The following is a 56816-nucleotide window of genomic DNA, read 5'->3' as shown; positions in this document are numbered from 1 at the left end:
TACGCGGCAAGGTGCCATAAACCCGGCCGCCGTCCCCAAGGCGACTGGCAAGGAAAGCATCGGATACCGTGCTATTACCCGCCTCAAGCAACAACTTGGCTTGCAGCGCAATGGCCACATCCTCGGTCAACTGGCGTGCTCGGAACTGGATATCATCGGTATCGCGAAATGCCGCCTGAACCTTGCCGATATGCGCTGTCAGGCGCACGTCGCCATGGCCGTCACCCAACTCGGTAAACAGGGCTTCGAGTACGCCCGGCTCCTTGGACAGTGCGCGCAATACATCAAGGCACTGTACATTGCCCGACCCTTCCCAGATGGAGTTGACCGGGGCTTCGCGGTACAGGCGCGGCAAGATGTTTTCCTCCACATAACCTGCGCCACCGAGACACTCCTGAGCTTCGTTGATCATTGCCGGAGCGCGCTTGCAGATCCAGTATTTGCCAATGGCCGTGACCAGGCGGGCAAATTTCTCCTCCTGCTCATCATGGGCGTTATCCAGCGCCTTGCCCATACGCAAGGTCAACGCCAGCGCAGCTTCGCTTTCAAGGGCCAAGTCCGCCAGGACGTTTTGCATCAACGGCTGTTCGGCCAACACACGCCCGCCGACCTTACGGTATGCGCAATGATGCGTGGCCTGGGTCAATGCCTGGCGCATCAGGGCGCTGGAGCCAATCATGCAATCAAAACGAGTCAGAGAGACCATTTCGATAATAGTCGGTACGCCGCGGCCCTCTTCACCAATCATCCACGCCAAGGCACCACGATATTCCACCTCGCTGGAGGCATTTGACCAGTTACCCAGCTTGTTCTTCAGGCGCTGGATATAAAACTCGTTGCGCGAGCCATCCGGGCGATGACGTGGCAACAGGAAGCAACTCAAGCCCTTGTCCGTGTAGGCCAGGGTCAGAAACGCATCGCACATGGGGGCCGAACAAAACCATTTATGGCCCACCAGCTCATATGCCTGACCCGGCCCCGGAATTCCCACGGGATGGGCGCGCGTGGTGTTGGCGCGGACGTCGGTACCGCCCTGTTTCTCGGTCATGGCCATGCCGATGGTCGCCCCGGTCTTCTGCTCGATCGGCAGGTTGCGCGGGTCATACTCGGTCGAAAGAATCTTTGGCAGCCAGATTTCCGCGATATCCGGCTGCAACTTGATCGCCGGGACGCTGGCATAGGTCATGGTCAACGGGCAGCCCGACCCTGCCTCGGCCTGGCTGTGCAAATAGCTCAGCGAGGCCCGCGCCACATGGGCTCCGCTGCGCGGGTCGGTCCAGGGCGACGATGGCAAGCCATGCTTGATAGCGGCGCCCATCAACTCATGATAGGCCGGGTGAAACTCAACCAGGTCGATACGATGACCGTAACGATCGTGGCTTTTGAACACAGGCTTTTGCTCGTTGGCCAAAAAGCCGGCTGCCATTAACGGGCCGCCAGTAAGCGCGCCATAGCTGTGCAGGCGATCTTCAGCCCAGGCACCACCAAACCGGCGATTCCACTCCTGCAGCGGTAGGTCGACACGGTACAAATTGGCGCCATCGAGCGGCGGTACCTGATTGAATACCTCATGGGTTTCTGCGTTAAGGCTCGGGTTCATGCGGATAACTCCTTGGCGCCAACGGCGCTTAAACAGAATGCAATCAAATCCTCGGTTATGCTGCCCAACGCCAAGGCGGGCTGACCGGTTTCGCGGGCGGCGCACGCACTCGGGGACAAAGGCCCGACCAGTGACTCGGCGATCGCGCCAACCAGGCACGCAGCACTTAGTTGAGTATGCTGGGGGCGAAAATCGCCCTGGCTGACGCCCTCGTCCAGCACCTCGACCAGAAGCTCTGCATAGGCTTGGCGAAAGATCAGGCGCTGCTTATCAACCTCGGGGTCGACTGGTTCAGCAATTAATGCGTATGCCAGGCGGCGGCTGTGCCAAGCCCGAGCAGCAAACTGGGCCAGGCCCGCAGCCAGTCGCCTCGGCGCCGGAGCCTGGGTTTTCAATGCCAGCGCCATGGCATCCACCTCTCGCTGACTGGCGCGGGCAAAGACTTCGGCGGCCAACTCACCTTTGTTTTAAAAATGAGGGTAGAGACTGCCTGTCGCAATACCGACATCTTCAGCCAATGCCTGCATGGTCAGTGCGCCAAACCCTGCCTCAGTGACTCGCGCCTGGGCACAGCGCAGGATTCGCAAGCGCAAGGCATTGTCACGGTCAATTCGTAGGGCGCTGGTGCGATAAGCCATAGTCTGAATCCTGATTCATCATTTGCTCAGTGAATCAGAATTCAGTTTTTCAATACAGGGGGATTTAAGGCAGATTCGAGGTCGTTTCAGCCAGCGATCCCGCCCTGAAAGACGGGCAATTGATCAGCTTTATGAAGGTTGGCGTTGCGAATGGGGTGCAGCGGCGAGTGTGCCGGCAAGCGCCAGGCGCACGTTCAGTCTGAAATGGCTGCCCCTGCCCGGCTGCGACTCGTGGCTCAGGTCACCGTCAAGCAGGGCGACCATCTGCCGGCAAATAGCCAAGCCAATGCCCAAGCCACCAAAGCGCCGGGTCATCGAGCCGTCCAATTGCTGGAAGCATTGGTACAAGGAGTGGTTATGGGCCTGGTTGAAGCCCGCACCGGTATCAATCACATCAATGCACAACGGCACATCAGCCCGGGCGCCAGGTTGCGAACTGATGCGCAAGGTCACGCTGCCTTTATCAGTGAACTTAATCGCATTATCCAGGAGAATGCCGATACTCATGCGAAGCTTGGCCAAGTCACCTTCCAACTCATCGGCCAGCGCCTCATCGTACTCAACCACGAACTCCAGGCCCTTGCCCTGCGCAAGCGGCATGTACTGGTCGCTCAGCGAATCAATCAATACCCGCAAGCTGAATGGCTCGCACAAAGGATACAAGCGGCCAGCCTGCAACTCCGTCAGGACCAGGATGTTATTGATCATGCGCATCATTTCTTGCGCGGACCCCTGGGCCATGGCGCGATACTGCTCCATTTCATTGTCCAGGCGAACGGTTTGTAACAAGTCCAAAGAGCCAATCACTCCATTCATGGGCGTGCGCAATTCGTGGCTGATGGTCGCCAGGAACTCGTCCTTGAGCCGATTATTGTTGGCCAGCGCCTGGTTGAGCGACTCCAGCTCACGCCGGGCCGACTGCAAAATAGCGGTGCGCTCCTCCTTGAGAACGTTGATCCTGTCCGCCAGGGCCAGGGACAGCAGTGCCACCTCAAGCGCCGAGCCAATCTGGCTGGCGTACATGGTGATAAACACATTTGGCAAAAAGCCGAGGACCATAAGCGTATTGACGATGCCACCGAGCAAAAACGCCGACCAGGCAAAGATGAAGTAACGCGCCACGCGCATGCCGCTCAACCAGGCATTCAGGCCCGCCCAGAAAACCACCAGGGTGAAGACCAACGCCAGGTATGTGGCAAGGCGTAGTGACAAGGCATAGCTGGCGGTCAAGGCCAAGACCATCACCAGCACCGCCACCAGCATCACAACAAGCAGAGTGCGATCTAGCCACTTGCCATGATGGGAGGTTTGCAAAAAACTACGCGCGAACTGGGTGCCGAAAAATGTCGCGGAGCCGATCAAGAAGGGCGTGGCGGCATTCGCCCACCATGGGCTCTCCGGCCAGAAATACGCGATACCCGCGCCGTTCACCGACACCTGGTAAAGACCAAAGGAGGCAATATACAGAATGTAGTAAAGGTAGCTGGTGTCGCGCACGCTGAGATAGATGAACAGGTTGTAGACCATCATCCCCAACAGCACGCCGTAGATGATACCCAGCACATATATGCGCGTCGGCTGGCTTTCTATATAGGCATTCGGCGCCCAAAGCTTCAACGGTGCCTGGATGGACCCCTGGCTTTGCAAGCGCAAATAGACCCGCCGGGGCTGGTTGGGTTGCAAGCCCAACTCGAACAGGAAGTTATTGTTTTTGATTTCCCGCGAAGCATAAGGCAGGGCGTCACCCGTCCTGCGCTGCAGGTCGAAACCACCTCGGCCGTTGTCGATATAGAGCATCAGGTGATCGAGTGGTGGATAGGCCAACTCCAGTAGAGCATCAGGTGATCGAGTGGTGGATAGGCAAACTCCACCAGCCAGGATTTCTCGCCAGTCGCCTGCAAGGGTTGGTAATCCAGATCAACACGCAGCCAAAATACCGACCGCGAGTAACCGGCATTCAGTACCTGTTCAGATTGGCGCTTGAAACGCGGCGCAAAGTCAGCCGACGAGACTTGATCAATAGTGGCGGCACCACTGGCGTCTTCAAGTACATAGCTCTCGCGACCCAAATCTACTGATCGCGTATGTTCATCAAATGTCACGGCCCCGGCCAACACCGGCCAGACAGCAAGCAACAGGATCAAAATGGTGCGCATTCAGCCCCGCGGTAACGTGATGACCGACAACTTCGGACTGCGCCGTGAGCCCCAACTCACTTATTTGACGCCGTCTGGCATGCCTGTTTCTTCGAATTATCGACACGATATCACAGGCTAAAACCTGCAATAAGCAACCTTCTCACATATTATGCAGTAACTTGACCAGCTCACATTTAGCCAAAGGTTTTAACCCAAGCTGAAATCCTGATACATGGGTCAGGCAAGCGTTCTAGCCACCCGCTTTAAAATCGCCAATCGCTATAGCGCCAGACATTCATGTCGCAGGCCAATATCCGCGATTTAATGATAAGCTCGCGCACCATGAAAATGCCTACTTCCCGCCCAGTAGTACTTTGCCTGTCTGGACACGACCCAAGTGGTGGTGCCGGTTTGCAGGCCGATATCGAAGCGCTGCTCGCCCAGGGCTGTCACGCTGCACCTACGGTGACTGCCTTGACCGTTCAGGACACTGTCAACGTGAGTGACTTCCGCGTGCTGGATCGCGAATGGGTGCTGGCGCAAGCCAATGCCGTCATCGCCGACCTGCATGTCGAGGCGATCAAGCTGGGCATGCTCGGCTCGGTCGAAATGGTCGAGACGGTGCTGGAGATCCGCGCCAAGCTGCCCGGTATTCCCCTGGTCTGCGACCCCGTTCTGCGCGCAGGAGGTGGTGGCGCGCTGGGTAAGGATGAAGTCGGGTACGCCATGCGCGAACGACTCTTCCCGGCCTCAACAATTGCCACGCCCAACCTGCCCGAAGCCCGGATCCTGGCCGAATTGCCTGATGGCAGCGCCGATGAGTGCGCCGCCAAACTGCTGCCCTTCATCGAACACCTGCTGATTACCGGCGGCCATGGTGACGAGCACGAAGTACACAATCGCCTTTACTCGCGCGGCGGCGACCAACACACCTTCACCTGCCAGCGCCTGCCTGGGAGCTATCACGGCTCGGGTTGCACCCTGGCGAGTACCTTGGCAGGACGCCTGGCGATTGGCGAAGAGTTGATCAGCGCAGTGCGCACAGCTCTCGACTACACCTGGCGCACCCTGCGCGACGCAGAACGGCCCGGCCAGGGCCAATTTATTCCACGGCGCCTGCCGTTGGATGGGGTCTGATGGAGAACATCCGATGAAATTGCGCGGGCTCTACGCAATTACCGACAGCCAGCTTCTGGCAGGTGACAAGTTGCTGCCCTATACCGAGGCGGCGCTTGAAGGTGGCGCCAGGCTACTGCAGTACCGTGACAAATCGACCGATGAAGCACGACGCCTGCGCGAGGCTGAAGCATTGCGCGAGCTGTGTGATCGCTACGGCGCAGCCTTGATCATCAACGATGACGCAGAACTGGCAGCACGTCTTGGCGTCGGCTTTCACCTGGGCCAGAGTGACGGCTCGCTGGCAGCCGCGCGAGCCCTGCTGGGCCGCAATGCCATTATAGGCGGCACCTGCCACGCCGAGCTTGAGCTGGCGCAGAACGCAGTCAGCGAAGGTGCCAGCTACGTCGCCTTTGGCCGCTTTTTCAACTCAAACACCAAGCCGGGTGCGCCGAGTGCGACTGTCGAACTGCTTAACCAGGCCGCGACTCGCTTCCACCTGCCAATCGTGGCGATTGGCGGCATCACCCTTGAGAACGCCCCGCAGTTGATCAGCGCAGGCGCCAGCATGATTGCAGTTATTCACGGGCTGTTTGCCGCCGACTCGACCGCTGAAGTCGAACGCCGCGCCCGTGCGCTCAGCGCGCTATTTAACTAGGCCGCAGGCCAACCACAGATTAAATTTTGCAGGGCTCGATTGCCCTGCGCAGACTTTAAGAGGCTCCCATGTCACGCTCAGAAACCCTGTTTGCCAATGCCCAGCAACACATCCCAGGCGGCGTAAATTCCCCGGTTCGCGCCTTCAAGAGTGTGGGCGGTACTCCCCTGTTCTTCAAACACGCCGCAGGTGCCTATGTCACTGACGAAGACGACAAGCGCTATGTCGACTACGTGGGCTCCTGGGGCCCGATGATCCTTGGCCACAGCCACCCGGAAGTGCTTGACGCGGTACGCAAACAGCTGGAGCACGGCCTGTCTTACGGCGCGCCAACAGCCATGGAAACCGAAATGGCCGACCTGGTGTGCAGCATAGTGCCGTCCATGGAAATGGTGCGCATGGTCAGCTCCGGCACCGAATCGACCATGAGCGCAATCCGCCTGGCCCGTGGCTTTACTGGCCGTGACTCGATCATCAAATTCGAAGGCTGCTACCACGGCCATTCCGACAGCCTGCTGGTCAAGGCCGGCTCCGGCGCATTGACCCTTGGCGTGCCAAGCTCACCGGGCGTACCCGAAGCCTTCGCCAAGCACACCCTGACCTTGCCCTTCAACGACATCGACGCCGTGGCCAAGTGCCTGGAAGAAGTCGGCAAGGACGTGGCCTGCATCATCGTCGAGCCTGTGGCAGGCAACATGAACTGTGTACCGCCAGCGCCCGGCTTCCTTGAAGGCCTGCGCGAGCAGTGCGACAAACATGGCGTGGTGTTGATCTTCGACGAAGTCATGACCGGTTTCCGCGTTGCCCTGGGCGGTGCTCAGGCGCATTACGGCGTGACGCCAGATCTGTCGACCTTCGGCAAGATCATCGGTGGCGGCATGCCCGTTGGCTGCTTCGGCGGCAAACGCGAGATCATGAGCCACATCGCCCCGCTGGGCCCGGTTTACCAGGCTGGCACCTTATCCGGCAACCCGCTGGCCATGGCCGCCGGGCTGACCACGCTGCGCTTGATCAGCCGCCCGGGCTTCCACGCCGAGCTGAGCGACTACACCGCTCGCTTGCTGCAAGGCCTGCAAGAGCGCGCCGATGCTGCAGGGATCGCCTTCACCACCACCCAAGCCGGCGGCATGTTTGGCCTGTACTTCACCGAACGCAAGAGCATCAGCAGCTTTGAAGACGTGATGAGCAGCGACACCGAACGCTTCAAGCAGTTCTTCCACCTGATGCTCAAGGGTGGCGTGTACCTGGCGCCTAGCGCATTCGAAGCCGGCTTCACTTCGATCGCACTTGGCGACGCAGAGCTCAAGCTGACCCTCGATGCAGCCGAGAATGCGTTCGCCGAGATGTCCAAAGCCTGATGCAGTACAGCACTGCCGCCAGCGACGCATTGCTGGCGCTGGCTTGCATCGCCAGCGCCCTCATCGTTGGCAAGGCCCGGGCGCGTTACCACGAAGCCGATCAACCGGCCTTGTTCTGCGCCCTGCTTGGGTTCGCCCTGACAGCTGGCGCTGCTATTTGCGGCAGCGTGCGCTATGGCCTTGACCCTGACTGGCAAGGCACCCATCTCGGGCTGAGCCAGGCCAGCCCCTTCCTCGGCCTGCCCCTGATCGGCTGGGCAGCCCTGGCGTTAAGCCGCCGCTGGGCCTGGAGTCGAAGCAACTGGGGACGGATACTGCTCGGCCTGTGCGCCTTCTTCGAACTGGCACGGCAACTTAATCAACTGGCTGAGTACCGCTTGCTGCTGAACCTCAGCACCCTCGCGCTGGTGCTCTACGCCGGAATCATCCAGCGCCACAACAAGGCCTTGATCTGCGCGGCAGCCGCTGCGGTTGGACTCTTTGCAGTCGCAGGCCTGGCTGTTGGCACCAATGGCTACTTGGGTGGCATACGCCGGGTAGACCTGTTTCACCTGCTGCTGACACCCGCCTATCCGCTACTTGCCTGGCTATTATTGAAACTGCCAGGGCATAGCGCGGTCTCAACTCAAACCGGTGAGCCAACAAGGCAATAGCTCGCCGGCGAGCCATTTAACCGCTCAAGCTGCGGATTTAAATGAAATAAATACGGTTTTCCTGTGAATCCACACGGGACGCAAAGCCGCCGTATTACAGCTATTTACGATAAACACCCTAAACACTTTGTAAGAACACCGCTGCTTATTTCATAATGTGACACCCGCCACGTTTTACGGGCCACTCATTAGTCGTATTGCACTGCGAGGAACACGGACTTTCATGAACCGCACCGGCCGCGCCCTTTCTCTGGGCTGCCTGCTGCTTCTGCCCTTACTCGCTTTTGCGGGCGGTAATTCGCTGCTTATTCCGGCGACAGGGAGCTGCTCACTAAACACCGCTCCCGAAGAACTGCCTGACGCACTTGAAGCGTGTCTGGCATCCGCCAATGCAGGCGATCCCCAGGCAGCCTTTGAGCTGGGTGAGTTCTATTACGATGGTGAACGCGCGCCCCGCGACCTGCAACAGTCGCTCAACTGGTTCGAGCAGGCCTCACTCAAGGGCCACGCGCAAGCGCAGTATCACCTCGGCATGATGTTCTTTCGCGGCGAAGGCGTGCAGGCCAACAATATTCAGGCCTACATTGTGCTGAAGATGGCGGCAGTCAACGGCTCGGACCAGGCCATGGACAGCGCAGACCTGATTGCCGCGCAAATGCAGCGCAGTGAGCTGGAAATTTCCAACCAGGTGCTGGGGCAGATATTCCGCAACTACCTGCAGGAACTGCAGACAGCCGAACATATAACGCCTTTCAACCCGCTACCCTAGCGGACAGGCGCACCAATGCTGCTGAACAGTGTTGATGCGCCAACAACAGGTCCGGCCTACTTGTCAGGCATCGGCATGGGGAACGGCATGATATTGCCGCCACCCTTGGCCTCGCTGATCTTCGGTGTGCCCAGGCGCTCGACCTCATCAATTCGAATAATTGAATGCATCGGCACAAAGCTGCGCACGACGCCATCAAACTGTGCCTTGAGTTTCTCTTCACTCGGGTCGACTACGACCTGGGTGCGCTCGCCAAAGACAAACTCCTCCACCTCCAAAAAGCCCCACAGATCACTTTGAAAGATCTGCTTGGCGTACATTTCGTACACCTGACCCTGGTTAAGAAAAATCACTTTATAGATAGGTTCGCGCTTGCTCATATAGGCAGTTTAGTCGGGCCAGAAAAATAACGGGCGCGAATCATAGCATGCAGCCAGCCAGGTATAGGCTCTATTTCTTCTTGCGACCAACCATCAACAACCCCTAGGAACACAAGCGCTTGGGGCTTATAATGCGCGGTTCTTCGAATCACCCTTTGAGCCCGCATGACCAAGAAGCTTTACATCGAAACCCACGGCTGCCAGATGAACGAGTACGACAGCTCGCGCATGGTCGATCTTTTGGGCGAACATCAAGCACTGGAAGTTACTGAACGCGCCGAAGATGCAGATCTGATTCTGCTCAACACCTGCTCCATCCGTGAGCGCGCGCAAGACAAGGTATATTCCCAGCTGGGCCGCTGGCGTGAACTGAAACTGGGCAACCCGGACCTGGTCATCGGGGTCGGAGGCTGCGTTGCCAGCCAGGAAGGCGCGGCAATTCGCGACCGCGCGCCCTATGTCGACGTGGTATTTGGCCCGCAAACCCTGCACCGATTGCCGGAAATGATCAACGCCGCACGCACCACCAAGCTGCCGCAAGTTGATGTCTCCTTCCCGGAAATCGAAAAATTCGACCGCCTGCCAGAACCACGCATTGACGGGCCGACCGCCTACGTTTCGGTGATGGAAGGCTGCAGCAAGTACTGCACCTTTTGCGTAGTGCCCTACACCCGCGGCGAAGAAGTCAGCCGCCCCATGGCCGACGTGCTTTCAGAGATCATCCACCTGGCCGAGAACGGTGTGCGCGAGGTGACTCTGCTCGGGCAAAACGTCAACGGTTACCGGGGCGACACCGGCGACGGCCAGACCGCCGACTTCGCCGAGCTGCTCTATGCGGTCGCAGCGATCGACGGCATTGACCGTATTCGCTACATGACCTCGCACCCGCTGGAGTTTTCCGACGCACTGATCCAGGCCCACGCGGACATCCCGGAACTGGTCAAATACCTGCATTTGCCTGTGCAATCCGGTTCCGACCGGATTCTCGCGGCCATGAAGCGCAACCATACGGCGCTTGAGTTCAAGTCACGGATTCGCAAGCTCAAGGCCGTGGTTCCGGAGATCCTGATCAGCTCCGACTTCATTATCGGTTTCCCGGGCGAAACCGAGAAAGACTTCGAGCAGACCATGAAACTGGTCGAGGATGTCGGCTTCGACTTTTCCTTCTCGTTCGTCTACAGCGCGCGCCCTGGAACGCCAGCCGCCGACCTGCCCGACGACACCCCCGAAGAGCTGAAAAAACAGCGACTGAAGATCCTGCAGGATCGCATCAACCAGATCGGCTCGGCCAACACACGACGCATGGTCGGTAGCGTCCAGCGCATTCTGGTCAGCGATTATTCAAGGAAAGACCCTGGCATGCTGCAAGGCCGCACCGAGAACAACCGCGTGGTCAACTTCCGCTGCGACAACCCGAGCCTGATTGGCCAATTTGTCGACGTAATGATCGACAGCGCCCATTCTTACTCGCTGCGTGGCAGCCTGATTACCGACCCGGGCGCAGAATAAACCTGTGCAGCCCAATAAATCAGGGCCTTTCATACAGACTGGACTAAAGCCTATGCTGTTCATGCTTTCATGCGTGAACAGCTAAGGCTATTCTTGCTCAACGACCCCTGCCGACTGGCGGCCAACTTATTATTTTGAACATACAGACAGAACCACATCATTTTATCCTCGAGCCGTTCGAAGCCAACCGCTTTGCCAATCTTTGCGGCCAATTTGATGAGAACCTGCGCCTGATTGAGCAGCGTCTCGAAATCGAAATCCGTAATCGCGGCAATCAGTTCGAACTGCTTGGCGATGGCGAGCAAACCCGCGCAGCAGAGCGACTACTGCGCCGCCTCTACCGTGAAGCCAAAAACACGGAACTGTCGCCCGACATGGTGCACCTGTTCCTGCAGGAGTCCGGTATCGAGGAGCTGAAAAACTCAACGGTCGAATCCAACGTAGCCCTGCGCACGCGCAAAGGCATGATCAGGCCGCGCGGCACCAATCAGCAGGCGTACGTCAAATCCATACTTGAGCACGACATCAATTTCGGCATTGGCCCGGCAGGCACCGGCAAGACGTACCTGGCTGTCGCCTGCGCGGTTGACGCCCTGGAGCGCGAGCAAATTCGCCGCATCCTGCTGGTACGCCCCGCAGTTGAAGCCGGTGAAAAACTCGGCTTCCTGCCTGGCGACCTGTCGCAAAAGATCGACCCCTATCTGCGCCCGCTGTATGACGCACTGTACGAGATGCTCGGTTTTGAACAGGTAGCCCGCCTGATCGAGAAACAGGTGATTGAGGTTGCCCCGCTCGCCTATATGCGCGGCCGAACCCTCAACAACAGCTTTATCATTCTCGACGAAAGCCAGAACACCACGCTTGAGCAGATGAAGATGTTCCTGACCCGGATCGGCTTCGGCTCCACCGCAGTGATCACCGGCGATATCACCCAGGTCGACCTGCCACGCGGCACCAAATCCGGCCTGACCCATGTGATAGAGGTTTTGCGCGACGTTCCCGGCATCAGTTTTACTCACTTCAAGCCCAAGGACGTGGTCCGCCACCCATTGGTACAGCGTATTGTCGAAGCCTACGAGCGCTTCGACGAGCGCACACAGGGCAAGCCCGCCAATGAACGAGGCAGCAACGATGCTTGAGCTGGACCTTCAAATCGCCAGCGATGCCGGCGATTTACCCAGCGAAGCGCAGTTTTTCAACTGGTGCGAGGTTGCCCTGCGCCAGCGTAGCGCTGACTCGGAGTTGACCATACGCCTTGTCGACGAAGCCGAGGGGCTGGAGCTCAACCACACTTATCGCCAACGCGAGTACGCCACCAACGTGCTCTCGTTCCCGGCGGACGTACCGGATGAAATGCTCGATATCCCGCTGCTGGGCGACTTGGTAATTTGTGCACCCGTGGTTACCCGCGAGGCAATGGAACAGGGCAAAGACCTGACCGCCCACTGGGCACACCTGGTGATTCACGGCTGCTTGCATCTGCTTGGTTACGACCATATTGAAGATGCGCAAGCCGAGGAAATGGAAACATTGGAACGTAAACTGCTCGCCGAGCTGGGTCATCCCGACCCCTATGCCGACGACGAATGATTGATCACAAGCAAGGATCCTGAGTAAAACCCCATGAGCGAAGACCGATCGAGCAACGAGCAAAAGTCATGGCTGAACAAGCTGACACAGGCTTTTGCTCACGAGCCGAGAAACCGTCAAGAACTGCTGGAAGTCTTGCGCGAAGCGCACCAGAACAAGCTCCTGGACAGCGAGGCCCTGGCCATCGTTGAAGGCGCAATCCAGGTCGCCGACCTGCAAGTTCGCGACATTATGGTTCCACGTTCACAGATGATCAGCATCAAAGCCACCCAAACTCCAAAAGAGTTCCTGCCATCGATTATCGAGGCCGCGCACTCGCGCTATCCGGTAGTGGGTGAAAGCCTTGATGATGTGATCGGCATTCTGCTTGCAAAGGATCTGCTGCCGCTGATCCTGCAGGAGGAGCAGCAAAGCTTCAACATCAAGGACCTGCTGCGCCCGGCGACCTTTGTTCCCGAGTCCAAGCGCCTCAACGTACTGCTGCGCGAATTCCGCGCCAATCACAACCACATGGCGGTGGTGATTGACGAGTACGGCGGTGTCGCGGGCCTGGTGACCATTGAAGACGTGCTTGAGCAGATCGTCGGCGACATTGAAGACGAACACGACGTCGAGGAAGACAGCTACGTCAAGCCGCTGCCAAGCGGGGATTTCCTGGTCAAGGCGCTGACCCCGATCGACAACTTCAATGAAGCCTTCGGCACCGACTTCTCCGACGACGAGTTCGATACTGTTGGTGGCCTGGTCATGAGCGCCTTTGGCCACCTGCCAAAACGCAATGAAGTGACCGAGATCGGCGGTTTCCGCTTCCGCATCCTCAATGCCGACAGCCGACGCGTACATTTGCTGCGCCTCACGCCTCTGGCAGGCTGATACAGGTCCCGGCCGAGCTGATTTGGCTCAGCCGGGACAACAAGATCAACTCTAAACTTGCCGAACATGGGCGCTTACCTATAGCCTCCAGCGGTCTTTTATCGTCTAGGATTCAACATGCGCTGGATCACCCGCCCGGGTTGGCTAGGTAACCTGATCAGCATGGCTGCAGGTGCCATCACTACACTGGCCCTTGCACCCTTTGATATCTGGCCACTGGCGCTGCTTTCAATCGCCCTGTTTTACCTTGGCCTGCGCGACCTGGCACCGGGCAAAGCGGCTAGCCGTGGCTGGTGCTATGGGTTCGGCCTGTTTGCCGCAGGCACCAGCTGGGTCTACGTCAGCATTCACACCTTTGGCGATGCCTCTCCCCTGCTGGCGGGCCTGCTGACGCTTGGTTTCGTCATGGGCCTTGTGCTGTTTTCCGCCTTGCCCGCCGCCATTTGGGCGCGCTGGATTCGCCGCCCCGAGGCACCACTGGCTGACGCCCTGGCATTCGCCGCACTCTGGGTGGCCCAGGAAGCCTTTCGCGGCTGGTTCCTGACGGGTTTCCCCTGGCTTTACGCCGGTTACAGTCAGCTCGACGGACCACTGGCCGGGCTTGCGCCAGTCGGTGGCGTATGGCTGATCTCATTTACCCTGGCTCTCAGCGCAGCGCTGTTGATCAATCTCTACTCGCTACGCAAACGCCCTGCGTTTCTAAGTGCCGGCGTAGTGCTATTGGCCGCGCCCTGGCTAGCTGGCTTGCTGCTCAACGGTCATGCCTGGACCCAACCCGCCGGACAGCCGCTGAGCCTGTTATCAATCCAGGGCAATATTGAACAGAGCATGAAATGGGACCCCGCCAAGCTTGAAGCCCAGCTTGAGCTGTATCGCGACCTGACACTCAATGCCAAGCCAACCGACCTGGTCATCTGGCCAGAAACAGCGGTGCCGGTGCTCAAGGACCAGGCCCTCGGCTACCTGGGCAGCATGGATAACTTTGCCAGTGAGCGAAAGTCAGCACTGATCACCGGCGTACCGATTCGCCAGCCCAATAAGGCCGGCGAGTTGCGCTATTACAACGGTGTGACCGTGCTTGGCCAGGGCAGCGGAGATTACCTGAAGCAAAAGCTAGTGCCATTTGGCGAATATGTACCATTGCAAGAAGTGCTGCGCGGCTTGATCGCCTTCTTCAACCTGCCCATGTCGGACTTTGCTCGCGGCGATTCCGATCAGCCCCTGCTTGAAGCCAAGGGCTACAGAATTGCCACACTGATCTGTTATGAAGTGGTTTATCCAGAGTTTGCCGCAGGCCTTGCCGCCAAAAGCGATCTACTGCTCACCGTGAGCAACGACGCCTGGTTTGGTCGCTCGATCGGTCCGCTGCAACATTTGCAGATGGCACAAATGCGCGCCCTGGAGGCGGGTCGCTGGATGATTCGCACCACCAACAACGGCATGACCGTGCTGATCGACCCAATGGGGGATATCACGGCAAAGCTGCCGCAGTTCAAGCGCGGCATGCTGTACGGCAGCGTCCATCCAATGCAGGGCCTGACGCCTTACCTGCAGTTTCGCTCCTGGCCGCTGATTATTCTCTGCGGCCTGTTGTTCGGCTGGGCTTTACTGGCCAGCCGCATGGCCAAGACAGTCTAAGCAGCCTCGACAGGAAACTTAGTAGAAGAGGCGATAGGCCATATGACCTATCGCCTCATTAATCAGCCAGGTGCTTTGCATAAAGGCCTTGCCGTCAGGCAACCAGCCTGCATCCGGACGAGCGTCCAGCTTGGCCAGCGACCCAACCGGAGCAGGCACCACAGCAAAACCCTGCTGTTGGAAACTCCAGCGCGCACGAGCCATATGAAAGGCCTGGGTAACCACGACCACGCGATTGATCTTCTCTGCTGCGAGGATTTCACGACTAAATTGTGCGTTTTCCCAAGTGGTCCGGCTCTGCGACTCTTGCCAACGCGTGGCCACGGAAAAATCCTCGTCCAGCACGTCGGCCATAATCGCCGCCTCGCTTGGCGGCTTGCCGAAATGCAATCCGCCGGATATCAATACTGGCAAGCCTGAAGCCCTGGCCAACCTTGCCGCATAGCGCAGGCGCTCGATGGCCAACGCACTGGGCTGATCCTCCGTCCAGGCCGCATCGCCCTGGTCTCGCCCGGCCCCAAGCACGACTATCGCATCGGCCAATTGCGCCAACTGAGCGACCTGCTCCGTACTCAGCGCCGGTTCCGTTTCGATCTGCCGCGCCGCCCATTCAACCGTCACCGGCAAGCTCATGACCCAAAGCCCTCCGGCACCACAGAAAAAACAGCACGCAGCAATACGCGGCGCCCGCTTGCGCAGCCACCATGAAAGAATCAGCAAGATAAACAACACGCCTGGCGGCATGCACAGTTGCTTGATCAGGAAAAGAAGCGGCATTGAGTCAATCCATCGACAGTCGCGAACGGCATTGTCACGAACAGGGCGCGCTGAAATATATCAGAACGCGGCCTCGATTCAGCAGCACAGGTCAAAGTCCCCGGCATTAAAGCTGGCCGGACAACTGTAACGAAACTCAATGCACTCCAGCGCGCACCAGCCGAAACAGGGTTGAACCACACGCCTGGCAACTAGATGCCCGCGAAAGCGACGGCATTGCCAAGGCGCTGCCGCACAGGGCGCAACTGAATTGCCCACGCCTGGCGCTCAATAACCTTGATCGTGACGCGGCCCTGCGTTGCATGCTCCAACTGGGACGACGCTCAAGGCTGGAAAACTCCCTGGCGGCGGCATGCCAGCCCTGCAGCCAGCTCAGGTCACGTTCCAGATAGGCATTGATCAACCCCAGCTCGGCAGGCGTCAAGCCACGTAACTCCAACTCTTGTGGTTCACTTGTAACAAGACCCTGCACGCTTTGTGCGTCATCCAGCGCGGTGGCCAGCCGTTGCAGTAAACGGCCATATAACCCGGCACTGGCTTTTACCCTTTTAAATTCGCCCATCAAGCACCTCATCCGGGTATACATGCTCTATTACTGAAAGCTTAGCGACCTGGCCTTATGCAGTGGGCCGCTGCGACAAACGGTGAGCAACTGCCTGATGGATGGCCAGATAATGAAATCAGGGTTTCCCACTGCTGCCGGGGGTCATGTATGCTACGGCGTTTCCCGAAAGCCTCTATTCCTAGCGCAAGTAGCCATGCACGAACAGTATCAGCCACGCGAAATCGAAGCCGCCGCGCAATCCCAGTGGGATGCGCAAAAATCCTTTGTAGTGAGTGAACAACCAGGCAAGGAAACATTCTATTGCCTGTCGATGTTCCCCTACCCGAGCGGCAAGCTGCACATGGGTCACGTGCGCAACTACACCATCGGTGATGTGATTGCCCGCTATCAACGCATGCAGGGCAAGAACGTATTGCAGCCGATGGGCTGGGATGCCTTTGGCATGCCGGCGGAAAACGCCGCCATGAAGAACAAGGTTGCGCCCGCCAAGTGGACCTACGAAAACATCGATTACATGAAGACCCAACTGAAAAGCCTGGGCCTGGCAATCGACTGGACACGCGAAGTCACTACCTGCAAGCCTGACTATTACCGTTGGGAGCAGTGGCTGTTCACCCGCCTGTTTGAAAAAGGCGTGATCTACCGTAAAAACGGCAGTGTTAACTGGGACCCGGTCGACCAGACCGTTCTGGCTAACGAGCAGGTTATCGACGGCCGCGGCTGGCGCAGTGGCGCGCTGATCGAAAAGCGCGAAATCCCGATGTACTACTTCAAGATCACCGCATATGCGGAAGAGCTCTTGAGCAGCCTGGATGAACTCGATGGCTGGCCTGAACAGGTCAAGACCATGCAGCGCAACTGGATCGGCAAGTCGCGCGGCATGGAAGTCTGCTTCCCTTATGACGTTGCCAGCATTGGTAGCAGCGGCGAACTGAAAGTATTCACTACCCGTCCGGATACCCTGATGGGCGCCACTTACGTCGCGGTGGCGGCCGAGCACCCGCTGGCCACGCAAGCAGCGCAAGGTAACACTGAGCTGCAGGCATTTATCGACGAATGCAAGCGTGGCGGCGTCGCTGAAGCGGACATCGCCACTCAGGAAAAGAAAGGCCTGCCAACGAACTTGTTCGTTGAACACCCGCTAACGGGCGAGAAACTCCCGGTCTGGGTCGCCAACTACGTGCTGATGCATTACGGCGACGGCGCAGTCATGGCCGTGCCGGCACACGATGAGCGCGACTTCGAGTTCGCCAGAAAGTACGACCTGCCAATCAAGGCCGTAGTGCGTACCAGCGCAGGCGATGCAACGCCTGCGCCCTGGCAGGAAGCCTATGGCGAGCACGGCGAGCTGATCAACTCCGGCGAGTTTGACGGCCTCGACTTCCCTGGCGCCTTCGACGCGATCGAAGTCGCCCTGCAGAATAAAAACCTGGGTAAATCTCGCACGCAGTTCCGTCTGCGCGACTGGGGCATCAGCCGCCAGCGTTATTGGGGCTGCCCGATTCCTATCGTGCATTGCGACAGCTGTGGCGATGTACCTGTTCCGGAAGACCAGCTGCCGGTCGTATTGCCGGAAGACGTAGTCCCGGATGGCGCAGGCTCACCGCTGGCGCGCATGCCTGAATTCTACGAATGCAGCTGCCCGAAATGCGGCGCACCGGCCAAGCGCGAAACAGACACCATGGACACCTTTGTCGAATCGTCCTGGTACTTCGCCCGCTACGCCTCGCCCAACTACACCGGCGGCATGGTTGATCCAGCCGCTGCCGATCACTGGCTGCCGGTTGATCAATACATTGGCGGCATCGAACACGCGATCCTGCACTTGCTGTATGCACGCTTCTTCCACAAGTTGATGCGTGACGAAGGCCTGCTGAACTCAAACGAGCCGTTCAAGAAACTGCTGACCCAAGCCTTGGTGGTGGCTGATACCTACTACCGCATTGCTGAAAACGGCGCCAAGGACTGGTTCAACCCGGCCGACGTCGAAATCGAGCACGACAGCAAGGGCAAGGTGATCGCGGCAAAACTCAAGGCTGATGGCCTGCCAGTGGAGATTGGCGGCACCGAGAAGATGTCGAAGTCAAAAAACAACGGCGTCGACCCGCAAGCCATGATCGACCAGTACGGCGCCGATACCTGCCGCTTGTTCATGATGTTTGCCTCGCCGCCCGACATGAGCCTTGAGTGGTCCGACTCTGGCGTTGAAGGCGCCAGCCGCTTTATGCGCCGAGTCTGGCGCCTGGCCCAGGCCCACGTCAGCGCCGGCTTGCCGGATGCCAAGCAACCGGCTGAACTGAACGACGCCCAGAAAGAAGTACGCCGCGCCATTCACCTGGCAATCAAGCAAGCCAGCCAGGATATTGGCCAGCATCACAAGTTCAACACCGCAATCGCCGCCGTGATGACCTTGATGAACGTACTTGAAAAAGCCGCACAGACCACAGACCAGGACCGTGCCCTGATGCAGGAAGGCCTGGAAACCGTGGTGCTGCTGCTGGCGCCCATCACGCCGCACATCAGTCACGAAATCTGGCAGCAACTGGGCCATGAGACCGCGGCCATTGATGCCAGCTGGCCGCAGTTGGACGAGTCGGCACTGGTACAAGACAACCTGACGCTGGTGATTCAAGTCAACGGCAAGCTGCGCGGACAAGTTGAAATGCCTGCCAGCGCCAGCCGCGAAGAGGTGGAAGCCGCTGCCCGGGTTAACGAAAACGTGCTGCGCTTCACCGAAGGCATGACCATCCGCAAAGTGATCGTAGTGCCGGGTAAACTGGTCAACATAGTCGCTAATTGATTAGAGCCCGGCGCCGGGCAATGCACCGCGCCGGGACGCTCGCCAAGGGGATACAAGATGATCAAACGGAATCTGCTACTAATCGGCCTGACCGCCCTACTCAGTGCTTGCGGCTTTCAGCTGCGCGGCACCGGCGATGTGCAATTCACCCTGACTGAACTCAACGTGACCGCACGTAACGCCTACGGTGAAACAGTCAAGCAAGTCACCGAAACCCTTGAGAACAACAAGGTCAAGGTCAATGCGGGCGCGCCTTACACATTGGCACTGGTCAATGAGCAGGAAACCCAACGTAGCGCTAGCTACACCAGTTCAGCACAAACTGCAGAAAACGAGCTGACTACCCGTCTCGACTACGAAATCCGGGGCGGCAGCAAGAATCTGCTGTTGCTGAACAATCAGCTTGAAGTACGCAGCATCCAAACCCGCGACGGCAACAACATCGTGGGCTCCGACGAAGAGATGGCCCAGTTGCGCCAGGAAATGCGCCGCGACCTGATCAATCAGCTCATGTTGCGCCTGCAACTGATCACTCCGGCACAGCTTGATGCATTGCTGCAAACCGCAGAAGCCAAGGCCCAGGCCGAAGCAGATGCAGAAGAAGCCGCGCGCCAGCGCCAAGCCGCTGAACCGCAGCAGTCGCCAATGGAAATACCCGCACAGTAAAGCCTTGGGTGGACGTCGTTTATTCGTCCACCCTTTTAGTTAGGCTGCCAAAGGTGCGACCTGAACATTTGCCGTCCAGCCCTTGCGCCACTGGCATTCAATATATGGCTGCACTGTGGTGGACAGGCCTTGCCCACCACGCCCGGCGGATCTGGCTAAACCCGCCACTTTCTAGAGGCCACGGCGCAGATGAAACTGAACCCCGCACAACTTGGCAAACACCTACAGGGGGCACTCGCAGCCGTTTACGTCGTCAGCGGCGACGAGCCGCTGCTCTGCCAGGAAGCGTGCGACGCGATACGCGCAGCCTGCCGCGCCCAGGGTTTCAGCGAACGCCAGGTGTTCAACGCCGAAGCCAACTTCGATTGGGGCAATTTACTCCAGGCCAGCGCCAGCCTCTCGCTATTTGCCGACAAGCGCCTGCTTGAGTTGCGCATTCCCGGTGGCAAGCCAAGCGACAAGGGCGTAGCCCTGCTTGAATACCTTGCACGCCCCGCGGAAGACACAGTCCTGCTGGTAAGCCTGCCCAAACTCGACGGCAGTACGCAAAAGAGCAAATGGGCCAAGGCCCTGATCGAAGGTCCAAACACCCAGTTCTTGCAGATCTGGCCGGTGGATGCCAACCAGCTCGGCCAATGGATTCGCCAGCGCATGGCCCAGTCTGGCCTGAGCGCAACCCAGGAGGCAGTCGAGATGATTGCGGTGCGGGTCGAAGGCAACTTGCTTGCCGCGGCGCAAGAGATCGAAAAGCTCAAGTTACTCGCCGAGGGTAATCAGGTTGATGTCGACACCGTTCAGACTGCCGTGGCCGACAGCGCCCGCTTTGGTGTCTTTGGCCTGATCGACGCTGCACTCAATGGCGAGGCCGAGCACGCCCTGCGCATGCTTGAAGGCCTGCGCGGCGAAGGAGTGGAACCGCCGGTGATCCTCTGGGCATTGGCCCGCGAGATACGTTTGCTGGCGACCATTGCCCAGCAATACGGCCAAGGCATGCCACTCGACAAAGCCTTCAGCTCTGCTCGCCCACCGGTCTGGGATAAACGCAGGCCCCTGGTCAGCAAGGCCCTGCAACGCCACTCAGCCCTGCGCTGGGCCAAACTGCTGGAGGACGCGCAGGCCATTGATGCACAGATCAAGGGCCAGGCCCCTGGTGATGCCTGGAGCACGCTGAACATGCTGACCCTGAGCATATGCGGAAAACGCCTGAGCATCAGCAACGCCCTATAACCCAGGCACCAACAAACGCCGTTTGGCACTTACCTGCCCGACCACGCCAATCTGGACTTTATTCCACAGCCGGCCCATCATTTGCGCCGCAGCACTGCTGTAAACACGCAATGTGGAGAAAGCCATGAGCAAATCAGGTCAAAAACGACCGAATAAAGCCAAGTCAATCGTTGCCCAGCCGCTATTTCGCAGCCAGCAACAAAAGCCACAGAAAGGTAAAGGTAGTTACCGTCGCCAAGCCTCCCAGCAAAACTGGGAGGCTTGTTCGTTCATGGCTGCCTGAAACCACCGTTTCAGTCTGCATACAGCCTCATCCATGTTATGGTAGGTCACTGGGAAACGTGCTGAGACCACCATGCCAAACCTGCTTTTCCGTGGCCTGAGCCACACCTCTATTACCCTCTCCTTTGTACTTCTGAGTGCCTGCTCTGAAGCACCTGCTCAATCAATGAGCGGGACACCAACAGCCGCGCCAATAACCCAACCCGCGCCCACGCCTGAAGTGGCGCAAACAGCCCAGCCGGCACTAAGTTTCGCCGAATGGCGCATGCTGCTGCGTAGCGATGCAATCGCCGCAGGGATAAGCGAAACACTGTTTGACCGAGCGTTTGCAGGCGTGACTCCAAACCCCGATGTTCTACGCCTGGACAACAGCCAACCCGAGTTCACTCGCCCGGTCTGGGAATACCTGGACGGCGCGGTGTCGCCAGCCCGCGTCAAACAGGGCAAGACCCTGATGCTGCAAGAACGCCAGGCCCTGGACCGTATCGAGCAGCGCTATGGGGTCAATCGCGAAACCCTGGTCGCCATCTGGGGCATGGAGAGCAACTTTGGCGGCAACATTGGCAGCTACAATGTCGTGCGCTCACTGGCAACGCTCGCTTACGAGGGACGGCGCCAGGCCTTTTGGCGCAGTCAACTGTTGGCCGTGCTGCAAATTCTCCAGCATGGTGATACCGACCCCGAACATCTGGTCGGCTCCTGGGCTGGTGCGATGGGACAAACCCAGTTCATGCCAACCACCTACAACGAGCACGCCGTGGACTTTGACGGTGACGGCAAGCGTGACGTCTGGCGCTCATCAACCGACGCCCTGGCCTCTGCGGCCCAATACCTGAACGTATCCGGCTGGCAAATGAACCAACCCTGGGGGTTTGAAGTACGCCTGCCAGCAGGCTTCGACTATGCCCTGGCCGACCCGGAAGTGCGCCGCACCCTGAGCCAATGGCAAGCGCTAGGCGTCAAGCCGGTCAACAGCAGCGCCGCGTCAGTGCCATCCGAGTCGATGGCTACCCTATTGCTGCCAGCAGGTCACAAGGGCCCGGCCTTCTTGCTGATGAACAATTTCCGCAGCATTCTGCGCTACAACAACTCCACCTCTTATGCACTGGCCATAGGCTTGCTCAGCGACAGCCTGCGTGGCGCCGCAGGCGTTCAGGCCAGATGGCCGGTTGGCGAGCGCCAGCTTGGCCGCCAGGAGCGTATTGAGCTACAGCAGCTGCTGGCACAGAAAGGCTTCGAGCCAGGCAAGGCCGATGGCATCATTGGCGCCAATACTCGCAAGGCCGTGCGCGCGTTCCAGCAACAGCAGCAACAGCCCGCCGATGGCTATCCAAGCATCGAGTTGCTGCAGCAATTGCGCGACCACTGATCCCGACAAACAAATCCAAGCAACCAAAAAGGCGACCCCAGGGTCGCCTTTTCAATGTGCGTATGGCTTAGAGCGGCTCAAAGCCGCCCTGAGGCCTCAAACCCGCTTAAGCCTTGGCGCCATGAGCCTGCTGGTCCGCGTGGTAGGAGGAACGTACCAACGGGCCGGATGCCACGTTCTTGAAGCCCATCTTCAGGCCTTCTTCGGCAAACCAGGCAAAGACGTCCGGGTGCACAAAGCGCTGCACTGGCAAGTGGTTGCGCGAGGGCTGCAGGTATTGACCCAGGGTCAGCATATCCACGTCATGCTCGCGCATGCGCTTCATCACCTCGATGACTTCTTCATCGGTTTCACCCAAGCCCAGCATCAAGCCTGACTTGGTAGGAACCCCCGGCACCAGCTGCTTGAACTTTTGCAGCAGGTCCAAAGACCACTCGAAGTCGGAACCAGGACGCGCAGCCTTGTACAGGCGCGGTACAGTCTCGAGGTTGTGGTTGAACACATCAGGCGGCTCGTTGGCCGTAATCGCCAGGGCAACATCCATGCGACCACGGTAGTCAGGTACCAGGGTTTCCAATTGCACATTCGGTGACAACTTGCGGATTTCACGCAGGCAATCAACGAAGTGCTGGGCGCCGCCGTCACGCAGGTCATCACGGTCAACCGAAGTGATCACCACGTACTTCAGCTTCAAGTCGGCAATAGCCACGGCGAGGTTGGTTGGCTCGTCGGTATCCAGTGGCTTTGGACGCCCGTGGCCAACGTCGCAGAACGGGCAGCGACGGGTACAGATATCCCCCATGATCATGAAGGTTGCAGTACCGCCAGAGAAGCACTCGCCCAGGTTCGGGCAGGACGCTTCTTCGCACACGCTATGCAGCTTGTGCTTGCGCAGCAGTTGCTTGATACGATCGACCTCTGGCGAAACCGGAATTCGGACACGAATCCAGTCAGGCTTTTTAGGCAACTCGTCAGTCGGGATAATTTTTACCGGGATGCGCGCCATCTTCTCTGCGCCACGCAGCTTGACGCCTACTTCAACCTTGGCCGGTTTGCCGGCTGTTTCCACAGTGCTCATCAGTCAATTCCGCCCGCAAGGGTCTTCTGTTCAGCGTAGTCGAGGTGTTTGACGAGCTGGTCACGCAGCCGGGCACGAACCTCGGAAAATTCTATTGGTGTCTCAACCAGGTCAGCCAGTTGAGTCATTGCCATTCCCGCATAGCCACAGGGGTTGATACGCTGGAACGGCGACAGGTCCATGTCGGTATTAAGGGCCAGTCCATGGAATGAGCGGCCATTGCGAATACGCAGGCCGAGCGAAGCAATTTTTGCGTCTCCCACATAGACACCCGGGGCATCGCTCTTGGTGTATGCAGTGACGCCGTAGCTGGCCAGCAGGTCCAGCAAGCTCTGCTCCATGCGGGTCACCAAATCACGAACACCGAGCTTGGAGCGACGAACATCGAGCATCAGGTAGGCAATCAATTGGCCCGGGCCGTGATAGGTCACCTGACCGCCACGATCCACCTGCACCACCGGAATATCGCCCGGCAGCAGTACATGCTCGGCTTTACCGGCTTGTCCCTGGGTAAATACAGGGGGGTGCTCAAGCAGCCAGATTTCGTCAGTGGTTTCAGGGCCACGGCTGTCAGTAAACCGCTGCATGGCATGCCAGGTCGGCTCATAGGCCACCTGCCCCAACTCACGAAAGCCGATCAGGCTCATCACAACACCATGTGGACGCGGCCAGTTGCTCGCAAATCAACATGAATGGCTTGCAGTTGCTCGACACCCGTCGCAGTGATCAGCACTTGTACAGACAGGTAGCGCCCATTACTGCTGTCCCGCGTGACCAATGTTCCAGGGTCCAGCTCGGGAGCATGGCGCTGAATCACATCAATCACCAGATCAGCGAAGCCTTCGCCCGCATCGCCAATCACTTTGATTGGGTAGCGCTCGCAAGGAAACTCGATTTTTGGTGCTTTTACATCGTCAGTATCAGTCATGGCATCAGCGGGCTTTTGGCCCGTCCATATGTGTTACGCCCCGGATAGGGGCGCATTAGACGCCTCCGAACACCTGAACCGCAAACAGGGCAAGGGTATTTAGAGGCGCTAAGCAAGTTATCAGCTGAACAAGCCGTAGAAGAATAAGCGAATGCTATCCCACACGCGGCGGAAGAAGCCACCCTCTTCGACAGGCTCAAGTGCAATCAGGTCGGTGCTTTGCACCACTTTATCACCCAGTTTGACTTCAACTTTACCGACAACGTCACCTTGCTTGATCGGTGCAATCAGTTGCGGCGTCATGGTCATGCTGGCTTGCAACTTGTCCACCTGGCCTCTTGGCAAGGTCAAGGTCAAGTCTTCTGCCAGGCCGGCCTTGACCTGGTGATCAGCGCCTTTCCACACTGCAGTTTGCGCAAGCTCCGCACCTTTCTTGTAGAAAGTACGGGTTTCGAAGAAGCGGAAACCATAGGTCAGCAGCTTCTGCGTTTCAGCGGCACGCGCCTGTTCGCTATTGGTGCCGAATACCACGGCGATCAGGCGCATGCCATCACGCACTGCAGATGCCACCAGGCAATACCCGGCTTCATCGGTGTGGCCGGTTTTCAGGCCGTCAACAGTCTTGTCGCGCCACAGCAGCAGATTGCGGTTTGGCTGCTTGATGTTATTCCAGAGAAATTCTTTCTGCGAATAAATTGCGTAGTGGGACGGGTCGATATAAATGATGTCACGGGCCAGCTTGGCCATGTCGTGCGCCGAGGAGTAATGGTCTGGATGCGGCAAGCCAGTTGCATTCATGAAGTGGCTGTTGGTCAGCCCCAGCTCTTTGGCGGTGTTATTCATCATGTCGGCAAATGCATCTTCACTGCCGGCAATGTGCTCGGCAACGGCAACACTGGCATCATTGCCCGACTGGATGATGATGCCGTGCAGCAGGTCGCTCAGCGACACCTGGGTATTAACCTTGACGAACATACGCGAGCCGCCTGTGCGCCAGGCGTGCTCGCTGATGGTGACCATATCGCTTTCGCTGATCTGCCCCTTCTTGATCTCCAGGGTTGCGATATAGGCGGTCATCAGCTTGGTCAGGCTCGCAGGCGGCAGACGCTGGTCACCTTCATTCTCAACCAGTACCTGACCTGTTGCTGCATCCATCAGCACATAGGATTTAGCCGCCAGCTGGGGTGGCGCAGGTGTATCCATTTGCTGGGCAAATGCGACTGGCGCAGCAATTAGCAAAAGTGACAATGAAACGCGTTGCGCAAAGCTGGTGATATTCATCCGTCTCTCGAAGTAGCTGATGGTGGAACAAGCCCGAATGGGCAAATTATGAATGACCGTCGCAACACTTGGGTGCCGCGACAGCTTGCTGCCTGCTTACTGGCTGACTGGAGCCGCCAATTCAGTTGGCCTTGACCACAGTGGGTTTACCCAGGTTGGCCAGACGCACACTTTCCTGCAATTGCTCAGCCTCGCCCTGATTGCTGATCGGACCGACGCGAACGCGATGCAGGGTCCGCTGGTTCTGCACCACTGAGCTGATGAACACCGGGGCAGTGACTGTCCCGCTCAGCTTGTCCTTGAGAAGCTCCGCAGCGTCCGGATTGGCGAAGGCTCCCACTTGGAGATACAGGCCAGAGGCTGCGAGTGAATCGTTTTTTTTTGAGTCGACCTGAACTGGCAATACGGGCGCAGCATGCTGGCTTACGGGCGGTACATACTGCTCGATCGGCTCGGCCATGGCCTGCATTTGCGTTTTTGCTGGCGCAACTGACTTGGGTTCGGCCAAGACCATTGGCGCAGTCTTGCCCTGTTTTGCCCACCATTGTTTAGGATCGATGCCTTCCACCTTGACGCGGGCCGTGCCTTTCTCGGCATATCCCAGCTTTTTCGCAGCGGCAAAGGACAGGTCGATAATCCGGTCGGAGTAGAACGGGCCCCGGTCATTGACCCGCAGAATGGCGGTCTTGCCATTTTCCAGGTTAGTCACCTTGACATAGCTTGGCAGCGGCAAGGTCTTGTGCGCGGCCGTCATGCCATAGAGATCGTAGGTCTCGCCGTTGGCAGTGGCCTGCCCATGGAATTTTGTGCCATACCAGGTTGCCAGGCCCGTGGCACGGTAAGAACTGCCGTCCTGGATGGGGAAATACTTGGTGCCCAATACGGTATAAGGGCTGGCCTTGTAAGGCCCCGTGTGCGGTGTCGGCACTGCGTCGCGAATCAGCGATACATCGACATCCCACCAAGGCGCGCCGTCCCGATGCGGGCGCGCAAAATTACCAGGGCCACTAATGCCTGTGGGCTGCGTGGCGACTGGCTTGACCACGGGCTGTTTAGACGAGCAACTTGCCAGCGCCAAGGTGATAGCGCCAAGCGTAATGAGTCTGAGTGGCAGGCTCGACATCAATGGGTTCCCCGTGCTTCGACTATCAATTGGGCCAGTTGAGTGACCGCCATCGCGTACATGCTGCTGCGGTTGTAGCGCGTGATCACGTAAAAGTTGGGTAAGCCTAACCAATACTCGTCGCCATCGACACCCTCAAGACGAAAAGCCGTTACAGGCATCTCGCCATCAAGCTTATCGGTGGTAGTCCAGCCAAGCTCTTTTAGCTGATTGATATTTTTCACCGGATCAAGGCCTTCGGTCAAACCTTGATCAACCTTATCCCCGGAAACACTGGCGCGACTGACCGTCGGCTCGCCCGGCAACCAGCCATGACGCTTGAAATAGCTGGCAACGCTGCCGATCGCATCATCCGGGTCGCTCCAGATATTGATATGACCATCACCATCAAAGTCCACGGCATAGGCGCGGAAGCTGCTCGGCATAAATTGTGGCAGCCCCATCGCGCCTGCATACGAGCCTTTAAGGGTAATTGGATCGACCTGCTCCTCGCGCGACAACATCAGGAACTCACGCAATTCCTTGCGGAAAAATGGCGCACGCGGCGGGTAGTCGAACGCCAGCGTCGACAATGCATCCAGAACCCGGTAACTGCCCGTATTGCCGCCGTAGAAGGTTTCCACGCCGATGATTGCAACTATGTACTGGGCCGGAACGCCGTATTCTTTCTCGGCACGCGCCAAGGCGGCCTCATGCTGACGCCAAAAATCGACGCCGCGGGCAATACGCGAATCGGTGATGAAGATCGGGCGATAGTCCTTCCATGGCTTGACGCGCTCAGCAGGCCGCGAAATAGCGTTGATAATCGACTGCTTGCGCTCAACTTCACCGAACAAGCTGACTAGCTGCTCCTCGGCAAAACCGTAGTCACGGGTCATTTCGGTGATAAATGAAGCGACTTCAGGTGATTGCGAATAATCACCTGCGCCCGCTTGCTGAACCCAGCCGAGCGCAGTGGCAAGTCCTAACCAGTGTGCTTGTCGTACGGCCCAGCCACGCAGTATTTGCATTGAATTCCTAACCCCAATTAAACCTGAGCGATCCACTTACGGTGTGTGTGAATCGACATCAAAACCCCAAACCCTGACAACAACGTGATCAGCGAAGTTCCGCCATAGCTAATGAATGGCAGGGGAACCCCAACGACAGGCAGAAAACCACTGACCATGCCGATATTGACGAACACGTAGACGAAAAACGTCATCGTGAGCGACCCGGCCATGAGCTTACCGAACAGCGTCTGTGCTTGCACGGTTATCACCAGCCCACGACTGATCAACAACAGATACACGAACAGCAATATACATACGCCAACCAGACCAAACTCTTCAGCCAGGACCGCAATGATAAAGTCCGTGTGGCTTTCCGGTAGAAAGTCCAGGTGCGACTGGGTGCCCAACAACCAACCCTTGCCCAACACGCCCCCGGAACCAATTGCAGCCTTGGACTGGATAATATTCCAGCCACTGCCCAGCGGATCGGTCTCGGGGCTGAGAAAGGTCAACACCCGTTGCTTCTGGTACTGGTGCAGGACAAAAAACCACATGCCCACCGCAACAGGAACCAGGGCCGCTGCCGCGCCGATGATCCAGCGCCACTGCAAACCCGCCATGAACAAGACAAAGGCACCGGAAGTGATCACCAACAGCGCCGTACCCAGATCTGGCTGCACAAGGATAAGGCTCACGGGCACGCCAATCAGCGCCAGACTCACGACAATATGTTTCAAGCGCGGCGGCAGGGTCCGTTTCGAGAGGTACCAGGCAATGGTGGCCGGCATGATGATCTTCATGAACTCCGACGGCTGGAAGCGAATCACCCCCGGAATATTGATCCAGCGCGTCGCCCCCATTGCGTTGTGCCCCATGACATCGACGGCCACCAGCAGCGCAACACCGCCGACGTAAGCCAGCGGCACCCAGCGCGCCATGAATCGCGGCTCAAACTGGGCAATGATGATCATGCCAACCAGGCCAATGCCGAAGGAGCTGGCCTGTTTCATCAGCAGGTCGACATCTTTGCCACTTGCCGAATACAAGACAAACAGGCTACCTGCGGCCAAGGTCAGCAGCAGTAGCAATAAGATACCGTCGATATGCAAACGCTGGAGCAGGCTTGCCCTGCGACGCATCACATCTTCGTTGGACAGGGTACGGTCAAAGCTATTGCTCATTGTTCCTGCGCCTGTTCATTAGCAGGTGGAGCATACTCGGGCTTGAGCACGCCGTTTTCATCCAGCAACCAGGCATCCATGACCGCCTTAAGCACTGGCGCTGCAACGCCCGATCCCGACTCTCCATTCTCAACCAGCACCGAGACGGCAATCTCAGGGTTTTCAGCCGGCGCAAAGCCAACGAACAAGGCATGGTCGCGGTGGCGTTCACGAACCTTGCTGCGGTCATAACGCTCGCCTTGCTTGATCGCTACAACCTGGGCAGTACCACTTTTACCGGCAATTCGATAAGCCGCCGAGTTGCCCACCTTGCGCGCAGTACCACGGGCGCCATGCATCACCATTTCCATGCCGTTTCGTGCGTAATCCCAGTATTTTGGATCTTTCAACACGATGTCCGGTACAGGATTCTCGTCCACCGGCTTTACCCCGCCGATGGTCTTGGCCAGGTGCGGACGAATCCATTTGCCGTGGTTAGCCACCAAGGTCGTGGCCTGCGCCAGCTGCAGCGGAGTGGTCTGCATGTAGCCCTGACCAATACCGAGAATCAAGGTTTCCCCCGGATACCAGGCCTGGCGGTAACGCCCACGTTTCCACTCGCGCGATGGCATCAGCCCCGCAGTTTCCTCGAACATATCCAGGGAAACACGTTGGCCAAGACCAAACTTGGTCATGTAGTCATGCATGCGATCAATGCCCAACTTATGCGCCAAATCATAGAAATAGGTGTCATTGGAACGCATCAACGCAGTCTCGAGGTTGACCGATCCATCCCCATAGCGGTTCCAGTTGCGATATTTATGCGTGTTGTTAGGCAACTGGTAAAACCCCGGGTCAAACACTCTGGAGCTCGGCGTGATAACCCCGGCATCAAGACCGGCAATCGCCATCATGGGCTTGACCGTGGAACCTGGCGGATACAGGCCGCGCAAGACCCGGTTGAACAGGGGCTGGTCAATAGAGTCGCGCAATTCGGCGTAGGCCTTGAAGCTGATGCCGGTGACAAAGGGATTCGGGTCGAAACTCGGCTGGCTGACCATGGCCAACACTTCCCCAGTCTTGACCTGAATCGCAACAATCGCCCCGCGACGGCCACCTAGCGCCTTTTCGGCAGCCTCCTGAAGCTTGGTATCTATGGTCAGGACCAGGTCCTTACCCGGTTGCGGATCGGTACGATTAAACACTCGCAAGACACGACCACGAGCGTTGGTCTCGACCTCTTCGTAACCCACCTTGCCATGCAGCTGCGATTCATAAAAGCGCTCCACACCGGTTTTACCTATGTGGTGAGAACCGCTGTACTCAACAGGGTCGAGTTTTTTCAGTTCCGCTTCGTTGATACGCCCGACATAGCCCACCGAGTGAGCAAAGTGCTCGCCAAGCGGGTAATGCCGGACCAACTGCGCGGTCACTTCAACGCCTGGCAGGCGGAACTGATTGATCGCGACCTTGGCGATTTGCTCTTCGCTCAGTTCAAACAACACCGGCACCGGCTCAAAGGGTCTACGCCCCTGGCGCACGCGTTTCTCGAACAACTGGCGATCTTCTTCGGGCAGCCCCAGCACTTCGACGATAACATCCAGCACCTTCTCCCAGTCGCCGGCCCGCTCACGGGTCAGCGTTAAACTGAAACTTGGCCTGTTATCAGCGACGATCACTCCATTTCGATCATAGATAAGCCCACGATTCGGCGGAATAGGCTGAACATGAACGCGATTGTTCTCAGACAGTGTCGAGTGGTACTCGTATTGCACCACCTGCAGATAATAAAGGCGGCTGACCAACACCCCAATCAATAGGAAAACCACAATGGCGCCGACAATCGCGCGCCCACGAATCAGTCGTGCGTCTTTTTCGTGGTCTTTTAGGCGAATCGGCTGCGGCATCGGGACTGTGGCTACTTATGGTAGGGATGGCCGGACAACACTGTCCAGGCGCGATAAACCTGCTCGCCGATGAGGATGCGAACCAGCGGATGCGGCAAGGTCAGTGGCGACAACGACCAGCGTTGCTCGCTACGCGCCTGAACTTCAGGCGCAAGCCCTTCGGGGCCACCGACCATCAGATTGACTGTTCGCGAATCAAGCCGCCATTTATCCAGCTCGACGGCCAACTGCTCGGTGCTCCATGGCCGTCCTTCGACCTCCAGGGTCACAATCCGTTCACCGGGCTGAACCTTGGCCAGCATGGCTTCGCCTTCCTGGCGAATCATACGGGCAACATCGGCATTTTTGCTTCGCGTTGTCAGCGGGATCTCAATGAGCTCCAGCGCCAGCTCAGAAGGCATGCGCTTGGCATACTCCTGCCAGCCATCCTCGACCCAGCGCGGCATTTTTGATCCGACGGCAATCAATTTGATACGCACAGCCAGGCGTCCTTACTCTGCTTCAGAACCTTGCTCTGGCGCGTGCTGTGCACGGCTCTGCTCGGCGCCCTGCCACAGGCGCTCGAGGTCATAGAACTGGCGCGTGGTCGGCAGCATGACATGGACCACGATATCGCCAAGGTCAAGCAGCGCCCACTCGCCGGTATCCAGGCCTTCGCTGCCGATTGGACGAACACCCTGCTCCTTTACTTTCTCCAGAACATTGTCGACCAGTGACTTGACGTGACGGCTGGAGGTACCGCTGGCGATCACCATGAAGTCGGTGATGCTGGTCTTTTCGCGCACATCAATGGTGGTGATGTCCTGGGCCTTGATGTCTTCCAGAGCCGCGATGGCCAGTTTGACCAGGTCTTCGCTCGGCATGATTTGATTCTTCATAGGTAACTCGTTGCCTCATATGTCAGAACTTGCAGACGCGTATTGCTAAACTCACTATCGATCGACGCCCCGCATCATCAGTCGATGATTGCCTGGCTGTTTCAATCTCGCATAGCCTTTGTCTGCAGGCTCTCAGTTCGCTGCACGGTACAGCCCGTGCGCTTGGATGTAAGTCAGTACCTTATCTGGCACCAAGTAACGTACCGATTTTCCGTCGAGCAACAGCCCGCGAATTTGCGTGGCAGACACCGCCATCGGCGTTTGCCACACAAAGGAAATCTGCCCACATGCACCGGTCATCGCATGTGGATCGCTGACACTGCGCGCCGCTAACAAATCGCGCAGTGCCTCTGGGGCTTCGCTGTCAGCATCGGGACGCTGCAATACCAGGATATGGCAATGCAGCAATAATTCATCCCAACGGTGCCAGCTTGGCAACCCGCAAAAGGCATCCCAGCCCAGTAACAAATACAGCTGATCATCCGCTGCCAACTCAGCCCGCAGCGATTCCAGGGTATCGATGCTATAGGACGGCTTATCGCGCTTGAGTTCGCGATCATCAACCACCAGCGGTGCAACACCAGCCACCGCACACTCGACCATTGCCAGACGGTCATGGGCCGAAACCAGCGGCGTATCCCTGTGCGGCGGCCGCGCGCTGGGTATCAGGCGCAGCTGATCAAGGGCCATAAACTCGGCGACTTCTACCGCGCCGCGCAAATGCCCAATGTGCACCGGGTCAAAGGTGCCGCCAAATAGGCCAATGCGTTTAGGCATTCTGCCCGCGCAACTGGCCGTCACCGACCACCACGTACTTCTCGCACGTCAGGCCTTCAAGCCCCACCGGGCCGCGAGCATGCAGCTTATCGGTCGAGATGCCAATCTCCGCGCCAAGGCCATACTCAAAGCCATCGGCGAAACAGGTTGGTGTATTGAGCATCACTGAACTGGAGTCGACCTCAGCCATGAAGCGCCGGGCATGGCCCTGATGTTCAGTCACGATCGAGTCGGTGTGGTGCGAGCCCTAGTGGTTGATATGCTCGATAGCCTGCTCAAGATCATCAACGATACGAATCGACAAAAGCGCCGCCAGATACTCGGTAGCCCAATCCTCCTCAGTCGCAGGATTGGCCGCAATCAGGTTGCGCGTGCGCTCGCAGCCACGTAACTCGACACCTTTCTCGGCGAACTGTGCCGCCATCGCCGGCAGGAAATCGGCCGCGACCGACTGATGGACCAGCAGGGTTTCCATTGCACCGCAAATCCCATAACGATAGGTTTTGGCATTGAAGGCAATCTTCTGCGCTTTTGCCAATTCAGCCAGTGCATCTACGTAGACGTGACAAATGCCGTCAAGGTGCTTGATCACCGGTACGCGCGCATCGCGGCTTACCCGCTCGATCAGCCCCTTGCCGCCACGCGGCACGATCACATCAACAAACTCGGGCATGGTAATCAACGCGCCGACCGCTGCGCGGTCAGTGGTTTCAACCACTTGCACCACGGCAGCAGGCAGATCGGCTGCGGCCAAGCCACGCTGGATGCATGCTGCAACCGCCCGATTGGAGTGAATGGCCTCAGAGCCGCCACGCAAGATAGTCGCGTTGCCGGATTTCAGGCACAGGCTCGCGGCATCAATGGTCACATTTTGCCGCGACTCGTAAATGATGCCCACCACGCCAAGCGGCACGCGCATCTTGCCAACCTGAATACCCGACGGACGGTAGCTTAAATCCCGAATGGCACCGATCGGATCGGGCAATGTCGCCACTTGGCGCAGGCCTTCGATCATTGCATCGATACGCGCAGGCGTCAGCGCCAGGCGATCGAGCATCGCCGGTTCCAGGCCATTTTCACGACCTGCGGCGAGGTCTTTGGCGTTGGCTTCGGTCAATTCGGCGCGCGCACAATCCAGCGCCGACGCGGCGGCCAGCAAGGCGCGGTTCTTCTGGGCGGTGCTGGCACGCGCAATCACGCGCGAAGCCTCACGGGCAGCACGGCCCAAGCGGGTCATATAGTCGAGCACGGACTCAGTCATGGTCTCGGTAGCCAGGCAACAAGGAAAGCGGCTGATTATAGCGAGCGCAAGCCCTCACGCACAGCGGTGCCTGGCAGATGGCGAACAGCTTGTTACGGTTTTTCCACAGTAACAACTGCAGCAGCCGTTATTTCGCCAATAAAAGCGCCCTGCTGGACAGACAGGTCTAAGGATAGGTAACCAAAAGAAATGCACCTGTCTATTTTCAAAACTACCTACACAGAAAAACACTTACCCCGTGCCATCACCCAGCTGTATCCGCCTGGCAACCCATTAGCGACCACGCCAAGGCGCTAAATACCGAGAATAAAGACAGGCGGACCACCGTCGGAGCAATTGAGCCATGCGCTATAGAACCGACTACAACCCGACGCAATTGAATAACAGCCCCCAGACGCTGATGATCGGTCCCTGGCGCCTGCAGTACCTCGCATACGCCACCAATAGCCATGATTCGCGCCAGCCCGTGCTGTTCATAGGCGGCGCTTTCCAGAGCTTTCGCTCTTTCAGTCACGAAGTCGGCGAATTGCTGGCCGACCATCCCGTGATCCTGCTCGACCTGCCCGGCCAGGGCGGCAACCTGCAGCCCGCCGGCGAGTTGAGCCTGGAAGATCTGGCTGACCTGATTGCAGGCTTTATCAGCGAATTGAATCTACCCGCCGTCATGCCAATAGGGCTTTCGTATGGTTCTGCACTCGCAGCATTGTTTGCCTGTCGCCACCCAGGTAGATGTTACCGCTTGCTGCTTTCTGGCGTTGCCGCATTCGGTAGGCCTGGCGCACGACTATTACTGGAGGAAAGCCTCCACATACTTGAGCAAGGCGATATCAAGCTCTTTGCACAAGGCGTCGTCAGCGGCCTGATCAACCCCTTGCGCATTGAAGAAACAGGAATATCCCCGACCTTTCAAAAAGCCTTGCTGCGTCAGTTGCAACGCTTGTCCGGCTCGGAAATCCAGCGCTACCAACAAAACAGCCGGCGCCTGCTCGACTTCCAAGGGTTTGACGCACACCCCAAGTGCCCAACGCTCATAATCGCTGGCGAATATGACCACTTCACCCAGCCCTGGGAGCATGCGCATTTTGCCGCGGCCTGTGCGGATGCAGAATTTGCAATCATCAACAACGCCGATCACCTTGCACAACTGGAACGTCGCCCAAGCTGCAGCCAGCTTTACCTGCCATTCCTGCAAGGCAGAACGCTGCCCATGCAGTGTGCGGGCGTCCGGCGCATCAAGAGTCATTCACTATTGCAACTCGAACGTCGCCAGGAAGCACGTACCCCACCGCCACAAGCTCAAGCTCGCCTGCGCAGTATCGATGGTCGCGAATGGCATGCGGAAATTGTTGAGCTGGGCTTCTTCGGCGGACTGCTGCGCACTGAATACACCCAGCAATTGCCTGTTCGTGGCTGGCAGCTGTTACTCCAGGAACTTGAGCCACAAGGTATTCTGCTGGTTCACCAGTCTACGCAGGGGGCAGCGTTTATCTTCACCCACGCCGACGCGCGAGCCAGCCAGGCACTGGCCCACTACATCCGGCGCGCCTACGCCTATCAGGGGCTTACATATGGGCGTGAACGACTCTCACCAAGCCAGGCCCTTTCGCGATTGGCAGGCCCAAATCTGTAGCGCGCAGGCTGGGATCAATAACCTCGACAGCAGCAAAGCCACAGGCCTTGAAACCTGAACTAATTGCCTCGGCATCGGCGTAGTGCAGGTAATACTCGCCGCGGGTCAGTTTCCCCACCAAATCAACACCCCAACGAATTTGTTGGTAACGCGGATGCGCCTGCAACTCCGGATACAAGTCGGTGATATAGCTTGCCGCACTGAAAGCGCTTAGCTCACCAGCTAGGCGCGTCCAAAACAACTCGATCTGTTTTCGCGGGAAATAGTTGACCAACCCTTCGGTAATCACCAAGACAGGCTCATCGCGATCTAGCTGGGCAAAAGCACTGGCGAGGCTATTGACGCCATGCTGGGCAAACACATCGACAGCGGTAACCTGATGCCTGTCGCCAAGCCAGCCGTTCCTGGCCAGCAACTGGCGCTTGCGCTCAGCCATATCCGGCAAATCGGCTTCCATGTAGCGAAGTTGCGGATAACGCTGAGTGAAACGCCGCCCCCGAGGCGAAAGCCCGCAGGCGATTTCAACCACCTGGCGAACCCCATGATTTTCAATAGCGCAGTGCAGGCATGCATCAATTTGCAGATGACGCAGCAGCAACATGTTTTCAAGATCCAGGTCAAAAAAACGCCTGCTCGCCCACATCACCGGCCTTAGAACAGAGTGGGAGAAACGGCCAAAGGTGCTGATAAATGCAGCATCAGACAAGCCGCGCCGGTACCATACGTACGCAGTGAAATGCGCACTCGGGCTTATGTGGCTGTGAAGAACGCGTTCAGACATGCTTAAGGCTCGTCTTGTTATTATCCAAGCAGCCTATGCCCTACGACCAAGCAGCGACAGCCCATGCCTGACAAACCCGCCTTAAGTACAGCAAGCCAGCCATTGAACGATGTTTTTTTCAATCGCGACGCATGTGTACTGGCCCGCGATCTTCTCGGCAAAGTCATTCGCCACCGCCAGGGAGCCCTTTGGCTTTCGGCACGAATTATCGAGACAGAAGCTTATTACTGTGCTGAAAAAGGCAGCCACGCATCGCTTGGCTATACAGAAAAACGTCGCGCCCTGTTTCTCGATGGTGGGCATATCTACATGTATTACGCGCGCGGTGGAGACTCCCTTAATTTCAGCGCACAGGGCCCGGGCAATGCGGTTTTGATCAAGTCCGGCTTCGCCTGGCTCGACGAATGCTCTGGCGCTCCAAGCCTTGAACGCATGCAAAGGAACAACCCGGACAGCCAGGGCCAACCGCGCGCGCGGGAAAAGCTCTGTTCAGGACAAACCCTGCTATGTAAATCGCTCGGTTTGAAAGTGCCCGAGTGGGATGCACAGCGTTTCGACCCGGAGCGGCTCTTTTTCGAGGACATTGGCGAGTCCCCCCAACAGATTATTCAAACCACCCGCCTTGGCATTCCACATGGTCGCGATGAACAACTGCCCTATCGGTTTGTTGATGCAGACTATGCACAATACTGCACGCGCAACCCTTTGCGGCGCGGGCAGCTTGAAGGCCATGATTTTTATAGACTCGATCGCCAGGACGCACACAGATGAACCAATGGATTGATCCCTTGACTGGCTGGTTGTCCAGCAACCCGCAGTGGCTGGCCGCTGCAGTATTCCTGATCGCGCTGACCGAGTGCCTGGCAATCGTGGGCTTGATAGTGCCCGGCACATTTTTACTCTTTGCCGTGGCGGCCATGGCAGGCAGCGGCGTCCTGAGTCTCGGTGAAACCTTGTTATTGGCCTATGCCGGCGGACTGCTGGGCGATGCGCTGTCCTACGCACTGGGGCATTTTTTCCACAAAGACATCCGCCGCCTGCCTGGCTTGCGGCAGCGTGAACACTGGCTCGAATACGCTGAAAACTACTTCCAGCGCTACGGTATTGCCAGCCTGCTAGTGGGGCGTTTTATCGGCCCCCTGCGACCGATGCTGCCGATGGTCGCAGGAATGCTGAACATGCCGCTGCCACGATTTATCCTGGTCAGTCTGCTCGCCGCAGCCGGCTGGTCAGTCGCCTATTTGCTACCCGGCTGGGCGACCGGCGCGGCACTGCGCTTGCCTTTGCCTCCAGGTTTCTGGACTGAAGCCGCCATAGTCGCCGCGGGTGTTGGGCTTTTTGTGCTGATCGCCGCGCAAAGCAACCTGCGCGACCAGCGCCACGCCGGACTCATAACCGCCTGCTCAGGACTGATAGCACTCATTGCCATGATGATTGGCTGGCCCCATCTGGACGAGCTGGACAACGGCTTGATGACCCTGATCCAGGAACAACGCGGTAGCCATGCCGACATGCTGGCGCAAAGCATCACCCACCTGGGCGACTTCACCACACAGTTCGCGGCCGCAGCGTTGCTATGCCTGTTGTTAGTCGCGGCCAAGCAGTGGCGCTCGGCATTATTTAGCGCCATGACCCTGCTGGGCACAGCCCTTAGCAATACCGTGCTGAAGCTGACCTTTGCTCGCCAGCGGCCTGAGGTACTGGCCGAGCCACTGAGCAGCTTCAGCTTCCCCAGCGGGCACAGTTCGGCGGCCTTTGCTTTTTTCCTGGTGCTTGGCGTTCTCGCCGGACGTGGGCAGCCAGCACGATTGCGCCTGACCTGGTCGATCGTCAGTTGCCTGCCAGCACTGATGATCGCCTGCTCACGGGTGTACCTCGGCGCACACTGGCCGACCGACATCATTGGAGGCGCGCTGTTGGCGAGCACATTGTGTGCAGCCAGCCTGGCAATCAGTCAAATCAAACACCCACTCACCCCGCTATCGATGAAAGCCTGGTGGCTGATCGTGCCAGCTTGCACAGCGTTGTTGGCTGGCATCTCGATTTGGCAGCTATCAATCAATACCCTGCAATATCGCTATTAAGCAGACATGGACAATGCAGGTCAGGCGTTAAGCTCGGCCTGCAATTGATCAAGTACTTCTTGCAGCAACGCCAGGCGCTCCAAGGGCTGGTCAATGCCCAGCAATTGAATTTTCTGCTCGGGCTCAAGCGGTAACAGGTAAGCCAACTGATTGGCCAGATCCGCTTGGCCATTCGCCTGGCCTTCCATGCCCAACGCCTCGACCATGGGATGCACCGCCAACGCATGGAGCAAGGCATTGAGGTCGGCATGCTCTTCCAGCAATGGCTGTTCAGGCGCCTCATCCAGCCAGGTGATGTCGGCCATGGTCAGTTGATCGGCCAAAAGCTGCGCCCGCTCAACACGAAAGCGGCGTGCGCCCTGTACGCGAATACCTAGCAAGCCATTGGGCTGCTGCTGGAAGTCACGAACCAGGGCTTCACAACCTACTGCCGAGAACTCTGCTGCCGCGGCACCGACTTCATTGCCTTCAAGAATGCACACCACGCCAAAGCCTTGGCCTTGCTTCATGCAGCGGCTGACCATGTCGAGGTAGCGCGCTTCGAAAATTTGCAGATCCAGCAAACAGCCAGGAAACAACACCGTATTCAACGGAAACAATGGCAGGGGCACAACAAACTCCTCACCTCAGTAAAACAAAAGCCAACGGCAGCAGCACAGCCGTCAGCATACCCATCAAACTCATGGCCAGTGCGGCAAACGCTCCACACTCCTCGCTTTCCTGCATCGCTCGTGACGTACCGACAGCATGCGCGCTGATGCCTAGCGCCAACCCGACCGCAGCATGATGATGCACACCAAAGATGCGCAGCAATGAAGGCCCGAGAATGGCGCCAACAACACCGGTCAGCATCACAAACACCGCAGCCAGTGCCGCAATGCCTCCAATTTGATCGGCCACCAACATGGCAATCGGCGAGGTAACCGACTTGGGCGCGATACTCATCAGCATCAAGGGTTCAGCCCCGAATAACCATGCAATGCCAATGCCTAGGCAGGTGGCAACAAGGCCACCAACCAATAAGGTTGTCACTGTTGGCCAGAACAGTTGGCGGATTCTGCGCAAGTTAAGGTACAGGGGCACGGCCAGGGCAACAGTGGTCGGGCCAAGGAACAGGGTCATGGATTCAACGCTGAGCTTGTACTCGGCGTAGCTCAGACCACAGATCAGCAGCACGGCGATAACGATGACCATCGACACCAATACCGGCTGCAAAAAGACCCAGCGCGTCTTCTCATAACCCACCATTGCCAGTTGATAGGCGCCCAGGGTGATTCCCACGCCAAACAGCGGATGGTGAGTAACTGCTTGCCACGCCGCCAGCCAGTCCAGGGTCATAGGCCACCCTGCTTACGTACCTGGCGCTCGATCAGCTTTTGCATCAGCCAACCGGCGAAGACCAGTGAAAGAACCAATGAAAGCACCAGCGCACCGACCACCGCCCAGAAGTCGGCGGCAATGTCGGTGGCAAAGGGCATCACCCCCACAGCGGGCGGCACAAGGATCAGCGGGAGGTATTTGAGCAGGCTGCTCGCGGCTTCGCGCAACGGCGCATCGACCTCGCCACGAACAAGTAGAAACACAAACAACAGCATCATGCCGATAATCGGCCCCGGCAAAATCGGGAAAAATAAAACATTCAGCGCCGTGCCCAATAATTGACACAGCACCAGCCAGGAAAGGCCGCGCAACAGCATTGTGAATCTCCGCAGGATAATGGCGTGGCTGCATATCATCGCGCACGCATCAGGTGATCGAGGCGCGCATTGCGCCCAGCAAACCTAACCATTATAGGCTGCCTATGGGCTCGCCTATAACCCAGTATTCAAAAAGCAACATGGTGCTTGACCCTGAAACCGGGCCATGGTGATCTAAGTTCTTGAGGCAATACACCTAAAAGAACAAAACGTCTCCCCAAGGAGGGAATATGCCGCAGGTGAAAATTGAAGAGTTGAAAAGCTCCATCGGTAAAGAACTGGGTCGCTCCGAGTGGTTAACTATTGATCAACAACGCATCAATCAGTTCGCCGACTGCACCGGCGACCATCAATTCATTCACGTCGACCCAGAGAAAGCCAGGCAGACCCCATTTGGCTCAACCATTGCGCACGGCTTCTTGTCCCTGTCGCTGATCCCGATGCTCATGGACGGCATCATGCTGGTACCTGAAGGCCTGAAAATGGCCATCAACTACGGCTTTGATTCTGTACGCTTTATCCAGCCGGTCAAGGTCGATTCCAAGGTGCGCCTGGTCGCCACCCTGCTTGATGTCCACGAAAAAAACCCAGGGCAATGGCTGCTCAAGGTCCGCGCGGTTCTTGAAATCGAAGGATCTGAAAAGCCAGCCTACATATCTGAAATACTCACGCTCTGCTTCGTTTAGCCTGAACCATGATGGCGGCGGTGACCTGCCGCCATCACTACAACCTTTGCCCAGAGTAAAGGCCCTGATCAAATTCCATCCCGGGTCACCCCCGTCTAGTTCTTCAACCGTTGCTTTGCTGCATACTTCAACTCTGTATTTCCAGGGATGTTCAATATGCGCCGTTTCACCAAAGTGGCTGCCGTAACGCTCACACTGCTTCTGGTGGCCTGTGGCGAGGGCGAGCCACTGCTACCGGCCAACGCCACGCTCCCCGACGGTTCGAGCTATCGCGGCCAGGTAGTCGATGGTTTGCTGCAAGGTCCGGGACGCCTGGATTTTGCTGATGGTGGCTGGTACCAAGGTGAGTTCAAGGATGGTCGAATGAGCGGTGCCGGCGAACTGCGCAAAGGCAACGGTGAGCACTACATCGGCCAGTTCAAGCAAGGCCTTTATGAGGGCCAGGGTGAGCTCACCCTGGCAGACGGCAGTCATTACAAAGGCGGTTTCAGCCAGGGTCTGTACGCCGGCGAAGGCACCTTGAAGCACAATTCAACCCTCTATACCGGCCAGTTCCAACAAGGCCAATTCAGCGGCTTGGGCTCGCTCGATTCCCCCGACAAGAGCAACCACAGTGGCCAGTTCAGTGCAGGCAAAGCCAATGGCCATGGCGTGCGCCGCGATGAATACGGCAACCAATTCAGTGGGGTATTCAACAACGGCTTACTCAATGGCCCTGGAAGCTTTAAAAGCAGCGATGGCGACCTCTATACCGGCAACTTTGTCGATGACCAGTTTGTTGGCAGCGGTCGCTATCAAACCGCTGACGGCGATGTCTGGAGCGGTGAATTCAGTAACGGCGCACTGAATGGCCACGGTGAGTTCAAAGGTGCCGACGGCAGCCACTATCTGGGACAGTTCGATGATTGGTCATACAACGGCCGAGGTCACCTGACCCTGGCTGATGGCAGCCAGTACGACGGACACTTCATCTACGGCGAGTACACGGGGCCAGGCATCTTAACGCTGGCCGATGGCAGCATAAAATCCGGGACCTGGCTAAATGGCCAATTGATCCGCGATGTGCAGGGTAACCCCCTTGTCGATCCACTTGAGGTTGGCTTACTCGAACAAGGCAAGCTGCTGGAAAACACAATCAAGCAGTTGCCACAATCGACGGCTGAACAAGAAATCTATGCCCTTACGGTCGCCGGAGACGGTAAGCAAAGCGTCTTCATGCGCGAAGCGAACTACGTCGATGACCTGCTGCAAAAGCGGTTTTCCGCACGGGGCACAATCGCCTTGATCAATCACCGGGATCACATAAATGATCGGCCACTGGCCACCCGCGAAAGCATTCGCCGCACGGTCGAAGCAATAGCGCAACGCACCGGGCCAGAAGACCTGGTGTTTATCTATTTGACCAGCCACGGCTCACGCAATCATGAATTAAGCCTGGATATACCACGCATCCAGCTCTCCGACTTACCCGCCAGTGAACTTGGTGCCTTGCTCAAGCCCTTGGCCGACCGCGACAAAGTCGTCGTGATCTCTGCTTGTTACTCCGGTGGTTTTATCCCCGCGCTAAAAGACCAGCGCACCTTGGTAATCACGGCCTCGCGCACTGATCGCGTATCGTTCGGCTGCTCCGACGACAACGACTTCACCTATTTTGGCCGGGCACTGTTTGCCAACGCACTGAACCAGACGGATGACCTTGAACGTGCATTTGAATTGGCCAAGGCGGAGGTCAGCAAGCGCGAAAAGGAACAGGACTTCGCCCCATCAGAGCCACAGATCTGGGCCGCGCAACAGGTGATCAAACACTGGCAGGCACTGCGTGCCGATCAAGCAAAACGCGCGCTGATGATCAAATCCACTGACTCAACCACAGTTGAAACACTGAAAAAATGATAACCAGACGCAGATTTTTTGCCTATCGCGCAATAGTTCGCCACGGCCTGATAAGCTGATATGTATCAGCGGAGAAACAACAACTATGTATTTGACCCCTCAACACATCTTGCTTGCAGGCGCGACCGGTCTTACTGGCGAGCATTTGCTCGACAGGCTGCTCAATGAACCTACGGTTGCAAGGGTTCTGGCGCCTACCCGTCGTGCGCTGGCCGAACACCCTCACCTGGAAAACCCCGTGGGTGAGCTACTGGATGTATTGCCGCAACTGAGCGGCCAGGTCGATACCGCCTTTTGCTGCCTGGGCACAACAATCAAGCAAGCGGGTTCAAAAGAAGCGTTCCGCGCGGTGGATCATGACCTGGTCCTGGCATTCGCCCAGCGCGCCCGTGACCTGGGCGCCCGCCACTTGCTGGTGGTCAGCGCGCTTGGCGCAGACGCCAACTCTTCGGTGTTCTACAACCAGGTCAAAGGCCAGACCGAACAAGCCCTGAAACAACAGGGTTGGCCGCAACTGACCATAGCGCGCCCTTCTCTGTTGATAGGTCCTCGCGCGGAGTTTCGCCTGGGCGAACGTGTGCTGATGCCATTATCACGCTTGGTGCCCGGCAAATATCACGGCATTGAGACCACCGTATTGGCCCGTGCCTTATGGCGCCTGGCGCTTGAGGAGGATGATGGCACACGCATCATCGAGTCCGATCAACTGCGCCGGTTAGGCCGCTAACACTGGGAAACGCTGAATATGAGCACTACTCACAACAGCCTGATTGAAGCCCTGGTCGATGCCGACATGCTGGAAATCGACGGCCTGTACGCCTGGCAATTCAGCCTCGACAAAGAACTGCTCGCACAGGTCAGCGCCGGCTCAGCCAGCACCGACAGCCAAGCCAAGCCGCTGCTGAGCATGGAGTGCATAGACGGCCGCGATCGCCGTCACTGGCAGTTCACCCTGGGCCAGATCAGCGCCGCGACTTATGACAGCAGCAATGAACATTGGAATATCGCAGGGGCCGAACAATCGCATAAGCTCAAGTGCTTCGCCGCCATTACGGGTAACAATGATGACGATGACGAGTCAGAAGCGCAGGACTGACGATTAACAGGACGGGCTGATGAACCTGTACGATCGCTTTGTATTGCCACGCTTAATTGACTTTGCCTGCGGCATGGGCGAAGTCATGAAGGCGCGCTCCAAGATTGTTCCTCAGGCCCACGGCAGAGTGCTTGAAATAGGCATCGGCAGCGGTCTGAACCTTGAGTTTTATGACCCGGAAAAAGTCAGCGCCGTGGTTGGCGTTGATCCCTCTGCCGAGATGCAAAAGCTGGCGCGAGAACGAGCTGCCAGAACCCCGATCCCAATTGAAATGATTGCCCTGGAACTTGGCCAGATCAAAGCCGCCGACGCCAGTTTCGACAGCATTGTTTGCACCTTCACCCTTTGCACCATTGCCGACACGGCCACCGCGCTTAAAGAAATGCGCCGAGTGCTCAAGCCACAGGGGCGCCTGCTGTTTTGCGAGCACGGCCTGGCCCCCGACGCCAGGGTAGTGCGCTGGCAGAATCGACTCACGCCCATCTGGAAGCCACTGGCTGGCGGCTGCCACCTAAATCGCGATATTCCAGCCCTGATAAGCGCCGGCGGCTTCAGGATTGGCGAGCTGGACAAACGCTACCTGCAAGGCCCCAAAGCCATGACCTACGTCTATTCGGGCTGGGCGGACTAAGCAAAACAGCACGACTACTGCGTTGCCATGGCCCAAAGGGGCGCGACTTAACGCTTAATCCTGGAAGCCAAGCATGGACGATCAACGCATCCAACTGATCAACAAAATTCCTCTCGGCGCCAGCAAAGCCAAGGCATTCGGCCGTACCTACAGCATTAGCCGCAGCGACTTCAATGCAGGTCAAAGCATCAAGGTCTATGCCGAAGAGCTCGGTGGCACTGACTTTATCAGCTTCAACTACTACATCACCGCCAACACAGCACTGCTCAAACCTTGCGAGATGCCGCAGGAAAAAGTGATGAGCTTCTTGCGCGAATTTGAATTGATCACGCCCAGCAGTTAAAGACCGCCAGTGACATTCAAGGTACCACCCAGGGCGGTAATCAACGACAAAGGCAACAGCAGCGTATCGAGCAAGGCACTGAAGGGCAGGTCCAGCCCAGGCATTGCCGGGGCCTGCGCACCAAAGCGGTCCAGCGGGCAACAGCCGCCATTGAGCACATACCAGTCGAGCCGGGTTCCGGCATAAACCACCGGGGCATCGGCCTTGGCTGCATCAAGTGTGCTTACAGTGGCGCAGCCACTTGTGACTAAAAGCAATGCAAGCATTGGCGCGATGCCAAAAAAGTGTTTAGTCATCGCGACTAACGTGATGATGCTCACCCCAGCGTGGCAACATATCTTGTGGAATGCCAAGGCAATTGAGGATTCGCGCGACTACAAAATCGATCAAGTCATCAATGGTCTGCGGTTGGTGGTAAAAGCCAGGCGCCGCCGGCAATATTGTCGCCCCGAGGTTGGACAGCTTGAGCATGTTTTCCAGGTGAATACTGGAGAATGGAGCCTCGCGCGGAACCAGGATCAACTGCCGACGCTCCTTGAGGGTGACATCTGCCGCTCGCTCGATCAGGTTATTGCAGGCGCCAGTGGCAATTGCAGAAAGGGTACCGGTTGAACAGGGTACAACCACCATCGCGCTCGGCGAGCCAGAGCCTGAAGCCACTGGCGACATCCAGTCTTCCTTGCCATAGACCCGGATTTGCTCAGGCGCAGCCCCGGTGTACTCGCTTAGAAAAGCCTGCATCGCTTGTGGCTTGGCAGGCAGGGTTACGTCCGTTTCGGTCGCCATGACCAGTTGTGCCGCCTTGGAAATCAGAAAGTGCACCTCACGCTCTTCCTGCACCAGGCAATCCAGCAGGCGCAGCCCATACTGGGCGCCAGAAGCACCTGTCATCGCCAAGGTAACGCGTTCCGGGCCTTGCATGCTTATGCCTCCAGCGCCTTCGCTAATTTACTGTGCAGGCCGCCGAAGCCACCATTGCTCATCACCACCACTTGTGTTCCCGGCTCTGCCTGGGCCTTGACCCCTGCAATAATGGCGTCGAGCGAGTCGCAGACGGTGGTTGGCACCGAGGATGAAGCCACGACCGCCGCCAGGTCCCAGCCCAGGTTTGCCGGAGCATACCAATACACTTGATCCGCCTGATGCACAGAGCCAGGCAAACCATCGCGGTGAGCACCAAGCTTCATCGAATTGGAACGCGGCTCGATAACTGCAATCAGCTTGGCCGAACCTATTTGCTTGCGCAAACCGTCGAGGGTCGTGGCGATCGCCGTTTGATGATGGGCGAAATCATCATAGATGGTCGCACCCTTGACTTCGGCGACCTTCTCCATCCGCCGCTTGGCATTTTTGAACAGGCACAGCGCTTCAATTCCCAGTGCGGGCACAACTCCGACATGCCGCGCGGCAGCCAGCACAGCCAGTGCGTTAGCGACGTTGTGCTGGCCGGTCAGCGCCCAGTCGACAATACCCTCGACCCGACCCTCGAACAGCACTTCAAAACGAGCGCCGTCCTCACTCAGCAAACGTGCCTGCCACTGGCCATCAGCGCCGGTGGTTTGCACCGGCGTCCAGCACCCCATCTCGACTACCCGCTTCAGCGCAGCTTCAGCAGTAGGATGAATAACCAGACCTTCACTTGGAATGGTACGTACCAGATGGTGGAACTGACGCTCAATCGCCGCCAGATCAGGAAAGATGTCCGCATGATCAAACTCGAGGTTGTTCAGAATCGCAGTACGTGGCCGGTAATGGACAAACTTGGAACGCTTGTCAAAGAACGCGCTGTCATATTCATCCGCCTCAATGACGAAAAATGGGGTAGCACCCAAACGTGCCGAGACACCAAAGTTCTGCGGCACACCACCAATCAGGAACCCCGGACTCATACCAGCATGCTCAAGCACCCACGCCAACATGCTGCTGCTGGTGGTTTTGCCATGGGTACCGGCCACGGCCAGCACCCAGCGGCCTTGCAGCACGTGGTCGGCCAACCACTGCGGCCCGCTGACGTAGGGCAAGCCTTTGTTCAATACATACTCGACTGCCGGATTACCACGCGACATGGCGTTGCCTATCACCACCAGATCAGGAGCGGGCTCAAGCTGCGCTGGATCGTAGCCCTGGGTGAGCTCGATGCCCTGGGCTTCAAGCTGGGTACTCATTGGCGGGTATACGTTGGCATCGGAACCGGTGACATGGTGGCCCAACTCCTTGGCCAATACCGCCATGGAACCCATGAATGTGCCGCAAATACCAAGGATGTGGATATGCATGAAAAACCTAAACCTCAAAAAACGGGCCGCAGCAGCCCGACAAAATCTCGCCGCAGATTAGCACAGCAGAGCAGGCCGATAAGCCTGCGAGCGACTAATCTCTATCTAGGCAGTGTACAAACACAAAGTGTGCGCCGAGCCGAGCCCAATGCCTTTGGCTGATTCTCCTCTGGAAACATCTGAAATTAAGCAAGCAGGCCAGGATAGGACAAAGCACAACGATCCATGGGAGTAACAGACAAGGGCCGGCCCTAAGGGCGAACGACAGCGAGGAACAAATGCGAAAAAGTAGCCGAGGACGCGCTCGCCTTGAGCGTGCCTAAATGAGCATTTGATTCGGGCCGTTCACCCCATTGGACCGCAGCAAGGGCTGCCCAACTGAAGTTTGTTCAGCCTGCTTTTAACCCAACATGGGCTGCACCAGCCTAGGCTGCCTCAGTAGTATCGAGGGCAGCAGCTTTGCAGAGGTTCCCCTAGATTGACCATGTGATGCCCATGGGCTGCCACCGCTGACCTTGATGTGCATCACCACAACACAAGAGAGGCCCACATCATGATTTACGCCAAACCCGGAACGCCAGGCTCGGTTGTTTCATTCAAGACGCGTTATGGCAACTTTATTGGAGGCCAGTTCGTTGACCCAGTCGATGGCGAGTATTTCACCAATACCAGCCCAATAGACGCCTCGGTGATAGCCGAGTTTCCCCGCTCTCGCGCGGCTGATATCGAGCTTGCACTGGATGCAGCCCACAGCGCCGCGGATGCCTGGGGCAAAACTTCAGCCCAGGCACGCGCCCTTGTCCTGCTGAAAATCGCTGACCGTATCGAAGAGAACCTTGAACTGCTGGCGGTCACCGAAACCTGGGACAACGGCAAAGCCGTACGCGAAACCCTGAATGCCGACGTCCCCCTGGCTGCCGACCACTTTCGCTATTTCGCCGGTTGTATTCGCGCCCAGGAAGGCAGCGCCGCAGAAATTGATGAACACACGGCGGCCTACCATTTCCACGAGCCGCTGGGAGTGGTTGGCCAGATCATCCCATGGAACTTTCCACTGCTGATGGCCGCCTGGAAGCTCGCCCCGGCTCTGGCAGCAGGTAATTGCGTGGTCCTCAAGCCAGCGGAACAAACACCCCTTTCGATCACCCTGTTTGCCCAGTTGGTCGGCGACCTGCTACCTGCCGGGGTGCTCAACATCGTCCAGGGTTATGGTCGCGAAGCGGGTGAAGCGCTGGCCACCAGCAAGCGGATCGCCAAGATTGCCTTTACCGGCTCAACGCCCGTGGGCTCGCATATTCTCAAATGCGCGGCTGAAAACATCATTCCCTCGACCGTGGAGCTAGGTGGCAAATCCCCCAACCTGTTCTTCGAAGACATCATGCAGGCCGAGCCCGAGTTCATTGAAAAGGCCGCCGAAGGCCTGGTGCTGGCCTTCTTCAACCAAGGCGAAGTCTGCACCTGCCCTTCCCGGGCATTGGTTCAGGAGTCGATCTACGAACCCTTCATGCTCGAAGTGATGAAGAAGATCAAGCAGATCAAGCGCGGCAATCCACTGGATACAGAAACCATGGTTGGCGCCCAGGCCTCGGAACAGCAATACGATAAAATCCTGAGCTACCTCGAGATAGCCCAACAGGAAGGTGCAGAACTGCTTACCGGAGGAGCCAGTGAAACCCTTGAGGGTGACCTGGCAAGCGGCTAATAAATCCAGCCGACACTGCTCAAAGGCACCAACAAGATGCGTGTCTTCCAGGAAGAAATCTTTGGCCCGGTGGTTGGGGTGACCACATTCAAGGATGAAGCAGAGGCGCTAGCCATCGCCAACGACACCGAGTTCGGCCTGGGAGCAGGCCTTTGGACCCGCGACATCAACCGTGCGTACCGCATGGGCCGGGCAATCAAAGCAGGACGGGTCTGGACCAACTGCTACCACCTCTACCCGGCACATGCGGCGTTCGGTGGCTATAAAAAGTCCGGCGTGGGCCGCGAAACTCACAAAATGATGCTCGATCATTACCAGCAAACCAAAAACCTGCTGATCAGCTACGACATCAACCCACTGGGCTTTTTCTAGCCACAACGCAGGCCACATGCAATATGTGGCCTGCCTCCCAGCACGATTTTCTAGGGCAACAGCCCAACACAGAGCAAACGCTTGCTTGGATTGCACTTTCCATTTTTTCTAGGCAGCATCAATCCCGATACTGGCATAAGCCATGCTTGTTTTTTTGAGCCAACACGGGGACTGGCTGCTGTTAAAGCACTACAGGTCAAGCCCGCCCAACTACTGATACTGAGGCCTGCAATGCGCATCGTTCAAGCCACGCTGGAACACTTGGATCTGTTGACCCCTCTGTTCGTCAAATACCGTGAGTTCTACGGTGAACTGTCTTTCCCGGACTCGTCGCGGGCCTTTCTGGAGAAACGCCTGCGCCGCAAGGAATCGGTGATTTACCTGTCATTGGCTGATGATGAAGACAAACTGCTCGGCTTTTGTCAGCTTTATCCGAGCTATTCCTCCCTGGCCCTCAAGCGGGTGTGGATTCTCAACGACATCTACGTTGCCGAAGACGCTCGCCGCCAACTGGTCGCTGATCGCTTGATCCAAACCGCGAAGAAAATGGCCAAAGACACCAATGCCGTGCGCATGCGTGTGTCCACCAGCAGCGATAACGAAGTGGCACAGAAAGTTTACGAGTCCATTGGCTTTGTGGTTGACGAGCAATTCAAGAACTGCCTGCTGCCAATCAACCCTGACCGAGCCCTTCGCCAGCAGGGGCTTGCAAAAGATCAAACCACTGCTGGAAATCGCGTCAACGGGCGGGGCTCACAAAAAAGCCAATGCTCAACTGCAACAACAAGATGCCGACCACCCATATTCGCCAACTGACAACTTTACTGGCCGACTTGCTGCTACCCGGGCTTTGCTGAAGCGGTTGCTGCAAGGCTTGCTGAAACTCAGAAAGGGCATCGAAGCGGGACGCGGCCTGGGGCGCCAAGGCCCTCGCCAGCACGCCGTCCCAGCCCTCAGGCAGTCGTCGATTGAAGTTCGCCAATGGCACATAGTGACTCACTGGACTGGCTGTTGGGCGGGCAATTTCTGGCCACTGGCCACATAGCAACCAGTAGGCTAAGGCTGCCAAGGCAAACTGATCAGCGCGCCCATCCACGCGTCCTCCAGCCATTCGCATCTCAGGCGCCAATGGCAAGGCATCAACTGGCATGGCCTGGCGTGGCGCCCCCGGAATCAACACAGCATGCTCTGCGAATAACAAGACTCGCCCAGACTCGGCAATCAGAATATTGCGCGGATTCAACCACAAGCCCTGCATGCCTCGACGCTGCAGGGCACGAACCCCGTCTATCGCCTGCTTGATAATCGACATGACCCCTTGCACTGCCAAGGGCCCGCGCCCGGCAGCCCAGTCAGCCAAACTGCGCATATCCGCAGATGGGTACTCAAACAGGGTGAACGCATGCTCACGAGGGTTAAATGCCGAAAGAACTTGAGGCAAACCCGGCACAGGACTGCGGCGCATGGCCCACTCACGCTGCCAGAAAACATCATCGGCAGGCTGTTCCGACAGCCACAGGAGCGCACAGCGCCCGGCAGCATCAAGCGCCTTGAACACACGCCCGGGCGGCCCAAATGAACAACTCCCGGTGATGGTCCAGCCATCTATTTGCATGCCCACGGTGGCGTTCTCGACCACCGGCCAGGTCGCTGTACCTGCCTGCCGGTCGAACTGGCTTGAATCACCCGACAAAAGCAAGGCCCCGGCACTTGGCGCACTCAACAAGGGTTCAAGCAGGCCCTGTAATTCGGTTGTGCAACAGCGCTGGCAGGCATTCTGGTAGGCGTTGAGATCGGCCACGCCGAGCAGTGGCTGAGGCGCCAGAAGCAACAAATCACCCTCGTTCAACGGCAGGCTGTACTGGATCAGCGCAAGCTCGGCCTGCTCGCCAATTTGCAGTCCATCGCGCCCTACCAGCGTATGAATATTGTTGTTTTGGTAACGCAGCAAGCCTATAGAGCCCGCCTGCAAGAACTGCACGCTCCCCTCCGGCAACAGCAGCAGGCCGACATTTAGTTCTGCAATTTCACGTCCGGCCTGCTTGCGACGAAACAGCTGTTGATTCAGAGCCGCGAGTACTTGACGCGCTGCTTGCGCCTCGCTCCAGGATTGCGGCGTACAGCGGTAGTCGGCAAACAATGCATCGAGGTAATGCTCGATACTTTGCACCACATCGGCGCATTCACGTGCCCAAAGTAATGCCACCATCAATACAGGAGGCCGTCCGTTACGCCCGGCGACCCACATCGCCCTGACCCGTGCCGCTTGGCGCGGCAGGTCTATTCCATGGCCGTAAACCACTGTGGCTGCTGGATGCTCCATGCACTCTGTAGGCATCTCAAACCCTCCCTCGCGAACGATGAATCGGCGTCCCGGGTAAACCTGTGCAGCCTTTGTGCCGTTTTCTGCTGAGCTTGTTGCCTGTCAAGCTGGAGGCTTAAGCTATATCCAGCCAAATATGGGGAGCAGCCGGGATGTGGATATTGCGTAAATGGCGACGCAGGCGAATCCTTGCCCATAACCCGGTAAGCGCGCAAAGCTGGGCCGAAGTTCGCCGACGCCTCCCCATTACCGACGGACTCAATGCACCAGACGAGCAATGTCTGCAGGAGCGAGCGGTATTATTTCTGCACGAAAAACACCTGACAGAACTCGATGGCGCAAAGCTTTGCGACGTTGATCGGCTGACGCTGGCGACCCTTGCCCAACTGCCCATACTGCATTTAGGCGAGCTGGGCTGGTATCGCGGCTTCCATGAAATCATCCTGTACCCAGATGACTTTATCAGCCCGCAAAGCGCACGCGATGCCAGCGGCGTGGTTCACCAGTGGAGCGGAGAGCACAGCGGTGAAGCCTGGCTACAGGGGCCGGTGATCCTTGCCTGCTCAGGCATTCGCAGTAGCGGCGCATGGAATGCATACAACCTGGTCATCCATGAGATGGCGCACAAGATCGATATGCTCAACGGGGCGGCCAATGGCCTGCCACCGCTACACGACAATATGCGCGTCCAGGAGTGGGCCAGCACCCTGCAAGCTGCATTTGATCAGCTCAACCTGCACCTCGACACCCAACCACATGCCCCACCACCAATCGATGCCTATGCAGCGGAAAACCCGGCAGAGTTCTTTGCAGTGTGCAGCGAGTATTTTTTCAGCGCGCCCGACCTGCTGAACCAGGCATTCCCAAGCGTTTACGCGCAGTTTGTCCTGTTTTACCGGCAAGATCCCCTGCAACGCCTGAAGCTTCTGGAACAGGCCCAGCCGAGTTATCGTCAGCAACACAGCAACGTGCCCGTGTTATACCGATACGTCTAAGCGACCAATGGTTAACTACGCCAGCGTAGCAACCATGCGGGAATAAGCCTATAATCTCGCCACTTTTTTGGCCCATTTCCAGGGAGTTAACCCCATGAGCTACAGCAAGATTCCGGCAGGCAAAGACCTTCCGAACGACATCTACGTCGCTATTGAGATTCCGGCCAACCACGCGCCGATCAAATACGAGATCGATCACGACAGCGATTGCCTGTTCGTTGATCGTTTCATGGCTACGCCAATGTTCTACCCGGCCAACTACGGTTTCATCCCGAACACCCTTGCGGACGACGGTGACCCACTCGATGTACTGGTTGTAACCCCTTACCCAGTCGCGCCAGGCGCAGTGATCCGTGCTCGCCCGGTTGGCGTGTTGCACATGACCGACGAAGCCGGTGGCGATGCCAAGCTGATTGCAGTACCGCACGACAAGCTGAGCCAGCTGTACGTCGATATCAAGGAATACACCGACCTGCCAGCGCTGCTGCTTGAACAAATCAAGCACTTCTTCGAGAACTACAAGGACCTCGAAAAAGGCAAGTGGGTCAAGGTTGAAGGCTGGGGCAATGCTGACGCGGCCCGCGCTGAAATCACCAAGGCCGTTGCCGCTTACAAAAAGTAAGCAGGCAATCGCACTACAAAAAAACCAGCCTAGTGCTGGTTTTTTTGTAGTGCGGGCGGCGATAACCGCCTGGTTCAGGCCTGCGACTCATCGAGCAATGGCAATTTCAAGCTAAACACGCTGCCCTCTCCCACCACGCTTTGACACTCGATAGTGCCGCCATGGCGCTCGACCACGGCCTTGACCATCGCCAAACCCAGGCCAATACCGCCAACTGATGTGTCCTGGGAAAAGCGCTGGTAATTCCTGAACAGCTGGGCAATGTTTTCAGCACTGATGCCTTCTCCCTGATCCGCAATCACGCACACTGCCATGCCTTGCTCTATCGATAGCGTCACGCTGACACAAGTGTTGGCAGGACTGTACTTGATCGCATTCTCAAGCAAATTAAACAGGGCGCGACACAGCAAGCCCGGGTCAGCCGACACCACGGCCTCCTCATCTGGCCAGCACGTCTTGAGCCTGATCATCTTGTTGCGCGCCAGCGTCCACACCTCATCAACCGCATCCTGGACAATGCTGTCAAACAGCACCGCTTCAAATCTGTACTCGGACGATTCAGCCTTGGTCAGTTGCAAGAAATCGTCGGTCAGGCGCAGTGCCCGGCGCACCTGTTTATCGATACTTGCAAACACCTGGTCGTGCCCATCATTTTCAGCCTGATGCATGGAAAGCAGCGACAGGATTGCCGAATGCGGCGCGCGCAGGTCATGCGAAAGAAAGCGCAGCATGCTCGCGCGTTGTTCTTCAGCCTCACGCTCGCTGGTCAAGTCAACCAGGCTGATTAGCCAGCCGGCCGTTGTTCCATGCTCTGCAGTCATCATCGAGGCGACCTCGGTGCGCAGGCTCAAGCCATGTGAAGTGCGAAACTCAACCTCACCGAGACGCTTGAACTGCTCCGGATCGTTCGTATCCAAAATGCTGACATCCGGATGCCCCAGGTGCTGTAGATAGCTAGCTAGGCTACGACGTACGCTATGGTCCTTGACCAACGCCCGTGCACGTCGGTTGGCGAACAGGATGTCTCCATCCCTACGGCACATCAAACTGGCAACCGGCAGATGCTCCAAACCATCGGTCATAAATCTTCTGGTGTTGCGCACCTGATCAACCGCGCGCTCCAGAGCGACAATACGCTGCTGGATAATATCCCCGGTCATGTGCCCCTTCTTGAAAGCACGCTCGGGCAATACTTGCGGCTCCTGATCAAGGCGCGCCAGCTCCCAGCCAAAATAGCCCAGTGCCGCGCTCAAACGTCGCCAGTTCCACAGCAAATAAGCCAGTAAAACCCCGAGAAGACTGGCCGAAGGCGGCCACCACCAACCTGCCTGCAACAACATCAGGCAAGCCAGCAACGTCAGCATGACCACACTCATACTCAGCAGCAACGCGTAACGCAGGCCAGATATCAACATAATGGCCAGCAATAGCATGACCGGCGCAACAGCCAGGAGCATGGCGCGCCACCCTGAGAGCTCGACAACGCTGCGCCCCTGCAACAGGCCGTTGAGGATATTGGCCTGAATTTCAATACCAGGCGTGACCCCGGCGCTAGCCGAGATGGGCGTGACATAGCGATCGCCCAGGCCCGGCGCGGTGGCACCTATCAGGATAATACGATTGCGCAGCAGCGAATCGGGCACCTCGCCGCGCAGGAGACTCGAGTAGGACACACTGGCAAATGTGTCGGCACGTCCCAGGTAAGGAATACGAATCACATGGTCATCAACCCAGCCTTGTGCGTTGGCCGCCAACGCCTGCCCCGGGAGCTGGCCTGCGCCGGCAGGATCAACCAATGAGTAACCAACCCAAGCCATCTGCAGCCGTGGCTTATTAACCATGCCTTCGCGCAAATGGACACTACGCACCACGCCATCACTGTCGGCTTGCACATTGATATGGCCAATTCCCCATGCACATTGGCGCAGGGGTTCCACGGGCAGAAACTCACTCGTGGCGCCGCCCTCCAGGGCGATTTGCTTGCGTATGGATGGCAACACCACCACGCCCGACTTGCATAATGCATCGGCAAAACGACGATCTACTGCGGGGCTAAGCCCAGGTTCAGTGAAAACCACATCAAACAAAATGGCTGCGGGCTTGGCATCGCTCAAACGATCAAGCAGGGCCGCGTGAACCTCTCGCGACCAGGGCCAGCGGCCAATCTCGGACAGGCTGCGATTGTCGATTTTAACAATAAGAATTCTCGGGTCGTTGCCCAGCCGGGTCAGCGAGAGCAAGCGATCGTAGATCAGTGAGTCAAACCCAAGGGCATTGGTCAGCGAGAGCACGGCAGTCAGCGGGATCAAAATCAAGGTCACAATGATCCACTCGCGAACAATACGATTGAACAACTGGCGAGACATCGAAAAAGAATTTCGCCGCTCAACCTTTGTGCCAGGCTCGCTTTTATTGTCTGTCACTCGAGTTCTCAGTACTTACTTGCAACAGGCAGGAAGTGCATCACGTGATAGATTGAAGCCATTCCTTCAAGGCCCAACTCATCAAATGCAGTTATGCGCATGTAGTACAAAGGGGAATCGAGTCCGGTGAAACTGATCTGGGTTGAACTTGAGAACTGTTCGCGCCTGATCCGCAAAAATGTTGGATCACTGGCAACCTGCACCCGATAGCGTTTGGCTCCAGCGAGCGGCTTGATCAATACAGTCCATTCGCCCTGCGCCCCTGCACTACCCTGCTGGCCAAGCAACTCAGGCCCAGGTAATAAGTCGACCGCTTTCAAGGTGCCAACAGGGGCTACACGCATGCCTTGCCTGGCGTTGATCAAACTCGGCGCATCAAGCCCATCGCCACGCTCAGCGGCAAGGCGACCAGTGAGTACTTCAGTCAAGACGGCATCCTCACCCTCAACTTGCCGTGCACGAAAATGCGTACCGCGCACACCCAGAACCCCGACAGGCGTAAGTATTTGAAAGTGTTCTACCTGAGGATCACGCTTGTGCACGTAGGACTCTACCTGCCCTTGCAGCAGCTTGACCTGCATGACTTTCTTGTCAGACAAGAGCACAACACGGCTTTGTGAAGGCAACACAATACGAGAGTCATCACCGAGCCTCAGTGCAATAAATGCATTGCTACCGGTGCGAATGCCCTGCTCCCGCTCGACCGCCATACCTTCAACCAGAGGGGTCTCCCTACCACGCTTGTCGACCAGCCAAGCCTCACCTTCAAGAGATTCGACTACCGCAGGCAAAGGCTCCGGGATATCGGCCAAGGCAAGATTTGCAGCAAGCCCATCCGCCCCAGGACGCAACTGATCAGCGTATAACCCGGTGCTGCCAAACAGGCAAATGACTGCCATGCCCAGCACCAGGGCAGCAACGGCATTGCATGGCATGCGCTTCATGAATCGACCGGCACACGCGATAAAAATGCACGAACTGTTGAATGAGCCACTTGATACCTCCCTGTGATCGATAGCCAGCCTGCGCAATTCAAGCAGAAAACCGGGCCGGCCGCTGCCTGACAGCTAAAAGCCTCTAAACAAAAACAAGGATACCCATCTCTGGATACCCTTGTTGGGTAAAACGCCTAAAAGTCAGCCGTCCTGCTTTGACCCAATCATGCGATAGATGCCTGCCCCCAATACAGCCCCGAGCAAAGGAGCAAGCCAGAACAACCAAAGCTGGGCAATAGCCCAGTCACCTGCAAAGAGGGCAACAGCCGTGCTGCG

Annotated in this window: 52 protein-coding genes and 5 pseudogenes (2 of these 57 only partly in view); 28 read left to right on the top strand and 29 right to left on the bottom strand. The window is 57.5% G+C overall.

Features of this window, described 5'->3' with window-relative positions:
- From PSES9_RS0112165 to PSES9_RS23465, 3 genes and pseudogenes are all read right to left on the bottom strand, one after another.
- Window positions 1-1600, bottom strand: partial view of an acyl-CoA dehydrogenase family protein gene (locus PSES9_RS0112165; protein WP_010487274.1) — the 5' portion only. The gene continues 50 nt to the left of window position 1, outside the view; 1600 of the gene's 1650 nt are visible here — the first part of the coding sequence; it begins with the start codon at window positions 1598-1600; the stop codon falls past the left edge of the window.
- A pseudogene (locus PSES9_RS23470) lies at window positions 1597-2238 on the bottom strand (TetR/AcrR family transcriptional regulator). The gene PSES9_RS0112165 and the pseudogene PSES9_RS23470 overlap by 4 nt, the downstream one beginning before the upstream one ends.
- Window positions 2239-2391: 153 nt before the next feature.
- Window positions 2392-4394, bottom strand: a pseudogene (locus PSES9_RS23465) (sensor histidine kinase); the annotation flags it as partial.
- A gap of 324 nt (window positions 4395-4718) precedes the next feature.
- On the opposite strand from PSES9_RS23465, the gene PSES9_RS0112150 reads away from it, so the two are divergent.
- From PSES9_RS0112150 to PSES9_RS0112130, 5 genes are all read left to right on the top strand, one after another.
- Window positions 4719-5513, top strand: a complete 795-nt coding sequence (locus tag PSES9_RS0112150) for a bifunctional hydroxymethylpyrimidine kinase/phosphomethylpyrimidine kinase (protein ID WP_010487272.1) — start codon at window positions 4719-4721, stop codon at window positions 5511-5513.
- Between the two features lie 13 nt (window positions 5514-5526).
- Complete coding sequence (gene thiE / locus PSES9_RS0112145) at window positions 5527-6150, top strand: thiamine phosphate synthase (RefSeq protein WP_010487270.1); 624 nt, start codon at window positions 5527-5529, stop codon at window positions 6148-6150.
- 68 nt (window positions 6151-6218) lie between these two features.
- Window positions 6219-7508: a glutamate-1-semialdehyde 2,1-aminomutase gene (gene hemL / locus PSES9_RS0112140; protein WP_010487268.1), complete on the top strand. Its 1290-nt coding sequence runs from the start codon at window positions 6219-6221 to the stop codon at window positions 7506-7508.
- Window positions 7508-8161 carry a DUF6962 family protein gene (locus PSES9_RS0112135; protein ID WP_010487266.1) on the top strand — a complete coding sequence of 218 codons (654 nt, stop codon included), beginning with the start codon at window positions 7508-7510 and terminating at the stop codon, window positions 8159-8161. Before hemL ends, PSES9_RS0112135 begins: the two co-directional genes overlap by 1 nt.
- 223 nt (window positions 8162-8384) lie before the next feature.
- A complete protein-coding gene (locus PSES9_RS0112130; protein WP_010487265.1) occupies window positions 8385-8930 on the top strand; it encodes a tetratricopeptide repeat protein in 546 nt (181 codons plus the stop codon).
- A gap of 56 nt (window positions 8931-8986) precedes the next feature.
- Here the strand turns inward: PSES9_RS0112130 and PSES9_RS0112125 are convergent, their stop codons facing one another.
- The gene (locus PSES9_RS0112125; protein ID WP_010487263.1) at window positions 8987-9310 is read right to left on the bottom strand and encodes a DUF1820 family protein; all 324 of its coding nucleotides are present in this window, start codon (window positions 9308-9310) and stop codon (window positions 8987-8989) included.
- A 165-nt stretch (window positions 9311-9475) separates the two neighbouring features.
- Here PSES9_RS0112125 and miaB point away from each other — a divergent pair, with 165 nt between their 5' ends.
- The 5 genes from miaB to lnt all read left to right on the top strand — a co-directional run bounded on the left by miaB (window position 9476) and on the right by lnt (window position 14920).
- Window positions 9476-10819, top strand: a complete 1344-nt coding sequence (gene miaB / locus PSES9_RS0112120; protein WP_010487262.1) for a tRNA (N6-isopentenyl adenosine(37)-C2)-methylthiotransferase MiaB — start codon at window positions 9476-9478, stop codon at window positions 10817-10819.
- Window positions 10820-10953: 134 nt separating this feature from the next.
- Window positions 10954-11958, top strand: coding sequence for a PhoH family protein (locus PSES9_RS0112115; protein WP_010487261.1), 1005 nt, complete (start codon window positions 10954-10956; stop codon window positions 11956-11958).
- On the top strand, window positions 11951-12409 hold the full coding sequence (ybeY, locus tag PSES9_RS0112110; RefSeq protein WP_010487260.1) for an rRNA maturation RNase YbeY: 459 nt from the start codon (window positions 11951-11953) through the stop codon (window positions 12407-12409). Before PSES9_RS0112115 ends, ybeY begins: the two co-directional genes overlap by 8 nt.
- Window positions 12410-12442: 33 nt before the next feature.
- A complete protein-coding gene (locus tag PSES9_RS0112105; RefSeq protein ID WP_010487259.1) occupies window positions 12443-13282 on the top strand; it encodes an HlyC/CorC family transporter in 840 nt (279 codons plus the stop codon).
- 117 nt (window positions 13283-13399) lie between these two features.
- Window positions 13400-14920: an apolipoprotein N-acyltransferase gene (gene lnt / locus PSES9_RS0112100; RefSeq protein ID WP_010487258.1), complete on the top strand. Its 1521-nt coding sequence runs from the start codon at window positions 13400-13402 to the stop codon at window positions 14918-14920.
- 18 nt (window positions 14921-14938) lie between these two features.
- Here lnt and PSES9_RS0112095 read toward each other — a convergent pair whose 3' ends face one another.
- Both PSES9_RS0112095 and PSES9_RS0112090 read right to left on the bottom strand, forming a co-directional pair.
- On the bottom strand, window positions 14939-15697 hold the full coding sequence (locus PSES9_RS0112095; RefSeq protein WP_010487257.1) for a YdcF family protein: 759 nt from the start codon (window positions 15695-15697) through the stop codon (window positions 14939-14941).
- Between the two features lie 136 nt (window positions 15698-15833).
- Window positions 15834-16259, bottom strand: a complete 426-nt coding sequence (locus PSES9_RS0112090) for a hypothetical protein (RefSeq protein ID WP_010487256.1) — start codon at window positions 16257-16259, stop codon at window positions 15834-15836.
- Window positions 16260-16455: 196 nt separating this feature from the next.
- On the opposite strand from PSES9_RS0112090, the gene leuS reads away from it, so the two are divergent.
- The 5 genes from leuS to PSES9_RS0112060 all read left to right on the top strand — a co-directional run bounded on the left by leuS (window position 16456) and on the right by PSES9_RS0112060 (window position 22606).
- Entirely contained in the window at window positions 16456-19062 is a 2607-nt protein-coding gene (gene leuS / locus PSES9_RS0112085) for a leucine--tRNA ligase (protein WP_010487255.1), read from the top strand.
- Between the two features lie 57 nt (window positions 19063-19119).
- The gene (locus tag PSES9_RS0112080; protein ID WP_010487254.1) at window positions 19120-19728 is read left to right on the top strand and encodes an LPS-assembly lipoprotein LptE; all 609 of its coding nucleotides are present in this window, start codon (window positions 19120-19122) and stop codon (window positions 19726-19728) included.
- Between the two features lie 189 nt (window positions 19729-19917).
- Entirely contained in the window at window positions 19918-20955 is a 1038-nt protein-coding gene (holA, locus tag PSES9_RS0112075; protein ID WP_010487253.1) for a DNA polymerase III subunit delta, read from the top strand.
- Window positions 20956-21079: 124 nt separating this feature from the next.
- Complete coding sequence (gene arfA, locus PSES9_RS0112065; protein WP_010487252.1) at window positions 21080-21238, top strand: alternative ribosome rescue factor ArfA; 159 nt, start codon at window positions 21080-21082, stop codon at window positions 21236-21238.
- Between the two features lie 72 nt (window positions 21239-21310).
- Window positions 21311-22606: a lytic murein transglycosylase gene (locus tag PSES9_RS0112060; protein WP_010487251.1), complete on the top strand. Its 1296-nt coding sequence runs from the start codon at window positions 21311-21313 to the stop codon at window positions 22604-22606.
- A gap of 106 nt (window positions 22607-22712) precedes the next feature.
- Here PSES9_RS0112060 and lipA read toward each other — a convergent pair whose 3' ends face one another.
- From lipA to PSES9_RS23460, 12 genes and pseudogenes are all read right to left on the bottom strand, one after another.
- Window positions 22713-23684 carry a lipoyl synthase gene (lipA, locus tag PSES9_RS0112055; RefSeq protein WP_010487250.1) on the bottom strand — a complete coding sequence of 324 codons (972 nt, stop codon included), beginning with the start codon at window positions 23682-23684 and terminating at the stop codon, window positions 22713-22715.
- Entirely contained in the window at window positions 23684-24331 is a 648-nt protein-coding gene (lipB, locus tag PSES9_RS0112050; protein WP_010487249.1) for a lipoyl(octanoyl) transferase LipB, read from the bottom strand. The genes lipA and lipB overlap by 1 nt, the downstream gene beginning before the upstream one ends.
- Entirely contained in the window at window positions 24331-24612 is a 282-nt protein-coding gene (locus tag PSES9_RS0112045; protein ID WP_010487248.1) for a DUF493 domain-containing protein, read from the bottom strand. Before PSES9_RS0112045 ends, lipB begins: the two co-directional genes overlap by 1 nt.
- Before the next feature lie 120 nt (window positions 24613-24732).
- Entirely contained in the window at window positions 24733-25893 is a 1161-nt protein-coding gene (locus tag PSES9_RS0112040; RefSeq protein WP_010487247.1) for a D-alanyl-D-alanine carboxypeptidase family protein, read from the bottom strand.
- 121 nt (window positions 25894-26014) lie between these two features.
- On the bottom strand, window positions 26015-27016 hold the full coding sequence (locus PSES9_RS0112035) for a septal ring lytic transglycosylase RlpA family protein (RefSeq protein ID WP_010487246.1): 1002 nt from the start codon (window positions 27014-27016) through the stop codon (window positions 26015-26017).
- Window positions 27016-28026 carry a lytic murein transglycosylase B gene (gene mltB, locus PSES9_RS0112030; protein ID WP_010487245.1) on the bottom strand — a complete coding sequence of 337 codons (1011 nt, stop codon included), beginning with the start codon at window positions 28024-28026 and terminating at the stop codon, window positions 27016-27018. The genes PSES9_RS0112035 and mltB overlap by 1 nt, the downstream gene beginning before the upstream one ends.
- A 17-nt stretch (window positions 28027-28043) precedes the next feature.
- A complete protein-coding gene (rodA, locus tag PSES9_RS0112025) occupies window positions 28044-29147 on the bottom strand; it encodes a rod shape-determining protein RodA (protein WP_177313045.1) in 1104 nt (367 codons plus the stop codon).
- Window positions 29148-29185: 38 nt separating this feature from the next.
- A complete protein-coding gene (gene mrdA, locus PSES9_RS0112020; RefSeq protein ID WP_010487241.1) occupies window positions 29186-31075 on the bottom strand; it encodes a penicillin-binding protein 2 in 1890 nt (629 codons plus the stop codon).
- Window positions 31076-31086: 11 nt separating this feature from the next.
- Complete coding sequence (rlmH, locus tag PSES9_RS0112015) at window positions 31087-31554, bottom strand: 23S rRNA (pseudouridine(1915)-N(3))-methyltransferase RlmH (RefSeq protein WP_010487239.1); 468 nt, start codon at window positions 31552-31554, stop codon at window positions 31087-31089.
- Between the two features lie 12 nt (window positions 31555-31566).
- Window positions 31567-31938 (bottom strand): ribosome silencing factor, encoded by a 372-nt coding sequence (gene rsfS, locus PSES9_RS0112010; RefSeq protein WP_029529522.1) that lies wholly within the window; start codon window positions 31936-31938, stop codon window positions 31567-31569.
- 147 nt (window positions 31939-32085) lie between these two features.
- Window positions 32086-32730, bottom strand: coding sequence for a nicotinate-nucleotide adenylyltransferase (gene nadD, locus PSES9_RS0112005; RefSeq protein WP_010487234.1), 645 nt, complete (start codon window positions 32728-32730; stop codon window positions 32086-32088).
- Window positions 32723-33991, bottom strand: a pseudogene (locus PSES9_RS23460) (glutamate-5-semialdehyde dehydrogenase). Before PSES9_RS23460 ends, nadD begins: the two are co-directional and overlap by 8 nt.
- A 343-nt stretch (window positions 33992-34334) precedes the next feature.
- Between PSES9_RS23460 and PSES9_RS0111995 the strand changes: the two are divergent.
- Window positions 34335-35621, top strand: coding sequence for an alpha/beta fold hydrolase (locus PSES9_RS0111995; RefSeq protein WP_010487230.1), 1287 nt, complete (start codon window positions 34335-34337; stop codon window positions 35619-35621).
- On the opposite strand, the gene PSES9_RS0111990 is transcribed toward PSES9_RS0111995, so the two are convergent.
- Window positions 35554-36402: a class I SAM-dependent methyltransferase gene (locus tag PSES9_RS0111990; RefSeq protein WP_029529520.1), complete on the bottom strand. Its 849-nt coding sequence runs from the start codon at window positions 36400-36402 to the stop codon at window positions 35554-35556. The two genes, PSES9_RS0111995 and PSES9_RS0111990, sit on opposite strands and share 68 nt — an antisense overlap.
- Before the next feature lie 63 nt (window positions 36403-36465).
- Between PSES9_RS0111990 and PSES9_RS0111985 the strand changes: the two genes are divergently transcribed.
- Both PSES9_RS0111985 and PSES9_RS0111980 read left to right on the top strand, forming a co-directional pair.
- Window positions 36466-37173: a DNA-3-methyladenine glycosylase gene (locus tag PSES9_RS0111985; protein ID WP_010487226.1), complete on the top strand. Its 708-nt coding sequence runs from the start codon at window positions 36466-36468 to the stop codon at window positions 37171-37173.
- A complete protein-coding gene (locus PSES9_RS0111980; RefSeq protein ID WP_010487224.1) occupies window positions 37170-38486 on the top strand; it encodes a bifunctional DedA family/phosphatase PAP2 family protein in 1317 nt (438 codons plus the stop codon). Before PSES9_RS0111985 ends, PSES9_RS0111980 begins: the two co-directional genes overlap by 4 nt.
- Before the next feature lie 20 nt (window positions 38487-38506).
- On the opposite strand, the gene PSES9_RS0111975 is transcribed toward PSES9_RS0111980, so the two are convergent.
- The 3 genes from PSES9_RS0111975 to PSES9_RS0111965 are packed head-to-tail and all read right to left on the bottom strand — an operon-like array spanning window position 38507 to window position 40183.
- Window positions 38507-39097, bottom strand: coding sequence for an LON peptidase substrate-binding domain-containing protein (locus tag PSES9_RS0111975; RefSeq protein WP_010487222.1), 591 nt, complete (start codon window positions 39095-39097; stop codon window positions 38507-38509).
- A 10-nt stretch (window positions 39098-39107) separates the two neighbouring features.
- A complete protein-coding gene (locus PSES9_RS0111970; RefSeq protein ID WP_010487221.1) occupies window positions 39108-39824 on the bottom strand; it encodes an LrgB family protein in 717 nt (238 codons plus the stop codon).
- Complete coding sequence (locus PSES9_RS0111965) at window positions 39821-40183, bottom strand: CidA/LrgA family protein (protein WP_010487219.1); 363 nt, start codon at window positions 40181-40183, stop codon at window positions 39821-39823. The genes PSES9_RS0111970 and PSES9_RS0111965 overlap by 4 nt, the downstream gene beginning before the upstream one ends.
- Window positions 40184-40413: 230 nt before the next feature.
- Between PSES9_RS0111965 and PSES9_RS0111960 the strand changes: the two genes are divergently transcribed.
- From PSES9_RS0111960 to PSES9_RS0111935, 6 genes are all read left to right on the top strand, one after another.
- The gene (locus tag PSES9_RS0111960; protein ID WP_010487217.1) at window positions 40414-40869 is read left to right on the top strand and encodes a MaoC family dehydratase; all 456 of its coding nucleotides are present in this window, start codon (window positions 40414-40416) and stop codon (window positions 40867-40869) included.
- Between the two features lie 156 nt (window positions 40870-41025).
- Window positions 41026-42762, top strand: coding sequence for a C13 family peptidase (locus PSES9_RS0111955; protein ID WP_010487215.1), 1737 nt, complete (start codon window positions 41026-41028; stop codon window positions 42760-42762).
- Between the two features lie 85 nt (window positions 42763-42847).
- Window positions 42848-43489 (top strand): oxidoreductase, encoded by a 642-nt coding sequence (locus PSES9_RS0111950; protein WP_010487213.1) that lies wholly within the window; start codon window positions 42848-42850, stop codon window positions 43487-43489.
- A gap of 18 nt (window positions 43490-43507) precedes the next feature.
- Entirely contained in the window at window positions 43508-43858 is a 351-nt protein-coding gene (locus PSES9_RS0111945; protein ID WP_010487211.1) for a DUF5629 family protein, read from the top strand.
- A gap of 19 nt (window positions 43859-43877) precedes the next feature.
- The gene (locus tag PSES9_RS0111940) at window positions 43878-44489 is read left to right on the top strand and encodes a class I SAM-dependent methyltransferase (protein ID WP_010487210.1); all 612 of its coding nucleotides are present in this window, start codon (window positions 43878-43880) and stop codon (window positions 44487-44489) included.
- Between the two features lie 73 nt (window positions 44490-44562).
- Window positions 44563-44832 (top strand): hypothetical protein, encoded by a 270-nt coding sequence (locus PSES9_RS0111935; RefSeq protein ID WP_010487207.1) that lies wholly within the window; start codon window positions 44563-44565, stop codon window positions 44830-44832.
- Here PSES9_RS0111935 and PSES9_RS0111930 read toward each other — a convergent pair.
- From PSES9_RS0111930 to mpl, 3 genes are read right to left on the bottom strand one after another with little or no spacing between them, the layout of a single operon-like run.
- Window positions 44829-45128 (bottom strand): YceK/YidQ family lipoprotein, encoded by a 300-nt coding sequence (locus PSES9_RS0111930; RefSeq protein ID WP_036988204.1) that lies wholly within the window; start codon window positions 45126-45128, stop codon window positions 44829-44831. The two genes, PSES9_RS0111935 and PSES9_RS0111930, sit on opposite strands and share 4 nt — an antisense overlap.
- Complete coding sequence (ubiX, locus tag PSES9_RS0111925) at window positions 45121-45753, bottom strand: flavin prenyltransferase UbiX (protein WP_010487204.1); 633 nt, start codon at window positions 45751-45753, stop codon at window positions 45121-45123. Before ubiX ends, PSES9_RS0111930 begins: the two co-directional genes overlap by 8 nt.
- A gap of 2 nt (window positions 45754-45755) precedes the next feature.
- A complete protein-coding gene (mpl, locus tag PSES9_RS0111920) occupies window positions 45756-47108 on the bottom strand; it encodes a UDP-N-acetylmuramate:L-alanyl-gamma-D-glutamyl-meso-diaminopimelate ligase (protein WP_010487203.1) in 1353 nt (450 codons plus the stop codon).
- A 553-nt stretch (window positions 47109-47661) separates the two neighbouring features.
- Here mpl and exaC point away from each other — a divergent pair.
- Both exaC and PSES9_RS23450 read left to right on the top strand, forming a co-directional pair.
- Window positions 47662-49182: pseudogene (gene exaC, locus PSES9_RS23455) on the top strand (acetaldehyde dehydrogenase ExaC).
- A 231-nt stretch (window positions 49183-49413) separates the two neighbouring features.
- Window positions 49414-49866: pseudogene (locus tag PSES9_RS23450) on the top strand (GNAT family N-acetyltransferase); the annotation flags it as partial.
- 55 nt (window positions 49867-49921) lie between these two features.
- Here PSES9_RS23450 and PSES9_RS0111905 read toward each other — a convergent pair.
- Window positions 49922-51520: a protein kinase gene (locus tag PSES9_RS0111905; protein ID WP_029529518.1), complete on the bottom strand. Its 1599-nt coding sequence runs from the start codon at window positions 51518-51520 to the stop codon at window positions 49922-49924.
- A gap of 137 nt (window positions 51521-51657) precedes the next feature.
- Between PSES9_RS0111905 and PSES9_RS0111900 the strand changes: the two genes are divergently transcribed.
- Both PSES9_RS0111900 and ppa read left to right on the top strand, forming a co-directional pair.
- A complete protein-coding gene (locus PSES9_RS0111900) occupies window positions 51658-52500 on the top strand; it encodes a zinc-dependent peptidase (RefSeq protein WP_010487198.1) in 843 nt (280 codons plus the stop codon).
- Between the two features lie 94 nt (window positions 52501-52594).
- Window positions 52595-53122 carry an inorganic diphosphatase gene (gene ppa, locus PSES9_RS0111895; protein ID WP_010487196.1) on the top strand — a complete coding sequence of 176 codons (528 nt, stop codon included), beginning with the start codon at window positions 52595-52597 and terminating at the stop codon, window positions 53120-53122.
- A gap of 74 nt (window positions 53123-53196) precedes the next feature.
- Here ppa and PSES9_RS0111890 read toward each other — a convergent pair whose 3' ends face one another.
- The 3 genes from PSES9_RS0111890 to aqpZ form a co-directional block, all read right to left on the bottom strand.
- Window positions 53197-55488, bottom strand: a complete 2292-nt coding sequence (locus tag PSES9_RS0111890) for a CHASE2 domain-containing protein (RefSeq protein ID WP_010487194.1) — start codon at window positions 55486-55488, stop codon at window positions 53197-53199.
- Between the two features lie 65 nt (window positions 55489-55553).
- Window positions 55554-56489, bottom strand: a complete 936-nt coding sequence (locus PSES9_RS23445) for a FecR family protein (RefSeq protein WP_010487193.1) — start codon at window positions 56487-56489, stop codon at window positions 55554-55556.
- Between the two features lie 192 nt (window positions 56490-56681).
- Window positions 56682-56816 carry the end of an aquaporin Z gene (aqpZ, locus tag PSES9_RS0111880; RefSeq protein ID WP_010487190.1) on the bottom strand. The gene runs 567 nt beyond the window's last position, so the window shows 135 of its 702 coding nt (coding positions 568-702); its start codon lies beyond the right edge, outside the window — the gene reads right to left on this strand; the stop codon is at window positions 56682-56684.

The organism is Pseudomonas sp. S9 (assembly GCF_000222125.1).
GTDB lineage: Bacteria > Pseudomonadota > Gammaproteobacteria > Pseudomonadales > Pseudomonadaceae > Aquipseudomonas > Aquipseudomonas segetis.
The sequence above is the reverse complement of the archived record's forward strand: the minus strand, read 5'-3'. Positions and strand labels throughout refer to the sequence as shown.

Excerpts from the sequence above, each read along its gene's own strand:
- PSES9_RS0111965 (WP_010487219.1), bottom strand. The coding sequence starts at position 40,183 with ATGCTGTTGCGCGGCCTTTCCTGGCTGGTGCTGTGTCAATTATTGGGC.
- PSES9_RS0111950 (WP_010487213.1), top strand. The coding sequence starts at position 42,848 with ATGTATTTGACCCCTCAACACATCTTGCTTGCAGGCGCGACCGGTCTT.
- arfA (WP_010487252.1), top strand. The coding sequence starts at position 21,080 with ATGAGCAAATCAGGTCAAAAACGACCGAATAAAGCCAAGTCAATCGTT.
- PSES9_RS0112090 (WP_010487256.1), bottom strand. The coding sequence starts at position 16,259 with ATGGGCGAATTTAAAAGGGTAAAAGCCAGTGCCGGGTTATATGGCCGT.
- PSES9_RS0112135 (WP_010487266.1), top strand. The coding sequence starts at position 7,508 with ATGCAGTACAGCACTGCCGCCAGCGACGCATTGCTGGCGCTGGCTTGC.
- thiE (WP_010487270.1), top strand. The coding sequence starts at position 5,527 with ATGAAATTGCGCGGGCTCTACGCAATTACCGACAGCCAGCTTCTGGCA.
- PSES9_RS0112060 (WP_010487251.1), top strand. The coding sequence starts at position 21,311 with ATGCCAAACCTGCTTTTCCGTGGCCTGAGCCACACCTCTATTACCCTC.
- PSES9_RS0111970 (WP_010487221.1), bottom strand. The coding sequence starts at position 39,824 with ATGACCCTGGACTGGCTGGCGGCGTGGCAAGCAGTTACTCACCATCCG.
- PSES9_RS0111940 (WP_010487210.1), top strand. The coding sequence starts at position 43,878 with ATGAACCTGTACGATCGCTTTGTATTGCCACGCTTAATTGACTTTGCC.
- miaB (WP_010487262.1), top strand. The coding sequence starts at position 9,476 with ATGACCAAGAAGCTTTACATCGAAACCCACGGCTGCCAGATGAACGAG.
- ppa (WP_010487196.1), top strand. The coding sequence starts at position 52,595 with ATGAGCTACAGCAAGATTCCGGCAGGCAAAGACCTTCCGAACGACATC.
- PSES9_RS0111960 (WP_010487217.1), top strand. The coding sequence starts at position 40,414 with ATGCCGCAGGTGAAAATTGAAGAGTTGAAAAGCTCCATCGGTAAAGAA.
- rsfS (WP_029529522.1), bottom strand. The coding sequence starts at position 31,938 with ATGCCGAGCGAAGACCTGGTCAAACTGGCCATCGCGGCTCTGGAAGAC.
- PSES9_RS0111995 (WP_010487230.1), top strand. The coding sequence starts at position 34,335 with ATGCGCTATAGAACCGACTACAACCCGACGCAATTGAATAACAGCCCC.
- PSES9_RS0111945 (WP_010487211.1), top strand. The coding sequence starts at position 43,508 with ATGAGCACTACTCACAACAGCCTGATTGAAGCCCTGGTCGATGCCGAC.
- PSES9_RS0112040 (WP_010487247.1), bottom strand. The coding sequence starts at position 25,893 with ATGAATATCACCAGCTTTGCGCAACGCGTTTCATTGTCACTTTTGCTA.
- PSES9_RS0111985 (WP_010487226.1), top strand. The coding sequence starts at position 36,466 with ATGCCTGACAAACCCGCCTTAAGTACAGCAAGCCAGCCATTGAACGAT.
- hemL (WP_010487268.1), top strand. The coding sequence starts at position 6,219 with ATGTCACGCTCAGAAACCCTGTTTGCCAATGCCCAGCAACACATCCCA.
- PSES9_RS0111930 (WP_036988204.1), bottom strand. The coding sequence starts at position 45,128 with ATGACTAAACACTTTTTTGGCATCGCGCCAATGCTTGCATTGCTTTTA.
- holA (WP_010487253.1), top strand. The coding sequence starts at position 19,918 with ATGAAACTGAACCCCGCACAACTTGGCAAACACCTACAGGGGGCACTC.
- mrdA (WP_010487241.1), bottom strand. The coding sequence starts at position 31,075 with ATGCCGCAGCCGATTCGCCTAAAAGACCACGAAAAAGACGCACGACTG.
- rodA (WP_177313045.1), bottom strand. The coding sequence starts at position 29,147 with ATGCGTCGCAGGGCAAGCCTGCTCCAGCGTTTGCATATCGACGGTATC.
- ubiX (WP_010487204.1), bottom strand. The coding sequence starts at position 45,753 with ATGCAAGGCCCGGAACGCGTTACCTTGGCGATGACAGGTGCTTCTGGC.
- PSES9_RS0111980 (WP_010487224.1), top strand. The coding sequence starts at position 37,170 with ATGAACCAATGGATTGATCCCTTGACTGGCTGGTTGTCCAGCAACCCG.
- PSES9_RS0111905 (WP_029529518.1), bottom strand. The coding sequence starts at position 51,520 with ATGCCTACAGAGTGCATGGAGCATCCAGCAGCCACAGTGGTTTACGGC.
- PSES9_RS0112150 (WP_010487272.1), top strand. The coding sequence starts at position 4,719 with ATGAAAATGCCTACTTCCCGCCCAGTAGTACTTTGCCTGTCTGGACAC.
- PSES9_RS0112080 (WP_010487254.1), top strand. The coding sequence starts at position 19,120 with ATGATCAAACGGAATCTGCTACTAATCGGCCTGACCGCCCTACTCAGT.
- lipA (WP_010487250.1), bottom strand. The coding sequence starts at position 23,684 with ATGAGCACTGTGGAAACAGCCGGCAAACCGGCCAAGGTTGAAGTAGGC.
- nadD (WP_010487234.1), bottom strand. The coding sequence starts at position 32,730 with ATGCCTAAACGCATTGGCCTATTTGGCGGCACCTTTGACCCGGTGCAC.
- PSES9_RS0111990 (WP_029529520.1), bottom strand. The coding sequence starts at position 36,402 with ATGTCTGAACGCGTTCTTCACAGCCACATAAGCCCGAGTGCGCATTTC.
- lnt (WP_010487258.1), top strand. The coding sequence starts at position 13,400 with ATGCGCTGGATCACCCGCCCGGGTTGGCTAGGTAACCTGATCAGCATG.
- PSES9_RS0111890 (WP_010487194.1), bottom strand. The coding sequence starts at position 55,488 with ATGTCTCGCCAGTTGTTCAATCGTATTGTTCGCGAGTGGATCATTGTG.
- PSES9_RS0111900 (WP_010487198.1), top strand. The coding sequence starts at position 51,658 with ATGTGGATATTGCGTAAATGGCGACGCAGGCGAATCCTTGCCCATAAC.
- PSES9_RS0112130 (WP_010487265.1), top strand. The coding sequence starts at position 8,385 with ATGAACCGCACCGGCCGCGCCCTTTCTCTGGGCTGCCTGCTGCTTCTG.
- PSES9_RS0112125 (WP_010487263.1), bottom strand. The coding sequence starts at position 9,310 with ATGAGCAAGCGCGAACCTATCTATAAAGTGATTTTTCTTAACCAGGGT.
- PSES9_RS0111955 (WP_010487215.1), top strand. The coding sequence starts at position 41,026 with ATGCGCCGTTTCACCAAAGTGGCTGCCGTAACGCTCACACTGCTTCTG.
- PSES9_RS0111935 (WP_010487207.1), top strand. The coding sequence starts at position 44,563 with ATGGACGATCAACGCATCCAACTGATCAACAAAATTCCTCTCGGCGCC.
- PSES9_RS0112045 (WP_010487248.1), bottom strand. The coding sequence starts at position 24,612 with ATGACTGATACTGACGATGTAAAAGCACCAAAAATCGAGTTTCCTTGC.
- leuS (WP_010487255.1), top strand. The coding sequence starts at position 16,456 with ATGCACGAACAGTATCAGCCACGCGAAATCGAAGCCGCCGCGCAATCC.
- PSES9_RS0112035 (WP_010487246.1), bottom strand. The coding sequence starts at position 27,016 with ATGTCGAGCCTGCCACTCAGACTCATTACGCTTGGCGCTATCACCTTG.
- ybeY (WP_010487260.1), top strand. The coding sequence starts at position 11,951 with ATGCTTGAGCTGGACCTTCAAATCGCCAGCGATGCCGGCGATTTACCC.
- lipB (WP_010487249.1), bottom strand. The coding sequence starts at position 24,331 with ATGAGCCTGATCGGCTTTCGTGAGTTGGGGCAGGTGGCCTATGAGCCG.
- mltB (WP_010487245.1), bottom strand. The coding sequence starts at position 28,026 with ATGCAAATACTGCGTGGCTGGGCCGTACGACAAGCACACTGGTTAGGA.
- PSES9_RS23445 (WP_010487193.1), bottom strand. The coding sequence starts at position 56,489 with ATGAAGCGCATGCCATGCAATGCCGTTGCTGCCCTGGTGCTGGGCATG.
- PSES9_RS0112105 (WP_010487259.1), top strand. The coding sequence starts at position 12,443 with ATGAGCGAAGACCGATCGAGCAACGAGCAAAAGTCATGGCTGAACAAG.
- PSES9_RS0112095 (WP_010487257.1), bottom strand. The coding sequence starts at position 15,697 with ATGCCGCTTCTTTTCCTGATCAAGCAACTGTGCATGCCGCCAGGCGTG.
- mpl (WP_010487203.1), bottom strand. The coding sequence starts at position 47,108 with ATGCATATCCACATCCTTGGTATTTGCGGCACATTCATGGGTTCCATG.